A 57,671-nucleotide genomic window follows, 5' to 3' on the forward strand; every position below is an offset into this window, starting at 1 on the left:
GTTTAAATCTGGAATTTACGTAGAAAAGGAAAAGGCAATGCCGCTTGTGTTTGAAGAAGTAAAATTAGATTGCGGTTATAGAATTGACTTATTAGTTGAGAACAAAGTGGTTGTTGAAACAAAATGTGTAGAAACAATTAATGATGTACACCTGGCTCAAACCTTAACATATATGAAACTTGGTAATTACAAATTGGGATTGTTAATAAATTTCAATGTTGTAAAACTAAAAGACGGCATAAAACGGGTAATTAACGGCTCTTTGTGAGCAATAAACAAAAGCTCATTTACTAATTGCCAGGTCTCTGTGAACTCTGTGAAAAAACTTTGTGACCTCTGTGGTTAAAATAAACTTTTAGTATCTATGCATAATGGATTCTTCAATTATAATTAAAAAGGCCTGGGAAGAATATGATGCCTCAAAAATCATAAAGAATATTGAGGATATCAGCGCGATGGTTTCAACTAACCACGTGTATCGCATCACTTTTGATGACGAGGATATCATCATCGCTAAACTCTCCTTCTTTGGTAAATTCGAGCATTTTAAAGAAGATCACCGCATTATACATTCTCTGTCAAACAACCTTTTGTACCCATTTGAGAACCTGCTGGCTAAATCTTTATTAAAAAACAACAGGGTATATGTATATCGATACAAGCAGGGCAAAACCGATGCATGGGTAGTGTTTTATAACCCTACCCGTATATTGGACAGGCTGCCCCGCCGGTTGGATGATGAGATGATAAAAAAACTGGGCAATCAACTGGGTAAATTCCATAAAGCCTGCTCCAGGGTAAAGAATGTACTGCCCAAATCATCTAAAACCCTACGTACAGATATTTACGACCTGCAAAGGCAACTGGAAAAGAATGAACGTAAGTTTGGTACGGCCATGCAGGTTGATTTTCTGAAATATCATTGCGAGCAGTTTTTAAAGAACAGGTCTAAATATAACATGAGCTCGTTTGAGATCATTCCCGTGTTTATTGACTGGAACATCGGCAATTTCTCGGTAACGCCAGATCTGGAACTTTATTCCCGTTGGGATTATGACTGGTTTAGGATGAGCTATCGTTTGCTCGACTTTTATTTTTTTAGCCGCGTGGTATCTGATGCCGGCGACCGCACGGTGTTCAGTTATGTGATTGGGCCTATGATGGAAGACAGGTTTATCACCTTCCTGAAAGAGTATCATAAAGTTAACCCTGTAACCGCCGATGAAATAAGGTTCCTGAAAGATGCCTACCGGTTTTTTATATTGAATTATGTAATAAAAGACGGTACGTATTTTTTTAATGAGCAATACGCCAAAAAGCTGCAGGCCGAAGCATTTGAGATCTACCTGCCATCGGTAGACAGGGATTTTGATGCCGATAAAATAATTAAAGCACTGGGGTTAAGTTAGAGAGGTTTTAATGGTTATAAAAGTTTAAGTTGTTAATAAACATTACTATTTTAAACCTATTAAATGATGCCGGTAATTTTTAACCTTTACAACTCTTACAACCTCTACAACCAAAATAAATGAAACGCATTGAAGACTTTAAATCTATAATTGACCGTTACGAAATTATTTTTTTTGATGCGTTTGGCGTTCTAAAAACCCATTCAGGGCTGCTGCCGGGTATTGAAAGAACCTTTGCTTATCTGGAAGAGCAAAAGAAAGAGTACTATATTGTAACCAATGATGCTTCCCGTAGTCCGGCACAACTGGCCGAATCTTATCATAAATCGGGCTTGTACGCGGTTGCTGCCGATAGGATCATATCATCGGGAATGCTTACCAAAGAATACCTCGACCTTAAAGTTAATGATGGGATAGTGGCCTATCTGGGTACGGCAGATTCGGCACATTACCTGGAAAGCGCCGGTTTGCATACCCTGCCGGTAAAGGATATTGACAGTAGCAATATTGATAAAGTGAACGTATTGGTATTTATGGATGATGAAGGCTTTGACTGGTGCGACGACCTGAATAAAACGGTTAACCTATTAAGAAAGCGAACAATACCGGCTATTGTTGCTAATACAGATTATGCCTACCCGGTATCGCTAACAGACGTGGGTGTCGCCATTGGTGGCTTGGCCGGGATGATAGAAGCCATTGTAGGTAAGCAGTTTATTCGCTTTGGTAAACCCGATTCGCAAATGTTTATGTTTGCTTATGATATGATACGTAATTATCGTAATATTAGTAAAAAGGAAATAGTGATGGTAGGGGATACCCTGCAAACAGATATTATTGGCGGCAATAAATTTGGGTTAGATACCGTGCTGGTATTATCAGGCAATACCCGCCCGGCAGATGCCGAAAACAGGATAACCGCTACCGGGATAGTGCCCACCTACATATGTGATAGCGCGGTAATAGGCCCCGATGCTTTTGAATTTTAAATATTTGACTGATGAAAAGGTTAATTTTCAGTATACTTTTTGTAATTGCGATAGTACATGTATCGCCTGCACAAAACCCGGATAAAAAAACTTTTACCAACCCTTTACTGCCATCAGGTGCCGACCCATGGGTGATCTATCAGGATGGTTATTATTATTACACCAATTCTTCGCAGAATAGCCTGGTGATCCGAAAGACAAAGAGCCTGGCAGACTTGAGATCGGCAGAAAAGAAAACTGTGTGGACGCCGCCGCCAAACACAAATTATTCAAAAGAACTTTGGGCGCCCGAACTGCATTACATTAATCATAAATGGTATATGTATTTTGCTGCCGATGACGGTAATAACAATAATCACCGCTTATATGTGCTGGAAAATGCATCGCCGGATCCGCTAAAAGGTGATTGGGTTTTTAAAGGTAAAATATCTGACGATACAGATAAATGGGCTATAGACGGTTCGGTATTTAGTCATAAAGGCCAGTTATACTTAATATGGGCCGGATGGGAAGGCGACGAAAATGGCCAGCAGGATATTTACATTGCAAAAATGAAAAATCCATGGACGATTGAAGGGAAGCGTTCAAAAATATCAAGTCCGCTTTATGACTGGGAAAAATACGGCGACTTGCATGATGCCGGCAATCCGCCGCATGTAAACGTAAACGAAGGCCCGGAGATATTAAAGCATAAGGATAAACTTTTCCTCATCTATTCGGCCAGTGGCTGCTGGACAGACTTTTATGCACTGGGGATGCTAACCGCATCAGAAAACAGCGACCTGCTTGATCCCCGTTCATGGAAAAAATCGCCAGAGCCGGTATTCAAAAAATCAGAAGAGAATGGAGTATACGCGCCCGGCCACAACTCATTTTTTAAATCGCCTGATGGTAAGGAAGATTGGATAATTTACCACGCCAATTCAAAACCCGGGCAGGGCTGCGGAGGGTTCCGTTCACCAAGAATGCAAAAATTTACATGGAATAAAAACGGTACGCCAAATTTTGGGTTACCTGTTAAAGAGAATACGCCATTAACTATACCATCACAAACCAATTAACAAAACTTTAAAAATATTATGCAAAGCTCCTTTAAAAAACCATCTTTGGCTGTTGCTATTGCTTGCAGCATATTGTTTGCTGCCTGTAATCAATCAACTAAAACCACCACTACCATGACTGACAGCACAACTACCACTGCCACAACACCAAAATTACCGCCTGCATCGGCATTTGAAAAAACTATTGATGGCAAACAAACGCATTTATATATCTTAAAAAATAAGCATGGTATGGAAGCTGCCATAACCAATTATGGCGGCCGTGTTGTGAGCTTATTAGTGCCCGATAAAACCGGCAAGCTAACAGATGTAGTTTTAGGTTTTGAAAGTGTTGAAGGTTTTGAAAATTCAAAAGAACCCTATTATGGCGCAACCATAGGCAGGTTTGGTAACCGTATTGCAAAAGGTAAATTCAAATTAGGAGGTAAGGAATATACATTGGTTACAAACAATGGCCCTAATACCCTGCACGGTGGCAAGCCGGGTTTCCAGGCGGTAGTTTGGGATGCTAAAATGATTGATAGCGCAACTTTAGAGCTGAGCTATTTAGCTAAAGATATGGAAGGCGGTTTCCCGGGGAATTTAAAAGTAAAGGTAACCTATACCATTACTGATGATAACGCTATGAAGGTAAGCTACGAAGCAACAACTGATAAAACAACCGTTGTTAACCTAACCAACCATGCATTTTTTAACCTGAATGGCGAAAGCAGCGGTACCATATTGGATCATTTGGTGCAGATACATGCCGACAATTATACTCCTGTTGACAGTACCCTGATCCCAACCGGAAAAGTAGAGCCAGTGGCAGGTACGCCTTTTGATTTTACTAAGGCAACAACCATTGGAGCGAGAATAAATACCTCAAATCAACAGCTAAAAAATGGTAATGGTTACGACCATAATTTTGTACTGAACCAACACGATATTAACACCGTAATAGCCACTGTTATTGGTGATAAAAGCGGTATAAAAATGGAGATTTATACAGAAGAACCGGCAATGCAGTTTTACAGCGGTAATTTTATGCAGGGAAAAAACGAAATGAAGGGCGGCAAGAAGGATGAGTTCCGTACTTCATTTGCAATGGAAACACAGCACTATCCTGATTCACCAAACCAAATGTCGTTCCCAACTACCGTTTTAAATCCGGGGCAAACTTACCGTACCCAATCTATTTATAAGTTTTCGGTAGTAAAGTAAAATTAAGTTTAATTCTCTATCATGCTATTTGGCATGATAGAGAATTTTTTGGAAAAACCATTTTACCCCGCCTATTGTTATGCTATTAATCATTATAAATTATGCTAAATAACAATGTGAAGTATTTTCAGGTGGCGCAGGGCGTTTGGGGCATGCGGCAGCTATTTGTAAATGTATACATGATAGCTAACCGCCGTAACGCGGGCAAAGGCTGGGTTTTAGTTGATACCGGGCTCATAGGCTCGGCCAAAAAGATCATCGCTATGGCCGAAACTTTGTTTGGCCTAGGTACAAGGCCGTCGGCAATTGTGCTTACCCATGGGCATGCAGACCATGCAGGTTCATTAAAACAACTTTTAAAATATTGGAATGTGCCGGTTTATGCACACCCGCTTGAGCTGCCATATTTAACAGGTAAATCAGACTATCCGCCTACTGACCCAAATGCAGGCGGCGGTTTTATGAGCTTTATCTCCTCTGCCTTCCCAACAAAGGCAATTGATGTAAGTAAGAATATTCGTGAAATAGACCCGTACGATGGGATCCCCGAACTGCCGGAATGGAAGGTGATACACACACCCGGACACACACCCGGTCATATATCGTTATTTTTTCCGTTGAATGCTACGTTAATAGCGGGTGATGCCTTTACGACCACACAGCCGGAATCGGCTTTTTATTTGCTTACCTACGCGAAGAAGTTATCCGGCCCGCCCAGGTATTTTACTACAGACTGGATAGCCGCAGGCAAATCAGTCAGAAAATTAGCGGCATTACATCCCCGTATAGCGGCAACAGGCCACGGGCCCGTAATGCGTGGTAATGAGCTGCAAACAGAATTAAGCTTTTTGGCTAACAGGTTTGAAAGTATTGCCGTGCCGGAAAAAGGCCGGTATGTGGGCCATGCTGCCGTATCTGATGAGAGAGGGGTGCGTTATATTCCACCATACCAGATCACCATCAATTTAAAAGCGGCGCTGGCAGTTACCGCTGCTATCGCGAGTTTTTTAATTGTGAGAAAAGTTAGTAAAAGCTGGGCATAGCCATATTTGTTTTACATTTACACAGTGGAAAATGTAAATGCCGACCCAACCGTATTAATTGACGTTGTTAATACCCGCATGCCCTTTGGTAAATATAAAGGCACTTTAATTTGCGATATGCCGGTAAGCTACCTGGAGTGGATGCAGAAGAAAGGTTTCCCGCCGGGCAAGCTGGGTATGTTGCTTTCAAGTGCCTACGAAATTAAGATAAACGGATTGGATAAGCTTTTATTCATGATCAAACAAAAACACGGCAGGTAAGCTCTCCTCTGAGAGAGGTGAGGCTTAAATAAATTTTGAAGTCCTCTCCTTTGGAGAGGATTTAGGTGAGGCCGATCCGCTGTGTTGTTTACCTTAGGATGACGTTCACCAACAACCGCCCGGCGAAACTTTGCGTAAATTGTATAAAACAGATTTAACAAAAAGTCATGAAACGATTAGGATTATATTTTGCATCAGTAATATTATTTTTAGGGTGCGCTAACGGTCAGTCAAGCACCGGCAGAAACAGTATTGCACCCATACCAAAACCCGCAGCAGGGGAACAGATTGCCACTTTTGGCGGCGGCTGTTTCTGGAGCATGAGCGAGGCCATGTCTGAATTAAAGGGCGTTAACAAGGTTGTTTCCGGCTATGCAGGCGGCAATACTAAAAACCCAACCTACGAGGAAGTAAGCACCCGTACAACCGGCCATGCCGAGGTTTCGCAGATCTATTACAACCCCAAGGTGATAAGCTATGCTACATTAGCAGAAGCTTTCTTTTTTGCCCATGACCCAACCACGCTTAACCGTCAGGGGCCAGATGAGGGTACAGATTACCGTTCAATTGCCTTCTATCGTAATGATGATGAGAAGAATACCTTGTTGGGAATTATTAAAAAGGTGAATGCCACAAAGCATTATCCAAATCCTATAGTTACACAAGTAGTGCCATTTAAGGCCTTTTACGCCGCCGAGAACTATCATCAGGGCTATTACCGTACCAATGGCGATAATCCTTACATCAGCAGTGTATCAATACCCAAGGTGATGAAGTTTCGTAAAGCGATGAAAGCTGAATTAAAGCCGGAATTTCAGAAATAATTTCCAGCTCGTAATTAATAGCACTCAGCTATTATTATATAAAGAAAGGTTGATCGGGCTCGCCCCGATCAACCTTTTTCAATTTAGGTTAACTATTAACTTTTTACTATTAACTTTTACTTTTTTAGTTTCTTGGTGTAAATGAATATTACACCATTTTTGGCTTTATCGCCATACTGTTTAATTACATCAGTATCCTTGCTTACATTTATCCGGTCTATATCAAAGGCTGATAATTTTTTCATTGCTTTTTCAGATGCTTCCTTACCATCAATAATATATAACTTGTTTGACATCGCTACCGGCGTTACTACAGCACCTGTTTCACGGTCAATGGTTTCAACAGAAACACCTGTACCGTTAATACTTCCTGCTGATTCTCGCAGATAAACTCTGTCTCCGCCGCTTGGATAGTCCCTTATAACAACCGTTTTAGCAGGCCTGCCTGAAAGTTTTAGTCTGTTAGTTGTTGCTAATTTTCCGGAGGCATAACCGGTAACTGTTACATCGCTATCTGTAGTGTAAAGTTTATTGCCATGTACAGTAACCTCATTTAAATCAGGTTTACTTTGGTAACCTCTTACAACCACCTCATTTAAATCAGGCCTGCTTTGGTAGCCTCTTACAACCACTTCCTTTAAAGATTTGTTACCCTTTACACTTCTTACTGCTGCAAGTTGTTGCCCGTTAATTGCTCCTGTTAAGCCAGATAAGGAAGATGCAATGGCAAAGTCAGCATCAGTAACAGTTCCTTCCGGCCTGTTTACTCCGTTTATCCTGATGCCGGTTATCTGGCGGCGCTTGCCTAATCTTTCCATTAGTTTTTTACCAGCTTCAGAATCGCTTGTAGTGATAAAAAGTACATTGCGGTTGTTATCAAAATTTAAATCATTATCAGGGCCAATAAGACCATCAATGGCATCCTGTGATACAATATTTACAGCAGATATTTTATTAGGGTCAATATTTTTAAATTCGGCACTGCTTATTTTTTTACCGTTCAGCACAAAGTTCATTGAATCTACACCGTTCTTACCGTCAGTGGTTCTTAAAAAGAGAGTCATTTTTTTACCGGTATCAGGTTTGTTGTAGGCAAATGCAAGAAACACGCTATCTGCTTTCAATTTAACACCAGCAGGTTTTTCATTGATTATAGAGGCAAAGGAAAAAGTGCTCTTTAAAACGGTATCTCTTTTGGCGGCGTTAATGGCGGCTTTAGTTTCCTTTATAGCAGTTTTTGTATTAGTAATTGCAGTAGTAGCCGCCTCCTTAAGTGCGATGGTTACCGGTTTAATAGCGTTTGATATTTTGATGCTTATAGGTTTGGTAACTTCGGCTTTTGACAGCGTGAATACCAATAATAAAGCCACTACGGCAGGTACTACAAATGCGTACCGGGTGAGGTTAAACCTCGAAGATCTTTTAGCGTTCATCATAATTATACGTTTTTTTATGGTTGATATATTAAAATGGTTTACAATGCCCGGTGTTGTGTTGTTAAAGCTCACATTAACCAGGCTATATTGGTAGGTTTTACTGTCAAAGCCCTTGTTCAGTATCTTACGGTCGGTAATAAACTCAATGTTTTCGCGCACAGCCTTCTTCATGAGCCATATACCGGGATTAAACCAATAGAAAATGCTGCTTAGTTCGGCCAGGAGTATATCAATAGTGTGCCAGCCGTTAACGTGTACCTGCTCATGTAACAGAATTGCTTCCAGATCGGCAGGGGTGTGGTTAGCCGGGTTAACATAAATGCTTTGCCAAAAAGAGAACGGCGCGGCATCGCCATTCATCAACCTAACATCATGGTTGTGAATATGGGCCGGTTTAGAGCTTCGGTATAGTTTTAATAAGGAGAATAACTGTACAGCTAACCTTATGGCCAATAAAGCGGCGCCTGCCCAAAAAACATATTCGGCCCATTGCCAGTAGTCGGGGTGGGTGGCCAGTTTCTGAGCCGGGGCCTGCCAAACCAGGGCCACATTTTGAACCGGGCGTGTAAGCGCTTCGTGTTTTTGCGCAAAACCAGTAAGATCAATTTTAGGGTATAGCGTTGCAAAAATAATTGCTGTAACCAGGTAAACCCGGTTAAGCGAATAAAAGGTAAGATGCCTGAGCACCAGGTAATAACCGGCACAAAAAAGCAGCAGAGCAATATTTACTTTAAACAAAAAAACAAACAACGTTGGCATAGTTTTAAGAATTAAGGTTTTTCTATCAGTTTAATAATCTCTTTTAACTCAACTGCACTTATCTTTTTCTCGTTGGCAAAAAATGTTACCAGGTCCTTGTAGGAATTTTTAAAATAGTCGCTTACAAAGCCGCTCATAAATCGTTTTTTATATTCCTCTTCATTAATAGCAGGGGTATAACGGTATGAGTTGCCCAGTTTTTCGCTTGTTACAAAACCTTTGTTCTCTAAGTTTTTTATGGTTGATGCAAGGGTAGTATAAGGCGGCTTAGGATCATTGATCCGCACCAAAAAATCTTTTATAAAACCCGTGCCTGCCTGCCACACGGCCTGCATTGCTTCTTCTTCTTGTTGTGATAATTTCTCCATATTCTACGATTGTTTCGTAAACATACGACTATTTCGTAACAATCCAAATTATTTAACATTTTTTAAGACTTTTTAACATTTATATACAAAGGCATGCAATTGCGCCTCTACCTATCTCTTTATATGATAAGGGGCTTTGAACCTTATGCTTAAAAACCTTAGTTTTGAATACAGTTATATTTAGCAACAATCCAATCATGCCTTTCACAACTACAGTTATTACCGGTGCAACATCTGGCATAGGTAAAGAAACCGCGCTTGCACTTGCCAAAAAAGACCATGCTGTTTATATGCTGGTGCGTGATATGGTTAAAGGCGAAAGTGTGAAAAATGAGCTGATAGAGCTTAGCCGAAACAAAAACATTTACGTGATTTACTGTGACCTTGCCGATTTACGAACCGTACGTGATGCAGCACTGGTATTAAAAAGTAGTTTAATGTCTGTAAATGTTCTTATTAATAATGCCGGTGGTATTTTTAGCGATTATGAAAAAAGCCAGCAGGGTTACGAAAAAACCTTCGCCGTAAACCACCTCGGGCATTTTTTACTGGTACAGCATCTGCTGCCATTGTTAGAGAGGGGGCAGGCCCGGATTATAAACGTTAGCTCTGAAGCTCACCGGATGGGTAAGCCAAGGCTTAAAGATCTGGAATGGAAAAACAGCACCTACTCTGCATACGCGGCTTATGCAGCAGCAAAGCTTTACAATATTTTTTTTACCAGGTCGCTGGCGGTTAAGTACGGGCCTAAAGGAATTACTGCCTTTGCTTTGCACCCCGGTTTGGTAAGTACCAATTTCGGCGAGGGTCTTACAGGTGCCAATAAAACAATTATGTGGCTTATGAGACCGTTTATGACAACACCAGAGGAAGGCGCGCAAACCACTATTTACCTGGCCACTGCTCCAAGGATCGATGCCAAGAGCGGCAAGTATTTTAAAAATATGAAGGTTAGCAACACATCTTCAAAAGCTACAGATGACGCCGCTCGTAACACGCTATGGGATATTAGTATTGAAATGGCGGAGCTATACCTCTAAACTTAACAACAGCATGATAGTGTTGTAACATTTTTATTGCAGAGTGTATAGTGTTGTAACGTTTCTATTGCAGAGCGTATAATGTTGTAATGTTTCTATTGCAGATTGTAATTTTCAGTAAAATAAATTAGTTTTATTGTACTTATTAAAGCCCCTATTTTTATATGATCAACAAAAAATTACTTGCAACATTTGGCTTGCTTTCGATAGTAGTATTTATGGCAATGTCGCCTGCAAAACAGGAGGAAAAACCAAAGTTTACAAACCTGAAAGTTTTACCTAAAAATATTACCGACAAACAACTGCATGTCGTGATGGAAGAATGGGAGCATGCTTTAGGCGCACGCTGCAGTTTTTGCCACGTACGTAACGAAGAAACCAAAAAAATGGACTTTGCAAGTGATGCCAAACCCGAAAAAGAAATGGCCCGCCATATGTTTAAGATGACTGTTATGCTTAACAAAAAATATTTTGAAGCTAAAAAAGACAGCACAGGTATGGTAATGGAAACAGGCGTTAATTGTAACACCTGCCATAAAGGAGTATCACATCCGGAGATAGTTAGGGCATCAGAACAGCCTCGTAAGCCACGGCCGGGTCCCGCACAGGGTGGCCCGCCTCCTGCAGGGCAAGCAGCTCCTGTTGCTACGCCTCCAGCCGGAACCCCGCCGCCAAACGGTAAATAATATTTTCAAAATACACATATTTGCAGAGCATCGATATTATTATATATATTGATGCTCTGCTTGCTTAAGGACATACTTCTAAATTATTTGATATGATAAACAGGAGAAAATTCATTGTTAACACAACCAAATCTGCCGGGGGCATGGCCTTATTAAGTTTGGTGCCATCATTTGTAAAAGCAGGCAACTGGGATGCCAATAAGCAGTACACCGTACAGGAGGTAATAGATATTATATTAAAAGAGGGCAATCTTACACCCATAAACAACACGGTTGATACCTTAAAAAGCGGCAGCGCTGATATGGTTGTTACCGGTATTGTTACCACCATGTTTGCTACCATTACGGTGATTGAACAAGCCGTAAAGCTGAATGCCAACTTTATTATAGCCCACGAGCCAACGTTTTACAACCATACCGATAACCCGGATTGGGTAAAGGATAACAGCATTGTAAAACAGAAACAGGCATTGCTGGCAAAGCATAAAATTACCGTTTGGCGTTTTCATGATTATATTCACAGCTTAAAGCCCGATGCGGTTGCTTATGGCACGGCTAAAAAACTTGGCTGGTTGCCGTATTTTAAAACCGGCAAGTATGATGTTACTATTCCGCCAATGAGTTTGCAACAGTTGGTTAAGCACCTTAAAACATCATTAGGAATTGCGCATGTGCGTGTAATTGGCGACCTGAACCGGCAGTGTTCTCACATTGGTATGTTACCCGGCGCGCCGGGTGGACAAAGGCAGGTTGCCTTTGCTGAAAAAGAAAAGCCCGATGTGCTGGTTGTAGGCGAACTATCTGAATGGGAAACTGCCGAATACATGCGCGATCAGCGGTTATTGGGTGGTAAAATGGCATTGGTAATACTTGGCCACCAGTTTAGCGAAGACCCCGGTATGGAGTATTTGGTAGAATGGCTGCAGCCTAAACTACCGGGCGTTAAAATAACGCATGCAGTCCCGGTTGATCCGTTTATGTGGATGTAAGTTGATGAGTAGTTTGTCTTACCACAAAGCCCACAAAGAATTTATTTACTGTTAAGCACAAAGGTCACAGAGATTTTTACTTTGTGACCTTTGTGCTTTTTCTTAGTGTTCTTTGTGGTTATCATCAATACGCCTACAAATTCTGCGCTATTACAAAGCCACTGGCCCAGGCCCATTGAAAGTTATAGCCGCCCAGCCAGCCGGTAACATCAACACATTCGCCACCAAAAAACATGCCCGGTACTTTTTTAGCTTCGAGGGTTTTTGATGACAGCTCATCGGTATCAATACCGCCTGTCATTACTTCGGCTTTATCATAGCCCTTGGTTCCGGCAGGTTTCACTTTAAACTCATGCATCAGTATGCTAATGTCTTCCAATTCGGTTTTGGTTAACGATGCAAGGTTTTTATCCGCAGGGATATAATCAACCAATGCCTCTGCAAATTTACGGGTAAACAAACCCGACAGATAGGCCAGCAGCATTTTTTTGCCATTTTGCTCGCGTTCCTGCAATATCAGTTCAATAATATCCTTTCCGGGCAGCAGGTCAATAAAAATGTTTTCGCCGGGTTTCCAGTAAGACGAGATCTGGAGAATAGCCGGTCCGCTTAATCCCCAGTGGGTGAAAAGAATATTCTCCTCAAAACTTGCCCTGTCGTTCCAAACCCTGCAAAAAATGCTGTTACCTGATAGCTGCTCGTACCAGGGCAAATCTTTACCGGTAATGGTTAAGGGCACCAGGGCAGGAGAGGTTTCGGTAACCTTCATGTCAAACTTACGTGCTGTACGCAGGCCGAAATCTGTGGCACCCATTTTCTGAATGGGCAATCCGCCGCTGGCAACAACAACTTTTGGTGCGAAGACGGTTTGTTGCTTGCCGTTTCTTTCTATCCTGATATTAAAACCGGCATCCGTTTGTTCAATCCCGGTAACCTCACTATCGCACCATATCTCCTGGTCCAGATCATTACACAGGTCGGTGAAAACGTTCACAATATCTTTAGCCTTATCACTTACCGGGAACAATTGCCCCAGCGTTTTCTCCTTACCTTCAATGCCATAGGTTTCAAAAAAGTTCACGGTGTCATCTACCGTAAACTGAGCCAGAGCAGATCGGGAGAAGTGTTCGTTTTGCGATATGAACTGTTTATGTGTAGTATACAGGTTGGTATAATTGCACCTGCCGCCGCCGCTGATTAGTATTTTGGCGCCAACACGGTCGTTCTTTTCCAGTACTAAAGTACGCTTGCCTAAAAAGCCGGCTTGTACAGCGCACATGAGTCCGCATGCGCCGCCGCCAATTATTATAGCATCAAATTGTGATTGTTTTGTTAAATTTGCTGTCATGGATGATGTTTCGCAAATATCAGAATTTGGAAAGATACTTATCTTTTTAATTACAGGTATCATACTGGTGGGCTTACTATTTGTAACCAACCGGTTTTTGGCACCTAATAATCCAAATTATGAAAAGCAAACCAGCTATGAGTGCGGCGAAGAACCCACCGGCAGCGCATGGTTACCATTCAACTCGCGCTTTTACGTAATAGCACTTGTTTTTTTACTGTTTGATGTAGAGATGGTGTTCGTATTCCCTTGGGCTACTGTTTTTGGCAACCGCGAAATTATACAGCTTGATGAACGGTGGGGATGGGTATCGCTTATAGAGATGTTTGTTTTTTTAGGTATACTGATATTAGGCCTTGCCTATGTTTGGCGCAAAGGCGACCTCGACTGGATAAAACCAACCGTAGTTTTACCCCGAACTGATGCCCTTGTACCGCAATCATTATATGAAAAACTAAACCTGGAGCAAAGCAGTTTTAAGGTGAAGGAGTTTAGTATGGAGGCAACTATTGCAATCAAAGAACCGGCACCCGTAAGTTCTTCTGAAGCCACCGCCATAAAGAAACCAATGTTTAAACCAACATTTAAAAAGCCAGCTAATGACGCCTGATTTAACCAATGAAAGTGGTGGCATAGTGGTCACCAAAGTGAACGACCTGATGAACTGGGCTCGTTTATCATCACTATGGCCTTTAAGTTTTGGTATAGCCTGCTGCGCTATAGAAATGATGGGATCAATGGCAGCAACTTACGACCTTGACCGTTTCGGTGTTTTCCCAAGGCCATCTGCCCGCCAGGCCGATGTAATTATAATAGCAGGTACCGTTACCTTTAAAATGGCCGAGCGTATAAAAAGGCTGTACGAGCAAATGCCCGAGCCTAAATATGTAATATCAATGGGCTCATGCTCTAACTGCGGAGGCCCTTACTGGCAGCATGGTTACCATGTGGTAAAAGGTGTTGACAGGGTAATACCTGTTGATGTTTACGTACAAGGCTGCCCGCCCCGCCCCGAAGCCCTTATCGGCGCTATATTGGAACTGCAAAAGAAAATTGAGCAGGAACACTTAATAGCAGGTTAGTTATGGGTATAGATAATTTTGTAACGTTTGCACTCGCAGCTTTCCTTTTTATAATGACGCCGGGGCTGGATACCATATTTGTGATAAATAAAGCCATAGGGCAGGGTAAAAGAGCAGGCATATATTCGGCATTGGGTGTTAATGCAGGGGTTTTATTCCATACGATATTGGCCGCGCTTGGCTTATCACTTATTGTGGCAGAATCGGCAATGGCTTTTGCTATTGTTAAATATCTTGGCGCCGCTTACCTCATTTATCTTGGTATCAATAAGCTCATTTCAAAAAATAACGGCATCGTGTTAACCGCTGTAGATAAAGATGATAAAAGCAACCTGCAGAATTTTCTATCGGGTGTGGTAACTAACGTACTTAATCCAAAGGTTGCATTATTTTTCCTTGCTTTTTTTCCGCAGTTTATAAAAAAAGAGGCTTTAAGTCAATCGTTACCATTTATCATACTTGGTCTTACTTATGTTTTTTTAGGTTTGATCTGGTATTTAATGCTTAGCCTGTTTGTATCTTTCTTTTCCGCAAAATTTATTGGCAATCCCAAAGCCGGCAACTGGCTCAATAAGTTTTCCGGTGTTGCTTTTGTGCTTATGGGTATAAAAGTTGCATTCTCCAAAAAGTAACATTTTAACCTTACCGCAGATTAATTCCGCCCTTGTCGGTGTTGTCCACCACACGTGTTCGGAAGACGAAAAAGCGGTGAATATGTGCGATTCCCTCCCAACGAGAGGGTGCAGGGAGGGGTTTATGCGATAGGCATTGGCGTAAATAACCCCTACCCGCCACTTCACAGGCAGCCGCGCCCTTCCCCAAGGAAGGAGTTTTGGCATAAATGCAAATCTTCAGAACACTTGTTGGTGTTGTCACCAACAAGCCGCCATGCTTGGCCGCCATATATTGTTTGCTACCTGCCTCAAGGTTGTTACGCCCTTGTTGGTGTTGCATAACAACAAGCCGCCATGCTTAGCCGCCATATATTGTTTGCTACCTGCCTCAGGGTTGTTACGCCCTTGTTGGTGTCCTCACCAACAAGCCGCCATGCTTAGCCGCCATATATTGTTTGCTGCCTGCCTCAAGGTTGTTATGCAACACCAACAACGGCAACAAGTACTTTAAATTATAAATGAAAAATGTGGTGGCGCTATTTTGTCAGTCGCCGTATTTTTAAGTCACTGATTATTACCGAATTGTTGTTGTTCACGATTGTTCACGCCTGTGAACATGAACACTTTTGCTGTTGCTGCGCTTCCTTTGAAATGACATTTCTTTTTTACACTTATTCCATTACATTTGTTACCTATGCAAAAAATTCTGGTAGCTAACAGGGGCGAGATAGCTTTACGTGTAATGCGGTCTGCCCGTGAAATGGGTATAAAAACAGTAGCGGTTTATTCTGCCGCAGATCGCGAAGCACTACACGTACGTTATGCTGATGAAGCTATCTTCATCGGCGAAGCACCATCTAATCAATCATACCTTGTTGGCGATAAAATAATAGCCGCCTGTAAGGAAACAGGTGCTGAAGGAATCCATCCCGGTTACGGCTTTTTAAGTGAAAATGCGGCATTTGCCCGCCAGGTTCGCGAAGCAGGACTGATCCTGATTGGCCCCTCACCGGAAGCTATGGAGATAATGGGTAACAAGTTATCTGCCAAAGCCGCTGCATTAAAGTACAATATCCCTATGGTGCCCGGCACCGAAGAAGCGATAACCGATATCAAGGAAGCCAAACTGCGTGCCGTTGAAGTAGGTTTTCCTATCCTGATAAAGGCTGCCGCGGGCGGTGGCGGTAAAGGTATGCGCATTGTAGATACCCCTGCAGATTTTGAAGAACAAATGAACCTTGCCGTATCCGAAGCTACTTCGGCTTTTGGCGATGGTTCCGTATTTATAGAACGGTATGTTTCATCACCACGGCATATCGAGATACAGGTTTTGGGTGATACACATGGCAATATCGTTCACCTTTTTGAGCGGGATTGTTCCGTACAACGCCGCCACCAAAAGGTGATAGAAGAAGCCCCATCATTTATATTAACGCCAGAGATACGTGAGCAGATGGGCAAAAGCGCGGTAGATGTGGCACGTTCCGTAAACTATACAGGCGCAGGTACCGTGGAGTTTATAATGGATGAGCAGCTAAACTTCTACTTCCTGGAGATGAATACCCGCCTGCAGGTGGAGCACCCGGTAACGGAATTGATAACCGGCATTGATCTGGTAAAAGAACAGATCCGTATAGCGCGTGGCGAGGCCATCAGCTTTAAACAAGGGGACTTAAAGATTCAAGGGCATGCCCTTGAACTGCGTGTTTACGCCGAAGATCCGGATAATAATTTCCTGCCGGATATCGGCACTCTGCAAACCTACGTTACGCCCAAAGGCCCCGGAGTTAGGGTTGATGATGGTTTTGAGCAGGGCATGGAGATCCCTATTTATTATGACCCCATGATAGCCAAGCTGATCACCCACGGTAAAGACCGCATGGAAGCTATTGAACGGATGATCCGCGCTATTGATGAGTATACTATCACCGGGATCACTACTACCCTTGGTTTTGGCAAATTCGTAATGCAGCATGAGGCGTTTACCTCGGGTAATTTTGATACACACTTTGTTAAAAAGCATTTCAACCCCGAATCCCTGCAAACCGGCAGCGAAGACGGGGCGCTTATAGCGGCCTTAATTATGGAAAAGCTGTTGGCAGTCAAAAAAGTAGCGGTTGCCGAAACGGTTAATTGTGAAGACAGCAATTGGGTTAGAAACAGGAGATGATTTTTGGAGCAAAGAGAAAAGAATCAAGAACCAGGAAAAAAAGCTGGGATTATTCAATATCAAATTAGATATTCAAAAGACACTCCATCCATCAAAACTAAGTACATTTGCGGTTTGTAATACATTACTATGGCTAAAGTTTCAATCAACCTGGCAACAGGTTCGATACAAAAAGAAGATATAATTGTAGGCATTGATTTGGGCACTACCAATTCACTGGTGGCTTTCATAGACCCTGATAAAAATCCTAAAGTTATTAATGATACCGGCAAAGGCGTTTTAGTGCCTTCTGTGGTGCATTTTGGCCCAGCCGGCGATATCAAAGTTGGTAACGAAGCAAAGGAATTTTTGGTAACCGATCCGCAGAATACCGTGTTTTCGGTGAAGCGTTTATTGGGCCGCTCTTATGCCGATGTAAAAAACTACCAGAATTTTTTCTCGTACAAAATTATTGATGACGATAGCGAAAGCCTGGTAAAAATTAAGGTAGGCGATAAGTTTTATACGCCAATTGAACTATCTGGATTAATACTGAAAGAACTTAAAGAGCGTGCCGAGCATGCTTTAAAAACCCCGGTTAACCGTGCGGTGATAACTGTACCTGCCTATTTTAACGATTCGCAGCGCCAGGCAACCCGTGATGCAGGTAAACTGGCCGGACTGGACGTTTTGCGTATTGTGAACGAACCTACAGCAGCAAGTCTGGCTTATGGCATCGGCTTAAACCCCGAAGAAACTAAAACTATAGCGGTATATGATTTGGGTGGCGGTACATTTGATGTATCCATATTGCAGATCCAGAACGGTATTTTTGAGGTATTATCTACCAATGGCGATACCTTTTTAGGAGGCGATGATTTTGACCGCGCCATTGCCGATTACTGGATTGAAAAAAACAACATAGATAAAACCGAACTGGCTAACAACCGTGAGCTTATCCAGGAGCTTCGCCTTAAAGCCGAAGAAGCCAAGAAAGCATTTGCCCATCAGAGTCTTTTTAATGAAAAGATTGGAGATATATGGTGCACAATAGATCGTAATACTTTTGAAGAGTTGATATTGCCTAAAGTGCAGCAAACTATTACCAGCTGCCAAAATGCCTTGAGAGATGCTAAACTAACTATCAACGATATTGATGAAGTAGTGATGGTAGGCGGATCAACCCGTACGGCTTTGGTAAAAAAAATGGTGTCGGAGTTTTTTGGCCGCCCGGTGCATGATGATCTGAATCCTGATGAAGTAGTTGCCCTTGGCGCTGCTATACAGGCCGATGTTTTGGCCGGTAACCGCTCAGACATTTTACTGCTTGATGTTACCCCGCTTTCTTTAGGTATTGAAACAATGGGTGGTTTAATGGATACCATTATTCCCCGTAACTCCAAAATTCCTACCAAGGCAGGCCGCCAATACACTACCTCAAAGGACGGACAGGTAAATATGAAGATAGCTGTTTATCAGGGCGAACGTGACCTGATCAGCGAGAACCGTAAACTGGCCGAGTTTGAACTGAAGGGCATCCCGGCGATGCCTGCAGGCTTCCCCAAGGTGGATATAAACTTTATATTGAATGCCGACGGGATCTTAAAGATCCAGGCTATTGAGCTGCGCTCGGGTGTTAAACAGGAAGTGGAAGTAAAACCAGCCTACGGAATTAGCGATGACCTGGTGGAGCAAATGCTGATGGATAGTATTACCCATGCCAAAGACGATGTAAGCGCCCGTATGTTGATTGAGGCTAAAACCGAGGCCGATCAAATGGTTTATACTGTTGAGCGTTTCCTTGAAAAGAACGGAAGTTTGCTGAATGGTGAGGAAATAAGCAATACAAATATCCACTTAGAAGCCCTTAAAGCGGCTTTGGCCACCGGCGATAAAGACCTTATCCACGCTAAAATTGACGACCTGAACAATTTTACCCGCCCATTTGCCGAACGCGTAATGGACGTAGCTATCAGTACAGCTATGAAGGGTAAGAGTATAGAATAGTATAACATAGAATGTCATTGCGAGGAGTGAAACGACATGGCAAACTCGTAGCCAGTGCTAAACGCTTTGCTTTCGACGAGATTGCCGCGCTACGCTCGTAATGACATATAATAAGATTTGTTAAATTATAAACCACATCATTTTGAGAAACATCTTCCATATACTTTTACTGTTAATCTTTTCGGTATCAATTGGCTGTGCATCGGTAAGGACCCTGAGACGGGATACCAGTACTACTACTGCTAAAGCTACTCTAGATACGGCACGGTACGATTCTTTAATGGCCCGCCTGGCTAATGGCGATAAAACCGGTAAATGGCCGGTGAAAAAATCACCATACCCATTGCCGGGAGCAATTTTACCGTTTAATAGGGTGGTAGCTTACTATGGCAATATGTATTCTAAAAATATGGGTATACTAGGCCAGTACGAGCCTAAAGTAATGCTGGAGAAATTAAAAGCTGAAGTAAAGAACTGGGAGGATGCAGATCCTGAAACACCTGTGAAACCTGCCTTGCATTATATTTGTGTAACTGCCCAGGCAGATGCCGGTCGGAATGGCCTGCACAATCTGCGGATGCCTTTTAGCCAGATTGATAAGGCGATTGAAATGGCTAAACCTATTGATGCTTTAGTATTTTTAGATATCCAGGTGGGTTTTAGTACGGTAGAAGAGGAATTGCCGCGTTTAGAAAAATACTTAAAAATGCCCAACGTTCATTTTGGTATCGACCCGGAGTTTTCCATGAAAGAGGGCAGCGTACCCGGCAAGCGCATTGGTACATTTGATGCTAAAGACATTAACTTTGTGAGCAATTATTTAAATAATCTTTGCAAAAAGTATAACCTGCCTCCAAAAATATTTGTGGTGCACCGTTTTACGCGGTTAATGGTAACTAATTACAAGGATATTAAACTGAATAGCAATGTTCAGTTTGTAATGGATATGGATGGCTGGGGTGGCCCCGAGCTGAAAAAAGGCACCTATAAATATTTTGTAGCAGGCGAGCCGGTGCAGTTTACGGGGTTTAAGTTATTCTACAAAAATGATGTGAAGAAAGTGCCTAACCGTATGATGACGCCTAAAGAAGTGCTGAGCCTAAAACCGGCCCCTATTTACATTCAATACCAGTAAAGCTATGTATACACTGCTCAAGCAATTCCTTATAAACAACATGAAGGTTGATGAGGGAGAACTTGATGTTTTTTGCAAAAGGTTCAGGCATAAAACCACCAAACGGAATGAGATTTTGTTGCAGATTGGCGATGTATGCCCGTATATTTATTTTGTAAACTCGGGTTGCCTGCGTATTTATATGCTTGATGTAAATGGCAAAGAGTCAACCCGTTTTTTGGTGACTGAGGGCAGGTTTGGTACATCTTTCCCCAGCTTTACCTTGCAGGAACCATCCCTGGCATATATCCAAAGTATTGAACCGTCTGACGTGCTTTATATCAGCCATTATGATTTTAACAAATTGTTTGATGATTTCCCGGGGTGGGAGCATAGCTACCGCATCGGCCTGCAGATGGATTATATAGCTTCTATTAAACGGATAGAAAGTTTAATTACTATGGATGCTAAACAGCGTTATCAATCGCTCATGGAAACCAATCCAGCCCTTATACAAAGGTTACCCTCAAAAATTATTGCCGACTACCTGGGCATATCGCAGGAAACATTGAGCCGTCTCAAATCAAAAAAGTAAATTATTGACATTTGTCAATAACAGGTACGCATTTTATATATTGCTTTGCATATCAATTTAATAATCATGCAATTCAAGTACATTTTAAGCTTAATATTGCTGCTGCCGTTTGCAGCAATTGGGCAGGCACAGCAAACATTTATAGGCGAGCAAAACTTACGTTTTAAAGATACCGCCCGTAACCGCCCGCTGGTAACCGAAGTATGGTACCCCACAACTGATAAGAGCAGGCAGCCATCCCTAAAAAAGGATTATCCATTTATTACCGAGCCAACCATCTGGAGCGCGCAATTGCCTGCTGAAAAACATCCGCTAATTATGATATCGCATGGTACAGGTGGCGGCAGAATGACCCTGGAATGGCTGGCCGACGCACTGGTAAAACAAGGCTTTATAGTAGCAGCGGTAGACCATTGGGGAAATACTTATGATAATAAAATTGCTATGAACTTTGTTACCCCATGGCACAGGGCACAAGATATTAGCTACGTGCTTACCCAATTATTAAATCATCCCGAATTTGGCAAAGTGATTGACAAGGAACATATCGGCGCGGCAGGGTTTTCAATTGGCGGCTATACGGTTATTGCTTTGGCCGGCGGTAAACTTGATATAGATGCCCTTGCTGATTTCTCAAAAACGCCGCAGGGTATAAAAGAAACCACCGTTCCCGAATTTCCTAATTTAATGGCTTCGGTAAAAATAGAAGATATAAAGGCGTCATTTGCGAAAAGTCCGTCGTTAAAAGATGACCGTATCAAAGCATTTTTTGCGATATGCCCGGGAATAGGGCAGGGATTTACGAAGGCAAGTCAGTTAAAGGATGTTAAAAGGCCCATATATATTGTAGGTACCGAAGGCGATGTTATGACCCCCGCGAAAACTAACGCGACGCATTACCATAACCTGATGCCTAAGTCGCAATATTATTTAGTAAAGGGAAAGGCGGGGCATTATGTGTTCTTAAACGAAGCTATACCTATAGTTAAGCAATCAGATGCTCTGCTTTTTAATGATGCCCCGGGAGTTGACAGGCATGCCGTGCATGAATTAGTAGGTGGTATGGCAGCGGCCTTTTTTAAAAGTAACCTCAAATAAGCCGAAACAAAAAAGCCCCATTTTGGGGCTTCTTTGTTTGTAATCAGGAATAGAATAGAGCAATTATAATTTGCTGATCTCTTCTTGTTCTTTTAAAGCAGAAATATTGTTTTTGCTGCTGTATTCATCGGTTTGGGTTGCAAAATCGGCCAGGATGCTTACAATAGTGTCAAGGTTGTCGGTTACGCGCTGGTGCATATCAGGCAGGTCTTTTTCTAACCTTTTATTTCCCAGGTCAATATTATCTACTTCTATCTTAGCTAATTTTTGAATTATAGCTTGCTGACTATTCTTTAAATCTTCTAATTCATGGACAATCTTTTCCATCAATTCAAACTTTCTTATCTTATCCATAGTATCTTATAATTTGTATTATTCTATAACGCCATCCGCAATAAATTGTTTAAAATTTGGAAATATCATTTATAACTAATAATTTAGTTATGTGAAATCCATCGGTTATCTTTTAGTTTTTTCGCTTTTGCCTATGGTGCTTTTGGCGCAGCAAGCCAATAAACCAGACGATGCCTTACTGCTTGATTATTACCAGAACCAGCGCTTTAAAGAAGCGTCAGATTATTTGAAAACCATTTACACCGAGCCTGTCGCTGGTACAAAAGCGCTGGCGCAACTGGCCTACACGGCAAACATGGCCGGGCGCTTAGCCGAGGCCGAAGGTTATTACCAGCGCATTTATAATGCCGACTCTACCAATACTTCGGTATTATATAGTTTAGGCAGCCTTAACCTGCGCAGGGGGAATGCATTAAAAGCCGAGAGCTTTTATAAAAGGATCATCGCCCGCGATACTACTAACTTTTTGGTGTATAAGCAGCTGGCCGGAATAAGCAGTGATAAAAATGATATTGCTTCTGTTGTGGTTTACCTGCAAAAGGCCAATAAATTGAACCCTGCCGAACCGGATGTAGCCTCAGACCTGAGCGATCTATATGTAAGTATGAAGTTTAATAGCCAGGCCGAGAAGGTATTAAATGCAGCTATACTTGCCGACCCTGAAAATATTGTTCTGCTGAACAGCTTGCTTAAATTGGTATACGCAGAAAAGAAATGGCCGGAAGCCGTTGAGGCCGGCCTTAAGTTAGTAAAGAACGGAAATAATTCGGGGCAGGTGCTAACCAAGCTTGGAGCCGCATATTATAATTTAAAGAATTACGAATGCAGCATAGCCGCGTTTGCCGATATAGCAGACATGGCACAAAACGAAACCAGCTATTATTATGCAGCGCTTGCTTATAAGGCGCTAAAAGATAACCGTATGGCTATTGAAAAAATGTACAAAGCTATTGCAGAAGGTGTATCGCCAAATGTTGCCTCTTATTATGGTGAGATTGCAGATAGTAATGAAAAGCTGTCGAAGTTTAAAAGAGCCGCTTTAGCTTATCAAAAAAGCCTACAGTTTGATGATCAAAACCCAATGATCTATTACTCCATGGCCAGCTTATATGATACCGAACTAAAGGATAAGAGAAGCGCGGTTAAGTATTATAAAAAGTATTTGTCGCTAAAGCCTTCGGTTGAAAAGCAGAAAAGCTTTATTGATTACTCCAAAAGCCGTATAGTCATGCTGAGCCGTTAACGTTGCATTAAACGGGCCACGTATTTACCTATAATATCAAACTCCAGGTTCACTTGTGTGCCTACGCGCACGTTGTGCAGGTTAGTATGTTCATACGTGTAAGGAATAATGGCTACCGAGAAATAATGGGGGCCGGAGTTAACCACGGTTAAGCTGATGCCATTAACGCAAATGGAGCCTTTCTCTACAGTTACATTACCTACGGCTGCATCATATTCAAAAGTGTATTCCCAACTGCCATCCAGCTCGGTGAAATTGGTACAGGTGGCGGTTTGGTCAACATGGCCCTGTACAATGTGGCCATCTAAACGGGCGTTCATTTGCATGCAGCGTTCCAGGTTAACGGGTTCGCCAACTTTTAGGTCGCCTATACTGGTTTTATTCAGCGTTTCCTCAATGGCGGTAACGGTATGTGTGCCATCGGCCAGTGCAATCACTGTTAAACAAACACCGTTATGCGCCACCGATTGATCAATCTTTAGCTCTTGTGCTATTGATGATGCTACGGTAATATGCAGGTTGCCCTGTTCGTGACGCAGGTTGGTCACTTTTCCTAAAGTTTCAATTATTCCTGTAAACATGCCTGATTTGATGAACAGCGCAAAATTAAGATTTTTTGCGGGTACATTTTATTGCTGATAAATAAGAGGAGATTAGTATGAGATTTGATGTAGGAGGCAATTTCACTCACCCAACATTTGCTGTATTTGTCAATCCTTTACTTAAAACAACTCTTCATTTCAACTCTCTTATTGCGCAGATCCTTACCGCCTTCCATAACAGATTTTAGGTTGGTCAGGTAAAACGTCCAGCCTATTTGGCATTGTACTAACAAGTTCTTTTCAGGGTCGCCTTCCCAGGGGATATCCTCCTGCACCAGATCAATAATGGTTAAGCCATTGCGCGTACTAAACGAAACGCTTACAACGCTGTTATTGGTAAAGGTAAACTTCAGAAAGTCTTGGCCATTAGCCTCCAATACGCTGCCATTTTGCTGTACAGAATTGTCATAACCATGCCAGTACCAGGTATAGGTGTCCTCTTTTAAAATTTGCTCATCAAATGCCCGTAAACGCATAGGTACGCTATAAAAATTGGCTTTGCGTAAAAACCACTTCTCCAGTCCGCCAGGGGTAGCCCAGGCGAGGTAAAGAGTTCGTAAGTCAACATTGTAGTCGCCACAAATCGTAAATTTGTTCCACCGGGTATCTTCCATGGCAATAAGGTATATATTGGTTATACATTAGTAAAACTAACCATTATAGTTTGTGTTTTGCTAATTTGCCATTAAATCATTTTTTATGCCAAAACAAAGCGCAGGAATACTTTTATACCGGATGACAGATAACCAGCCGCAGGTTTTCCTTGTTCATCCCGGCGGGCCGTTTTTCCGCAATAAGGATGAAGGGGCATGGTCTATTCCCAAAGGTGAATACGTTGATGGCGAAGAAGCACTCGCTGCCGCCCTACGTGAATTTGAGGAAGAAACGGGCCAGGCCATCAGCGGTAAATTTATTGAGCTGCAGCCCATTAAACAAAAAAGCGGTAAGGTAGTGCAAGCCTGGGCGGTTGAAGGTGATATAGATCATGATACCATCAAAAGCAATCTTTTTGAGATAGAATGGCCCCCTAGATCAGGCAAAAAGGTGAGCTTTCCGGAAATTGACAGGGCGAGTTGGTTTACAATAGATATCGCGAAGCAAAAGATAATACCCGCGCAGGCAGGGTTAATACAAGAATTGGAAGGGTTGATTTCTTAGAATTTTTGGAATACTACAACGGAAATAATCACTACATTTTGTAACGCTAATCTTTTCGGCATCGTTGTATAAATAATAATTTGTAATTACTTTCATAGCCTGATGAATAAACACCCCTTATTATCTCTGCTGCTGCCTTTACTGTTAGTTACAACTATTTCTGAGGCCCAGCAATTTGGGGGGAATCCACCCTCTATAAAGTGGAAACAGATAAATACCAAAGCAGCTAAGGTTATCTATTCCCAGGGATTGGATTCGTCTGCCATGCGCATCGCTGATATTATCCAGCAGATGGATCCGGCCATTAAGCCAACCATCGGCTTTAAGCAAAAGCAAGTAAGTATAGTGTTGCAAAATCAAACCACTATATCAAATGGTTATGTAGGTTTGGCCCCTTTCCGCAGTGAATTTTATTTAACACCAGAGCAAAATAGTTTGGAGCTTGGCAGCTTGCCATGGCCGGTACAATTGGCTATCCACGAGTTTAGGCATGTGCAGCAATACAATAACTTTAATGTGGGCTTGTCGCATACCCTAAAAGTAGTATTTGGCGAAGGCGGACAAGCATTGGGCAACGACCTGAGCATCCCCAATTGGTTTTTTGAGGGTGATGCCGTTTATAACGAAACCCATGTAAGCGAACAGGGCAGGGGGCGATTGCCGTTTTTTTATAATGGATACCGCGCCTTATGGTCTGTAGGGCGCAATTATAGCTGGATGAAGCTGCGTAACGGATCATACCGCGATTATATCCCAGATCATTACCCTATGGGTTATATGCTGGTTGCCTATGGCCGCGAAAAATATGGCAACACTTTCTGGAAGAACGTTACGCATGATGCCGCATCATATAAGGGCCTGTTTTATCCGTTCCAAAAAGCGGTAAAAAAGTATTCGGGTAAAAGCTATACCCAATTCAGGGGCGATGCTTTTGATCATTTTAAGCAGGAGTTTAAAAACGACAAGCCCGATAACAGGTTTAAGAAAAACCAGCACTTTATAGCCGACCGTCAATATCCGGCGTATGTGAATGACAGTACGCTCATTTATTTAAAAACCACTTATAGCCATATCCCGCAGTTTGTAATTAAAACAGGCAACAGGGAAAGGGCCATTAGCGTACAGGATATTACTACTGATAATTACTTTACTTACCACAATGGTAAAATAGTATACGCCGCTTACCGGCCTGACGTACGCTGGGGTTACCGTAATTATAACGAACTGGTTGTGCTTGATGTTAACACAGGTAAAGAGCGCCGTATCACCCGGAAAACCAAATATTTCTCACCATCGTTTAGTCCGGATGATAAAAGGATAGTGGCTGTACAGGTTGATCCGTCGGGTAAAAGCGAACTGCATTTGCTGGATGCCGAAAGCGGTAAGCTGATGTCTGTTATCCCGAATAGTAGTAAGTTGTTTTATACCCATCCTAAATTTTATGGGGCTGATCAGCTTGTATCGGCAGTGCGGAACCCGGCCGGGGAAATGTCACTGGCATTAATTGATATTAAAGCAGGTACTACAAAATACCTTTTGCCCTTTAGTCACCAGCCAATTGCTTACCCGACGGTACAGGGAGATGTTGTTTATTTTACCAAAACCAGTGGTGCTGATGATCGCCTATATGCATTAGCGATTAAAAATAAGAAGCTATCCGTGGTGTCAGGACTGCCACAAAAAGGATCAGTTGGGGCTTACCAGCCTGCTGTTACGCCGGGTAAACTGGCTTGGGTAGGCTTCAGCGCGTTTGGATATACGTTAAATGAGGTAGATAGTAAGGACTTGCAATTATCACCTGTAAATACTGATAAATCGCTCACACTATCAGAATTAGGCATTAGCAAATTAGATCAGGATTCATCTGCAAATCTTCTGGCATCGGTTACACCAACACCGCTTACTGTTACCAACTATAACAAGGCACATGGTTTTTTTAATTTCCATAGTCTTATCCCAAACCTTAATGACCCCAACTATTCTGTGGCATTGGTAGGAGAGAACGTTATCAATACTTTTCAATCACGGCTTTCCTTTAATTATAATCGGGATGAGGGCTATAAACGAGTGGGTTATGATGCCATATTCGGCGGACTGTTCCCGTATATCTCCGCAGGTGGTGGTTATACTTTTGACAGGCGCGGATTTTACCAGGGGAACAACATTTACTATAACGAGACGGACTTGCACGCCGGTTTACAGCTGCCCTTAAACTTAACGGAGGGTAAACATTCTACATCCTTATCAGCAGGAAGCGATATTTATTACAGCCGCAACACATTCCAACAGCCATATAGGGCCATGTTTGCCGACAGGCAATATACTTATCTGAATAATTACATTCGTTTTAGTACTCAAATACAACAGGCTAAACAAAACATCAATCCGCGCTTTGCCCAAAGCATTAGCCTTAATTATAAAACCGCTATATCAAGTATCAGTGCCAGTCAGTTTTTAGCCGCGGGTTCCTTTTATTTTCCAGGTTTATCAATAAACCATAGTTTGGTTATCAGCGGGGCGCACCAGCAAAAAGGACAAAAAAATGCGGTCAGCTTTTCCAACGATTTTCCATTTTCAAAAGGTTACGGCGCCGAGAACCTGGATAATATGAACAAGGTGGGGGTAAGTTATCATTTCCCTATTGTTTATCCTGATGCAGGTGTTGCCAATCTTGCATATCTACTGCGCTTACGCGGATACCTGTTCTATGACCATACCCATGCTACAAGCTCACAGTTTACACTTAATGGCAGTCCGTTTAAAGCGAACTTCCGGTCGGCAGGGGCAGCGGTATTTTTTGATACCAAGCTGTTTAACCAGGGCTCGGTATCCTTTGGTGTGCGTTACAGCTACCTGTTAGATCCTGATTATTTTGGTGGTAATGGAAAAAATAGGTTTGAGTTGATATTGCCTGTGAGCTTGTTTTAATTAGTGATTTAGTGAATTATCGAGTTGATGAATTAATGAGTTAGTGATTTAGTGAATAATTAACTCGAAGTATTATCCTCAATCGCTAACTCGCTAATTCAATAAATCACCTATTATCCTCAATCACTAATTCACTAAATCATTAACTCACTAATTATTTGGAGTTCGCTGCCTTCAATATAGCTCTTACCCTGTCGGCGCTTGTAACATCAAGGTTGTACTCATCGTCAATGCCGGTACTCATCAGGATATGGTCGTTTTTGTACTGCATCTGGCTTGGAATATTGATCCGGGCAGATGAATGTACCTCGGTTACCCCGGTGAAATGTACCAGGTCGGCAACGTTGTTTTCTGTGACACCACTACCCGCCATTATGGATATTCTGCCGGCGGCCTTTTCAACAAGGTGGGCCAGAACGGTTGCGCCTTCCATAGCGGTGCTTTTACCACCCGAGGTAAGTATCCGGTCGCAACCCATCTCTATAATGTCTTCAAGGGCCTGGAATTGGTCTGTACACATATCAAACGCACGGTGAAAGGTTACGCCCAATCCCCATTGCTTGGCCATGCGCACCAACTCGGTACAACGCGGTTTATCAATAGTACCATCTGCATTAAGTATCCCTATAACTATACCATCGCAACCGGCTTCAATACAGTTTCTTATATCAGCCTGTATTATTTCATATTCAAGGCTGGTATACAGGAAATCGCCACGGCGCGGCCTTATTAGTACAAAAAGTTTAATGTGTAAATGTTTGCGTGCCAGTATCAGCTGGCCATATGAAGGTGTAGTTCCCCCTTCAGCTAAATTTTCGCAAAGTTCAACCCGTGATGCACCACCATCCTGCGCAGCTATAGCAGATGTTACTGAATTAGCACAAACTTCCAGCCGGACTGTAGTTGAGAGTTCATTATTCATGTTTAGGTTGCATTAAAAAACGTGGCGTACAATGTATATAACTTGTGCAGGCTATTTTAGCCCCAAATTTAAGAATTGCTATTTATATACTACTTACTTTCTTTATAAAAGCTTTTTCCCGGAATCAGCAGGTCCTGTTTTTTAGAATCGCATACCGCAAAACTGAAACCCTCCTGTATGGCATAAGCGCCGTATTCGCCTTTTTTGTTAATGGCTAAAAAGCCCACTTGTATCTCTTTAGCAGTAGCAGGTTTCTTTTTAATAATGCGGCTAACAGCTTCCTTACAAGCATCTTCAGGCGAGTATCCCTGGCGCATAAGCTCTACCACTAAAAAGCTGCCTACGTTGCGTATCACTTCTTCGCCCACACCGGTTGATGTAGCACCGCCCACTTCATTATCTACATATAAGCCTGCTCCAATTATTGGGCTATCACCTACACGGCCATGCAGTTTAAATGCCATGCCGCTGGTTGTACAGGCACCGCTAATGTTGCCTTTCGCGTCAATTGCAAGCATGCCAATAGTATCATGATTGTATTTACTGCCCGGGCGGCGCTGCTCATTCTCTATATTTATTTTAGGAGAATATTCAGCTTTTACCAGCCATTTCTTCCAGGCCTTTTCAGATTCAGGCGTTAATAGTTTTTCTTTTTTAATACCCTGCTCAACGGCAAATTGTGTAGCACCATCGCCAACCAGCATTACGTGCGGGGTTTTTTCCATTACCAGGCGGGCCACGGTAATAGGGTGGGCAATGTTTTCCATAGCGGCAACAGAGCCGCAATTACCAAACTCATCCATAATACAGGCATCAAGGGTAACACGGCCATCGCGATCCGGATAACCGGCACGGCCAACCGTATGGTTCTTCATATCTGCTTCAGGAATTTTAACGCCTGCTTCAACCGCATCTAAGGCACGTCCACCTTTTTCGAGGGTTTTCCATGCTTCTTTATTGGCCGCTATGCCAAAATCCCAGGTAGATATAACAATGGGCAGGTTGCCGGGGGCAATTAAATCTGCAGCTTTTACACTGCTGTATTTAGACAATGCTGTAAGAGATGCACTTACGGCTGATATTTTAAGGAATTTACGGCGGTTAAACATGTAGCTAATATAATGTCAGGTTATATATAAGTTTAATTGTATCAGTTTTGATACATTGGTACTGGCCTCACCTAAATCCTCTCCAAAGGAGAGGACTTTAAGACCCAAGTTTTAATTTTCTACACCCTCTCCTTTGGAGAGGGCCGGGGTGAGGCTTTACTCCTTTGGAGAGGGCTGGGGTGAGGCCTATTCAAAATCTTTCCCGCAGTTAAAGCAATGCCAGGCTTTATTGGCATAAAACGGAAAAATAGCCAGGAACATTGATAATACAGCGGCCACCCAACTGATCTTTTTCTCGGTTGCAGTGCCGTAACGTACATCTGTAGACCCGCAATAAGGGCAAATAATAGCGTCGCTGCTTAAGTCCTCGGCGTTGCTTTGTTCTATCAGTGCGTCATCTTCTGCCAGAATTTCTTTGCACCTTTCCAGGTCGCGTTCAAATATTTTTAGTTTTATACCCCCCGCGGCCTGGTTGTATATCGGGTTAGCGGTTAAAAAGTTTTCGTCGGCGACAAAGCAGGGGATATCGTTATCCTCCAGTTTACTGCGGATAAGGTGCGCCAGCATAGGGTCATAATAGCTTGCGTAGGTTATTATCTTATCTCCGGGTTCTGTTGCCATGGTTATATTCAAAATATATGCGAAGGTAAATTGTTTTTTGTTTAATTTGAGGAATGAACCGCATTGATCGTATATCTGCCATTTTAATACAGCTGCAATCGCGCCGGATAGTAAAGGCCTGCGATATTGCCGATAGGTTCAGCATTAGCCTGCGTACTGTTTACCGGGATGTAAAAACACTTGAAGAAGCAGGGATCCCCATAATAGGAGAGGCCGGGGTAGGTTATTCCATTATGGATGGATACAGGCTGCCGCCCATTATGTTTACCCGTGAAGAAGCCATCGCTTTTTTAACTGCCGAAAAGTTCATGGAGAAGATGACGGATGAATCTACCACGGCGCAGCATAAATCGGCCATGTATAAAATAAGGGCCATCCTTAAAACAGCCGAGAAGGATATGCTGGAGAATATGGATAGCAGTATAGAGGTATTAAAGAGCCGGGCACAACACCGCGTAAATAATAACGACCATATTCAAACTATACTAAATGCCATTGCCCATAAAAAGGTGCTTTATATGGATTACAAAGCAGGCTACACCCAGGAACAAACCAAAAGGCATGTTGAGCCGGTAGGTATTTTCTATCTGGATAGTTACTGGCACCTGATAGCCTATTGCCGTATGCGAAGCGATTACCGTGATTTTAGGTGCGACCGCATGGTTTCACTTACAGAAACCGATCAAACTTTTTCTGGCAAGCACCCAACTTTAAAAGCTTACATAGCCCAAACTGCCGAAGAAAAGAAATTGGAAACCATCGTAATTAAAGTGGAAACCAGCATGGCCCGCTACATTAACGAGCAAAAATATTACCACGGTTTTGTATCTGAAAGGGAACTAAAAGACAATACCGAAATGACCTTTCTGACCATGTATGTTGAGGGTTTTGCCCGCTGGTTTATGATGTTTGGCGATAGGGCAGAGATCATAAATCCGCAGCACTTAAAGGATAAAGTAGGGGAGTTGGCCGACAGGATCGCGCAAAGAAACCTAGCCATATAAATCGATCGATCCGGGCTTATCTTTTAAACGATTGATTAGTTTATAATTGATCCGGTAAGCCTGTTATTACCAATTTAATTTCAAGAACATCTTTAAGTAGCAACCAATATTGCCCGAGCGATGTGAAATTTTTTTCATATGATGTTATTATTTAGTTAATATTTATATCTTAATGATTAAAAATTAGTTATGTATCAATATAACTTTTAGTGATGACGCTTTTTTGGCCTGTTTTAGCCGTTTTTTGCAATAATTATTTATCCCTGCTGACATACTGTTGTCAATTTATCTGCTTGTTTTGTGGCTAAGTTTTTGTATTCGATAAATAAGCGACAATAAAAAAATGCCAACAAAATATTGGATAGTAGTTGTATCAAAAGATCATTTAGCACGCGGCGTTGAGGGCGGTTTCATGCAAGCCAATCACGGTAAAGAAGGTCCGCTGAAAAAGTTAACTGCGGGCGACTGGGTGATCTTTTATTCGCCTAAGCAAACTTATGGTGGGCATGAACCGTTGCAATCATTTACAGCTATTGGGCAGGTGAGCGATGATAAGATCTATCAGCATAAAATGGCCAATGACTTTATCCCTTACCGGCGCAATGTTGAATTTTATAAATGTGAAGAAACCCCCATTAAACCATTAATTACCGACCTGGCATTTATAGAAAATAAAAAGGCATGGGGCTATAAATTCAGGTTTGGATTTTTTGAGATAACGGGGCATGACTTTAAACTGATCAGGTCGGCAATGATAAAAGGAGAACCAATACACACTAAACATATCTAAATAAAAACCATTATGAGCAAGCAAGCATTAACAACCAAAATAGACTTTAACGCCCCCGCGGCTAAAGTATGGAAAGGGGTAACCGACCCTGAACTGGTTAAGCAATATTTTTTTGGTACAAACTTAAAATCCGACTGGAAAGTAGGCAGCCCTATCACCTTTAGCGGCGAATGGGATGGCAAATCATATGAAGACAAAGGAACCATACTGGAGATAACACCCGGTGAGTATGTAAAGTACAGCTACTGGAGCAGCATGGGCGGTACCGAAGACAAGCCCGAAAACTACGCGAACATAAGCTATAGGGTAACTGAAAAGGATGGCAAAACTACTTTAGAAATTACCCAGGATGGTATTAAGGATGAGGCCACAAAAGAACACTCCGAGCAAAACTGGCAAATGGTATTTGGCGGATTAAAGAAGATATTGGAAGAGAAGTAAATATATCCTGTATATTCACCATCGCGTCATTGCGCGAGTACGAAGCAGGGTCACTACGAGAAACCAACCCAGCGCGTCATTGCGAGGTACGAAGCAATCCCCGATAGAAAGGTAGGCGACATGCATGTTAGGGATTGCTTCGTACCTCGCAATGACGCGTTTATCTAAACTTAAAAATATGAATCACGAAACCGAAAGCCTGCCTATGTTTTTTATTGCCGGCATATCCGTACGGACTATTAATAAAGACGGACAGGCAAATAATGATATAGGCGGATTATGGCAAACCTTTACTCAAGGTAATATGGCTGATAAGCTTGAAGACAAAGAAGGTAACGAAATTTATTGTGTTTACACCGATTATGAATCTGACCATAACGACTACTACACCGCCATATTGGGTTGCAAAGTAAGCTCAATAGAATACCTGCCCGAAGGCTTTACGGGTAAGGCTGTACCGGCAGGTAAATACGCGGTATTTACTCCACAAGGTAAGTTCCCTGCAAGCATTGCTGCAACCTGGCAATACATTTGGCAGGCAGATATTAACAGAACATACACTGCAGATTTTGATGTGTATGACACAGCCGGTAAAAACTTTGAAGATATTGAATCAAAAGTTTACGTAGCGATAGACTAAATGCTTAGCGGACGAAGGTCATTCTTTGTCCGCTTTTTTCACTGGCAAAGGCGCCATTCTCATAAGCCAGGTTGCCGGATACAATGGTGCTCACCACCTGTGATTTAAAGGTTGACCCTTCAAACGGCGACCAGCCGCATTTGTACAATATGTTGCTTTTGTTTACATGCCAGGGGTTGTTTAAATTAACCAGTACAAGGTCGGCATGGTAACCCTCGCGGATAAAGCCTCGTTTTTCTATCTGAAATATGGTGGCAACGTTATGCGCCATTTTTTCGGCTATCTGTTCCAGCGTTATTTTACCGTGATGATAAAGCTCCAGCATGGCAGTAAGCGCATGCTGTACTAATGGCCCGCCGCTTGGTGCCTGCAGGTAAGGCAGTGCTTTTTCTTCAATAGTATGCGGGGCGTGGTCGGTAGCAATAACATCAATATGGCCATCAAGCACAGCCTTTAAAATGCCATCGCGGTCGGCCTCTGTTTTTACAGCGGGGTTCCATTTTATCAGGTTACCCTTTTCCTCATAATCTGCATTGGTAAACCATAAATGATGAATACAGGCTTCGGCGGTTATCCGTTTGTTGGCCAGCGGGATATCACTTTTAAATAAATGCGTTTCACGTTCTGTTGATATATGCAGTATGTGCAGCCGGGTATTATGCTTTTTAGCCAGCTCTACCGCCATTGATGACGATAGGTAACAAGCCTCTGCACTCCTTATCTTAGGGTGCATCCGTGCCGGGATGTTCTCACCAAGCAATTGTTTATAATGGTTCAGGTTGCTTTGTATGGTCGCCTCGTCTTCGCAATGGGTGGCTATCAGCATGGGCGAATGGGCAAACAGGTTTTCTAATGTAGCCGGGTTATCCACCAACATATTTCCGGTTGATGAGCCCATGAAAACCTTTATGCCGCAAACATTTTTAACATCGGTACGCATCACCTCATCAAGGTTATCATTTGATGCGCCCATGAAAAATGAATAGTTAGCCAGTGAGTTATGTGCTGCTATTTCATATTTATCTTTAAGTAATTGTTGGGTAAGGGCGTTAGGTACAGTATTAGGCATCTCCATAAAAGAGGTAATACCACCGGCAACAGCAGCGCGCGATTCTGAGTGGATATTGCCCTTATGTGTTAACCCCGGTTCACGAAAATGCACCTGGTCGTCAATACAACCGGGGAAAAGGTACAGGCCTTCGGCGTTGATCTCTTTATCAGCCGGGGTGTTTATATGGCTTTCAATCCGGTCAATTAAACCATCCTTAACCAATACGTCGGCTACCTGCTGACGGCCTTCATTAACAATTGTTGCTTTTTTTATGATGATAGACGACATAAAGCAAATATAAGCTTTAGTGAGGAAATAAGGCGTAAAGACAAAGTACAAAGGGCAGGTATTTAGCACGCTTATGCTTCATCTTTGAGTCCTTCATCCTTTGTCCTCAACAAAAACCCTATCTTTGCGGCTATGGCTGTAACTTTTGAAGATTTTAATTTTAACCGGCAGATCCTGAACGCCATTGCTGACGCCGGTTACACCGAAGCTACGCCGATACAGCAAAAAGCTATCCCGCCAATAATGAACGGGCAGGATGTAATGGGTATAGCGCAAACGGGTACGGGTAAAACCGCGGCCTATGTATTGCCCATTTTAATGAAGCTGAAATATGCGCAGGGCGATAATCCACGGGCATTGATCATTTCGCCAACGCGCGAACTGGCCATGCAGATTGAGGAGAACATAAAAGCCTTTGCCATAAATACCGACTTAAGGGTAGTAGTGTTATTTGGCGGCCTTGGCCCCAAAACACAAATAGAAAATATTAACAAAGGTGTTGATATAATTGTGGCCACCCCCGGTCGCTTTTTAGATATTTACATAGCCGGGCATATTGTTACCAAAACCATTACCACACTGGTATTGGACGAGGCCGATAAGATGATGGATATGGGCTTTATGCCGCAGATAAACCGGATCTTAGAGGTTGTGCCTGTAAAGCGCCAGAACCTGCTGTTCTCGGCTACCATGTCTGATAAGATCCAGGAGCTTTCGCATAACTTCCTGGAGTTCCCTACGGTGATAGAAGTAACCCCGCAGGCTACCACTGCCGAAACGGTAACCCAGCAACTGTACCATGTTCCCAACGTTAAAACCAAGATCAACCTGCTAAAAACCCTTTTAGATAAAGAGGGCGATATTAAAAAGTTGATGATCTTTTGCAAAACACGCGTTGCTGCAGAGGATGTATATAAATTTTTGCTCCGCAAGTTTGGTGATAAAGAAGTAAAGGTTTTGCATGCCAACAAAGGGCAAAACACCCGTATCAACTCCATCAACTCGTTTAAAAACGATGAGGTGAAAATATTGGTGGCAACAGATGTAGCATCGCGCGGTATTGATGTAAGCGATGTAAGCCACGTTATAAATTTTGATGTACCTGTGGTGATTGAAGATTATGTGCACAGGATAGGGCGTACCGGCCGGGCATATAACTCGGGCGTAGCCATGACGTTCTGTACACCATCTGAAGAGTATTACATTAACAAAATACAAAAGCTGATCAGGCAAACTATCCCGGTTTATGCCATGCCCGATGCTGTTTTTGTTGAGGAAACCCCTTACGAGGAGCGGCAGGATCAGGCTAAAGAGATAGACATGCAAAAGCGCAAGGAAGACCCGGACTTTAAAGGGGCTTTCCATGAAAAGAAATCGCTTGCGCAGATCAAAAAATTTGAAGCCGAAAAAGCTAAAAAACAACCTAATAATCCAAAGAACAAGAAACCTGTTAAACATGGCGGACAAAAACGATCTGGCAGAAAGCGTTGATCAACCCAGAAAATTCAGAATTAGCCCGTTAAACTTTGCCAGCGCGGCCCTGTTTATCCTTGCCGGGTACATTTTTTTGAACGGCGCCAAAATTACCGGCAGCCCTTATGAGCATTGGAGCGGTACCATCAGCCTTATTTTTGTGCTGTTTGGGGTAGTTGTGTCATTGCTGGATATAATTTTCCGTAATTTCTTTGCTCAAACCAAAAAACTATGGATTGTAGAGCTAAGCTTTATAACTTTGGTGGTAATTATATTTTTAATTGTTAAATAAAAAGAATGAAGACTGCTGAAATAAAGCTGACGATACAACTTGACGATAATAACGTACCCGAGAACATTTTATGGGAATCAACCGATTCGCAGAATAAAGAAGCCCTGCCGGTAAAATCAATTATGCTGGCCCTGTGGGATCAAAGCTATAAGAACACACTGAGGATTGATCTTTGGACAAAAGATATGCCTGTTGATGAGATGAAACGCTTTTTCTATGAAACCCTGCAAACCATGGGCGATAGCTTTTTACGTGCTACCGGAGAAACCAATATTGTAGAAGACCTGCGCGATTATTGCGCCCACTTTGCCGATAAAATGGAGATCAAAAAATAAAAATGCGCCCTTCATCACTCATAGCATTATTGGGCTTTATTTTACTTATTGCAGCAACTTATTGCCCAATGCTGCGTGTGTTCCATGTTGCCAACTGGAACGTTTATAAACTTAACCAGCCTTACGGCATTGTTATAATGCTAACAGGTGTTATTGGTATTTTATGTACAGCGCTTAATCAGCTAAAAGTAACCCGTATTGCAGCCTGGACTTCGCTGGTGTTGGTAGTGCTGCTGTACATAGCCGCGGTGCTGAAAGTTAAAACCACTTTCAGCTTTGTGCCTTTTAAAGGATTAAACGGCTTTTTAACCAGGCAAATCACATTTAAATGGGGCTGGTTTGTATTATTTGCGGGGGCAATAATATCTGTGCTGGGTGCTGTATTTGCGCCAAAACCAACCTATATCCGTCCGGAGTAATTCCTTACCACCTGTATGTTTATTAAGTAATTGTATATTAGGTTACGAATAAGTTTTTTTAAACATATTTGTAATATATATTAAACCGTATAACTATCCATGATCAATTTTTCTTTTCGTAACCAGGTATTAGCAGGTTTTGTAGTCTCCATAGTACTTGTTTTGCTGGTTGGTATATTGTCTTATAAAAGTATCAATCAGTTAGAAGATGATACCGTTTGGGTGAATCATACCCAAAAAGTAATTAAAACCTCCAACAATTTATTACAGCTGCTTATTGATGGCGAAACCGGCATGCGCGGGTATGGTGCAACCGCAAACAAGGCATTTCTTGATCCTTACAACTTTGCGGTTCCCCGGATCAATGAAAGTTTAATGCAGTTAAGCCAGCTTACAGAGGATAATCCTACGCAGGTAAAGCGAATTGATACTATTAAACTTCTTGTAGCCAGGCAAATGGCCGTTTTAAAATTGAATATTGAAACACGCGAGAGCAAAGGACTTGATTACATGCTTGCCAACCGGATGTTTTTGAACGGTAAGGGTAATATGGATAGCATCCGTGATATCAATGGAAGAGTTATAGAAACGGAGAATAGCTTACTTGCCCAGCGAAAAGCAGCTTCAGAAAAAGCTTCCCAGGATGCTATTTTAGTTATAGTTATAGGCTCGGCGATATTCCTGTTGATAATTATAATCATGTTCTTTTATATCCAGGCAACGTTTGCCCGTCAGAAAAAGATAGAAGAAGAAGTAAGGGTTGCCAACCTTGAACTGGAGAAAGTACTGGTTGAAAACAAATCAAAAAACTGGCTGCTTACCGGATCGGGGTTATTAAATGAAAAAATGCAGGGCCAGCAAAATGAAAGGGAACTGGCACAAAACATACTTACAGAAGTAAGCAGGTATGCCAATGCCATTACAGGTACCTTTTATTTATATGACGAGGCAGAAGAACGCCTTGATCTGTGCGCGTCTTATGCCTTTAACAACCCGGGGGCTTTAAAGCAACACATCCGTATATCTGAGGGCTGGATAGGCCAGGCTGCAAAAGACGAAAGGGCCGCCCTGGTTAAAGGTAAACTGAATGATAAGCTGGAGTTGGGTACATCGTTATTACAGGATGAGCTGATAGAAACCTTTATTGTTCCTTTCTTTTTTGATAAAAAGCTTAAAGGAGTTATAGAAGTTGGTTTCCGTGATGAAGTAAAGGAAGAGGTAAAGGAATATATATTGCTAATTGCCAATGATATTGGTATAGCGGTGAACACTGCACAGGCACGTTCCATAATGCATGACCTGTTCGAGGAAACGCAGCAACAGGCAGAAGAGCTGGAAGCACAGCAGGAAGAAATGCGTGTAACCAACGAGGAACTGATGAACAAAACAGAAATGTTGCAGGCATCAGAAGAAGAGTTGCGCGTACAGCAGGAAGAGCTGCGCACCATTAATGCCGAATTGGAAGAAAAAGCCAGTTTGCTTGAAGAAAAGAACCAGGCTATTGAAGAGGCCCGCCAATCCATCAGCATAAAAGCTGATGAATTGGAAACAACCGGTAAATATAAATCGGAGTTTTTGGCCAATATGAGCCATGAGCTGCGTACCCCGTTAAATAGTATTTTGGTATTGGCCCGTATACTTAGGGATAACAAACCGGCTAACCTTTCAGAAGACCAGGTGAAATATGCCAGCGTAATTTTCAATGCCGGTAATGATCTGCTAACACTTATTAATGATATTCTCGACCTGTCGAAAATTGAGTCGGGTAAGCTGGAAATGCATAACGAGAAGATAAAGGTATCTGAGATATTGGCAGATATGCAATCCCTGTTTGCGGAGTTTGCCATCAACAAAAAAATACATTATAAAACCAGCGCCATTGATGTGCCGGCAACCATTTTTACCGATAAGGTAAGAGTTGAGCAGGTGATCAAGAACCTGTTATCAAACGCGTTTAAATTTACACCGGAAAACGGCTCTATAAGTATCACTGCTGCACCCGGCCTGCGCGAAAAAACAGTAAGTTTCACCATAAAAGATACCGGTATTGGTATAGTCGAAGAAAAACAAAAGATCATTTTTGATGCGTTCCAGCAGGCAGATGGTTCAACCAGCCGTAAATATGGCGGTACAGGCCTGGGCCTCTCTATCAGTAGGGAACTGGCTTCGTTACTGAGTGGTAATATTACCCTTAAAAGCGAGCCGGGAGTGGGGAGTGAGTTTATACTAACACTGCCATTTGAGGCTAAAGCTGTACCTGTAGAAGATGTGGTGCAAACTGTTGATAGCTTTACGCCATCGCCCGGTTTTTTAAGTAAGGCTGTTAAAGAAACCGATGGCTCAAATAGGGAGCCATTAGTGGTGATTGTTGAAGACGATAAGAATTTTGCCAGCATATTAGAGGATTACGCCCGTGATCATGGATATAAATCTGTAATGGTAAATGAGGGCACCAACGCTGTAGAGATCATAAAAGAACAGCAGCCCGATGCTGTAATACTTGATATTATGCTGCCGGGTAAAGATGGCTGGCAAATATTGAAGGAATTGAAGGCGGATGAGGCTACGCTGCACATTCCGGTACATCTCATGTCGGCAGGTGAAGCCGCGGCTAACCGGGTACGCAAAGAGGGTGCTATCAGCTTCCTTAAAAAGCCGGTAAATACCGAAACTTTAGATAAGTTATTTGGCGATATTATGGCCAACAGCGGAACCCGGTTTACCCAGATATTACTGGTTGAAGACCATAAAACGCAAAGCCAGGCATTAAAAGATCTGATGCAGAGCCAGGGTATTACCGTTGACCAGGCATTTGATGGCGAATCTGCCTTCAGGATGCTGCATGAAAACGAATACCAGTGCGTGATACTTGATCTTAACCTGCCTGATATATCAGGGCTTGACCTGTTAGATAAAATTAAAGAGGTTGACCGTTTCGCGTCTCTTCCGGTTGTTATTAATACCGCTATGGAGCTTGATAAAACATCAGTAAACAGGCTGATGCAGTATGCCAATGCCATGGTAGTAAAAACCAGTAAATCATCAGACAGGCTGATAGACGAGGTAAACCTGTTCCTTAACAAAATAAGTGAAACAGGTATACACACTACCGGGGTAAATAATACAGGCAAAACCAAAATAATTACCAAAGGTAAAGATGCTATAAAAGGTAAAAAGGTGCTTATTGTTGATGACGATATGCGTAATATATTTGCCTTAAGCAGCGCCTTAGAGAGTTATGAGCTTAACGTGGTTATAGCCAATGATGGAGAAGAAGCCATTGCCAAACTGGAAGAGATAACCGATATTGATATTGTGCTGATGGATATTATGATGCCTAAAATGGATGGTTACGAAGCAACAAGGCATATTCGTAAGCAAAACAAATGGGCAAAACTTCCTGTTATTGCATTAACTGCAAAAGCAATGAAAGACGACCGTGAAAAATGTATAGCAGCCGGTGCCAATGATTATATTACCAAGCCGGTTGATATGGATAGGCTGATTGCATTGATGCAGTTGTGGCTGGATAACTAATATGAATGCTGCAACAAGTAAGGATACATTAACAGCGCCGCAAATAATTGAGCTGATTGATCTTGTTAAAAAGATACATGGGTTTGATTTTAGCGATTATACCAAGGCTTCTTTAAAAAGAAGGATTGACCGTATAATGATGCTTAAAAAATTAAGCTTTTATGATATGAAGCATGTGCTGGTTAATGATTCGGGCTTTTTCCAGAATTTTTTGGAAGAAATTACAGTTAATGTTACCGAAATGTTTCGCGATCCGGTATTCTATAAAGCGCTTAACAACCAGGTATTGCCCTACTTGTCCACCTATCAGCATATAAAAATTTGGTGCGCGGGTTGCTCATCGGGCGAGGAGGTTTATTCGCTGGCTATTTTGCTGAATGAGGAAAAACTGAACAAAAAATCATTCATCTATGGTACCGATATTAATACCGAGGTGTTGAAAGAAGCGCGCAAAGGTATTTACAGCCTGCGTAAAATTAAAAGCTACGCCGAAAACTATTTATTTACTGGTTTGCCGGGGTCAATAACAGATCATTTTACAATTATGTATGATGCAGCGGCCATACATAACGAATTGAAGGATAATACGTTGTTTTCTGTTCATAACTTAATATCTGATACCGTTTTTAATGAGTTTCAGATGATAACCTGCCGGAATGTTTTTATTTACTTTGAAACAGAATTGCAGGAACGCATCCTTGATCTGTTTTATAAAAGCCTTTGTCCCCTGGGTTATTTATGTCTTGGGAATAAGGAAACTATCAGGTCGGATTTTTTTCGAAAGAAGTTTAAAGTGATCAATCAGAAAGAAAATATATACCAAAAAATTGGCTCTTAACAGCGATATCATAAAGCATTGGCAAAACTCAAAAGTATTGCTTATTGGTGGTTCGGCAGGGTCATTTAAATTGATATTTAAACTGGTAAAATCTTTTCCGCATGATCTTAACAAAACAGTTATTATTGTTATTCATCGTAAAAGGAATTTTTTTAGCGAGATAGAAAAACTGTTTGCAGAGAACAGCAATATGTTATTGCGTGAAATTAGCGATAAGGAAAAAATAGAAAGTAACGCCATCTATATTGCCCCGGCTAATTATCATACACTAATTGAAAGCGACGGTTATTTTGGCCTTGACGTTTCTGATGCGGTATGGTACTCAAAACCATCAATAGATGTAACCTTTGAGAGTGCTGCCGACGTATATAAGAAAAACTGCACTGCTATATTGCTTTCCGGCGCCAACCAGGATGGGGCAGAAGGGCTACTGAAATTACGGGAAAACGGCGCTTTAACAATAGCGCAACATCCTGAAGATGCTGAAATGGCTGATATGCCGCAGGCCGCTATCAACATTAAAGCTGCTGAATATATATTACGTACAACTGAAATTTTTGAGCTACTACAAGATACTTGACCCCTACATGAAACCCCATGACCCCAATAAATATCCTTATTGTTGATGACAGAGAGGAAAATATAATTGCCCTCGAAGCACTTCTGAAACGTAATGATATACGTTTGTTTACCACTACCTCGCCTAATGACGCGCTAAAAATAGCGTGGGAGAATAATATATCCATAGCTCTTGTTGATGTTCAGATGCCTGAAATGGATGGCTTTGAACTGGTTGAGATGCTAAAATCAAACCCGCGCACCAGAGATATCATGGTGATATTTGTTACCGCTATATCTAAAGAAAGCAAATATGCAGTTAAGGGTTTCGGCGCCGGTGCTGTTGATTATTTGTATAAACCGCTTGATCCGTACATAACATCGGCTAAGGTTGATGCCTTTATACAGCTTGCCCGCCACCAGGCCGAAATTTTAGAAAAGAACGAAGAACTGCAAGCTTATGCCATTGTAGTTAAAAACAGTGCCGATATTATCTGTTCTGTTGATGCGGGTACTTTGCGGATAAGCACCATAAACCCTGCTGTTGAACAAATTTTAGGCTACAAGCAATCGGAGATGCTGGGCAAAAACATTGTTGATATGGCAATTGATTCTGAACAGGGCGCCATGCGTAAAAAGCTGGGCGGTATTATAAAGGATAACCTCAGCTTTGCAACCTTTGAATCTCAGTTTATCACTTTTGATAAACGCGTTATATGGACAGAGTGCCGGGCATCATACCGTAACAAGGTGATATTTTTGAATATCAGCGATAGCTCACCGCAAAAGAGCTACCAGCAGCAGCTTATCAAATCAAAAGAAGCGGCCGAGTATGGTAAAAAAGTAAAGGAGACATTTTTAGCTAATATGAGCCATGAACTGCGTACACCGGTTAATGGAATTATTGGCTTAACCAATATGCTCCGTAAATCCGGCGTTAACGAGCAACAGGCTAGTTTACTGGAAATGATGGAAACATCGTCGCGCTCATTATTGGGTGTGATAAATGATGTACTGGATATTTCAAAAATAGAAGCCGGTAAATTTAATATTGTACGTACGCCAGGCAACCTGCGCGAAATTATAAGTATGGTTTATGGCCTGTTGAAATTTAATGCTGATGAAAAAGATATTGAATTTATACTGCAGATAGATGAGGATGTGCCCGAAGGGTTAATGATTGATTCGTTAAGGCTTAACCAGATCCTGATGAACCTTTTAAGTAATTCCATTAAGTTTACATCACACGGTTATGTTAAGTTGAAAATATCGGTACAGCAAAAAACAGATGAGAGAGTTAAGCTGGAATTTACTGTTGGAGATACCGGGATAGGCATCCCGGCAAACAGGCTATCAAAAATATTTGAATCATTTGAACAGGCCGAAGAAGATACTGCCAGTAAATATGGTGGTACAGGTTTAGGCCTGGCTATTGTTAAAAAGCTTGTTGAACTAAAGGGTGGTGAGCTATCAGTGATGAGCGAAGCGGGTAAAGGCAGTGAATTTAGTTTTACAAACTGGTTTAACATAACTGCTAACCCTCAAGTTAAAGCCCCTGCGAAAGCCGGAAAATTACTTGCCCAGTTTATAAACGTAAGGGTTTTAGTTGCCGAGGATAATGTGATAAACCAGTTTATGCTTTCAAAAATGCTGAAGGACTGGAATATAACATTTGATGTTGTTGATAATGGTGCCGATGTAATTGAATGGTTGAAGAAAAACGATTATGACCTGGTATTAATGGACACCCATATGCCCGGCCTTAACGGTTACCAGGCAGCAAGAAGCATCCGCATGGATTTTGAAGAGCCCAAAAGGAGTGTGCCTATCATATCGCTATCGGCTGCAGCTTATGAGCACGAGCATCAGGAAGCTATTGCAGCAGGAATGAATGATGTTTTGCCCAAACCATTTGAGCCCCATCAGCTGCATGAAAAAATATTGAAACTGTTAAACGGTAATAATAGCTCTAAAAAGGTAGTTTAGTTTGCCCGGTACCCATAACACGGGCTTCGTGCTCTAACAACCATTGCTTGCGCCATAGGCCGCCGGCATAGCCGGTAAGGCTGCCATTGCTGCCAATTACACGGTGGCAGGGCACTACAATCCATAAATTATTTTTTCCGTTAGCTGCCGCGATAGCGCGGATAGCCAGCGGGTTTTTCATTAGCTGTGATTGTTGCAGGTAGGTAATGGTTGAACCATATTTTATTTGCAGCAACTGCTGCCAAACTTCCTGCTGAAAACTTGAACCGGGTTGTTTTATGGGCAGGTCAAAATCTTTGCGCTCGCCCTCAAAGTATTCACGCAGTTGTTTAATCGCCTCTAAAAGGATAGGGGAGTCGGTTGTTGTTTCTTCCAGTTCCTCATCCCTGATAGATACTTTTGTAATGTAACCATCCTCGGCCACAATAAGGGCAATGCCAACAGGCGTGCGGTAATATACTTCCTGCATTTTGTTATTCAGTTTCGGCCTTTACCAGCGATTTTAAGTATACTTTACTCATACGGCCGGTAATGAATTTTTTTGGTAAAAAGTTCATCATTACGTTGCCAACGCGGTTTAACCAACCGGGTACATAGTTGTATTTACGGGTAATAAAGGCGTGCAGCCCTTCTTTAGCCGCCTGGCTCACGGGCATTAACCAGCCTTTAAGATCATTAAATTTGGTATTATCCGTCATCTCGGTAGCAATGCCGCCGGGCGCGAAAACAGTTATAGAAAAATCAGGGTTCTTTAATTCATAATGCAGTGCGCCGCCAAAAGCTGTAATAAACGCCTTGGTTGCCGAGTAAGCTGCCTGGTATGGCACCGGGAAGTAACCGGCCATACTTGATATCAGCATAACGCCGCCTTCGGTACCGGGTTGGTCAAAGTAGTTCACAAGGCTATTGGTCATGCGTACCACACTTATCACGTTGGTTTTTAAAATGCTTTCAAAGTCGGCCCAGGGTAAATCGGTATGCCGGCCAAAGTAAGTTACCCCCGCATTTAAAATAGCACCATAAAGGTTATTACCGGCAATACTTTCGGTAATAACACGGTCGGCTTCTTCAGGTATCGAGAGATCCGCTACAATAATCTTAACCTGTATGCCAGCAGATTTTTCCAGTTCGGCTTTTAGCTGCTCCAGTTTATCGGCACGACGGGCAGCTATAATAAGGTTGGCCTTAAAGTTATGCGCCAGCTGCCGGGCCATTTCCTGCCCAAGGCCAGATGATGCCCCTGTAACCAATACCCACTTATTTTTTAACTGCAAATTTTTCATTAGCTCTAATTTCAAAGGCAATAATAGATAATGTATTTTAATTCAATAGCATTTAACTTTCCACTTTTCATCTTCAACTTTTTACTTTACACTTTCAACTTTTCACTTTATAATAAAACTATATTTGCGCTATGAAACTCATGGGGCAAACCTTTGAACTGTTAAAGAAAGAGATAATACTGGAATGGCGCTCAAAATACGCCTTTAATGGCATTTTACTTTATATAGTTTCTACCGTATTTGTTTGTTATATCTCCTTTAACCTTAATCCCGGTTTTAAGGGCAGCCAGGGGTATCCCATAGTATGGAACATTTTGTTCTGGATAATTATGCTGTTTGCCTCTGTTAACGCCATTGCCAAAAGTTTTTTGCAGGAAAGTAAAAGCCGGTTGCTTTATTATTACTGCATAGCGCATCCGCAGGCAATTATTTTATCAAAAACCATTTATAACGCCCTGCTAATGGGGTTGTTAAGCATACTGGCATTCATTGTATATTCAGTGTTTTTCACTAATACAGTTAACGACCTGTTCTTTTACTTTGTAATAGTGCTGCTGGGCAGCACCAGTTTTTCAACGGTGTTCACCATGATATCGGCCATTGCATCAAAAGCAGGTAATAATGGTACGCTTATGGCCATATTAAGTTTCCCGGTAATTATCCCGGTTATATTGCTGCTGATAAAAGTGAGCAAGGCCGCAATGGACGGTATTGACAGGAGCCTGAGTTTAGGGAGCATAGGTGTGTTATTAGCTATTAATGTTATTGTTATCGCATCTTCATTAATACTTTTCCCTTATTTGTGGAGAGATTAGGAGCCTCGCCCCGCCCTCTCCAAAGGAGTAAAGCCTCACCCCGCCCTCTCCAAAGGAGAGGGAGTAAAATAAACATTGGTCTTAAAGTCCTCTCCTTTGGAGAGGATTTAGGTGAGGCATTGTATCATTTTAATTGTAAAAGGATTTTTCATCTGCACTTCATATTTTTTTACTTTATTAGCACCCTTAAAACCCTTATTAGATAATGCGCCGCTGGTGGTTTATAGTAGTTTGTATATTGTTGCCATTTAGCGCTTTGGCACAAAGCGGAGTTATTACGGGCAAAATTGTCAATGCCTCCTCAAAAAGCCCCGTGCAAAGGGCAAGTGTGTTTTTAAGTAATGCCACTTTTGGTACAGCCACAGCAGATGATGGTACTTTTAGTTTGCGTGGCGTTAAGCCCGGTCAGTATGACCTGGTAGTAACCACGCTGGGTTATGAAGAGTATTCCCAGAAAATATTGGTAGGCTCGCAGCCAATTAGTCTGAATATTGAATTGACCCCAAAGGTAATGATGATGAAAAGCGTCACCATTATCAGCAATGCCGATTGGAAAAAGAACTACGAGCAGTTTAAAAAAGATTTTATCGGGACGAATGATAATGCCAAGCACTGCAAAGTTTTAAATCCGCGTGTGCTTGATCTGATCTATTACCGCAAAAAGCAAGTGTTAGAGGCATCTGCAGATGAGTTTTTAATAGTGGAGAATGATGCGCTGGGTTATCGTACCAAATTTTTACTAAGCAGTTTTAACAGCAACAATATAACGCATACGGTGGAATACTCCGGCAAGGTGCTTTTTGAGAACCTGCCCGGCAGCGATGCGCAAAAGAAAAAGTGGAAACAAAAGCGCGAGGACACTTATTACGGGTCGGCACAGCATTTTTACAGATCGCTATATAAGAACAAACTTGCCGATGAAGGCTTTGTGATATATAATTTTAACCGCGTACTTAACCCGCAGCGCCAGCAGGAAGAACTGATACAGCGTAAGCAAAAGCAATTTAGGGAAACTAACCGCGATTCGGCCATTTATTGGAACAACCAGGCCGATATACCTAAATGGGCGCAGGAAAACCTGATGAAACCACCCTTAACAGCTTTAGAGGTTTTACGTAAAACCGCGCAGGAAGGGGTGTTTGTTATCACTTTCCCGCATTTGTTATATGTAACCTACACCAAAAAGCGCGAGGAAACCTATTTTAAGGATATTTACCGCCCGCTTGATATGCCGAATTATGAAACCAGCGTAATAACGCTATATCAGCCCTATTCGGTTTTTGATATGAATGGTACGGTAATAGGGAATGCTCCGCTTTACGAAGGCACGTGGTCAAAAGCCAAACTGGCCAATCTGCTGCCGGTTGATTATGAGCCGGGGGACTGATGGTTGCTCATTGGTCATTAAGTCATTGTGTTTGCCTGCAACGGTCTATTAGGCCATTCCATAATATAGTTTTATAATCTCAAACCCTTATACAGATTAAAGGGCGAACTATGTCATTGCGAGGAGCGAAGCGACGCGGCAATCCCGTAGCCAATGTATGATCGAATTGCATACGACGAGATTGCCACGCTATCGCTCGCAATGACATGGTCGGATACAGGTTAAAGGGCGAAATATGTCCTCACAATTGTAAAGGTTAGATAATTCGGTAATCGAAAAAGACCATGGCCGGTACGCATTTCAATGCATACCGGCCATGGTCTTTTTAGCCCGTGAATTGGGTTGATGCTTTATTTGGCTGGCGTAATAATAATATTCCTGTAGTCTATAGGGCCGTGGTCGCCCTGAATGAGTAGCGGGCCCGGTTCGCCTTCTTTACTATCAATAGCACCTCCCGTAAGTCCCGGAATTTCCTGATTGCAGATAACCATTGTACCGTTTGCAACGATGGTAACCAGCCTGCCTACCAGTGTAATGTCGTATGACTGCCATTCATCCGGGTTTTTCGCCATCATCTTATTTGGAGGAAGAAAACCGTAAACTGAGCTGAACTGGTTGTTAATAGGTTCTGGCTCGCCGCTTTTGGTATCAATTACCTGTACCTCATACCGGCCCCGCAGGTAAATGCCGCTGTTGCTGCCCTGCTTGTAACGGAATTCAATGTGCAGTTTAAAATCGTTGTATGTTTTGTCAGTTATCAAATTAGCACCAGATTTAAGGCTTCTTAAGATGCCGTTTTCAACTGTCCACTGATTTTTGCCATCGGTATGCCAGCCCTTGGTATCTTTTCCGTTGAAAAGTTTTACTGCCTGCCCCCAAACAGGCGCTTTTGTCCGGATGAGTAATGGCGCGCGAACGCCGGTGAAGGGATAGGTTTTACCATCGGTATAGACCATTGTGCCCTTAAGCGTATTGCCGGCCACCTCAAATTCAAAATCCATATTGCGGTTACCCGGTTCCCATTGCGGCGGAATGGAGAAGCTATATTTACCCTGATTTGGCTTCACTTCAGATATAGGCCGCGCGCTGCCAAAAGCATATGTAAAACGACCGATAAGGGTATGTGTCCCGGATTTTTGAACTTCTAACCATGAAGGCAGGCTTTTCCCATCTTTTTCTATTGTAACGTCCCATCTGCCTATAACGGCAGGAACCTCCGCGATAGCCAAACGATTAACCGAGGCATTAACGGTTGAAAAAAAGAACAATGCCAAAATAAGTTGCAGACCTGTAAAACGGGAAATACGTTTACTGTTTAAAACCGATAATTTTTTCATATGCTGTAAAGTGAGTGCTAAATCTACAAACTTAATCAACAATACAAAAAAGAGAATCGTTCTTATTTTGGTAGATGCAGAGCAATTTGGGGATAATTTCTCCCTGGTATTACAGTATAACTCGTAATTATTAAATTTTTTAATTTAACTACACCATGCATTCACGCGATCTATTTTTTACTGTATTCCTTAATTGCTCCCTTTTTCAGTGAACAAGGTAATAGGAAACAAACACTAAATAAAAAAGGTTGGAACTCCCATTCCAACCTTTATAACTCTTATAACCTTTACAACTTAATCACGGCCATATACCAAGGTTTTGGTATGATACCGCTATTTTGTTGATAGCGCCTACCATAGCTGCATTACGCAGGGTTTCTACTTTAGGGGTGTTTTTAAGTATCTCTCTTATTTCATGGTATGACCGGATCATGGTATCCTCTAAACCTGAGTTTACCAGTTCAAGCTCCGATGCACCTTTAATAATGGTTGAACGCTGTAACGGCGTTAAGGCAGTGCCTGTAATACCTTCTACCATGTTCACCAAATTAAGGTTTGAGTTTTCTTCAAACCTGCGGTTGATACGGCCAAATGCTACGTGCGAAAGGTTTTTTAACCACTCAAAGTAAGATACAGTTACACCACCCGCGTTAGCATACATATCCGGGATGATCATTCCACCGTTTTTGTAAAATATCTCTTCGGCCTCCGGCGATGTTGGGCCGTTTGCTCCTTCAGCAATAATTTTTGCTTGAATGCTGCCAATGTTCTGGATAGTTATCTGGTTTTCTAAAGCGGCCGGCACTAATATATCACATGGCTGCTCAAGGCCGTCCATTGTGTTTTTAAATTCTGTTTTAGCGCCTGCGTAACCTAAGATAGAGCCGGTTACTTTGCGGTGTTGAAACACAGCTTCAACATCCAGTCCGTCTTCGTTATAAATAGCACCTTCAAATTCGCAAAGGCCAACAATTAAAGCGCCAAACTCTGATAAGAACTTAGCAGAGTAGTAACCTACATTACCCAACCCCTGTACAATAATTTTTTTGCCCGATAAGCCTGTTGTTAAGCCTATCTTCAGCATATCCTCGCCAATGCTTACACATTCGCGGATAGCGATAGCAACCCCCCTGCCTGTAGCTTCGCGCCTGCCGGCTATACCATGCAGCGCAATAGGCTTGCCTGTAACGGCGCCTAAGGCATCCAGCTGGCCAGGGTTCATGGTAGCATAGGTATCAGCAATCCAGCTCATTTCACGCTCGCCCGATCCATAATCCGGTGCAGGTACGTCAATGCTGGGGCCAATGAAATTTTTCTTTATTAACTCAACAGTATAACGGCGGGTTATATTCTCTAATTCGCCAACAGTGTAATTTTTAGGGTTTATTTTGATACCGCCTTTAGCGCCGCCAAACGGAACGTTTACAATAGCGCATTTATAGGTCATTAAAGCGGCAAGGGCCATTACTTCATCCTCGTTAACCATTTCGCTGTAACGGATACCGCCTTTAGTTGGCGATTGGTGATGCGAGTGTTCTACACGCCATGCATCTATAACTTCAAAGCCATTGCCTTTGCGTATAGGGAAACGGAAACGGTAAACGCTGTTACATGACTTTATCTGGTCTAATAAACCGGCATCATGCTGTGTAAACTGCGCTGCATGATCAAAGTTTTTACATACATCACCAAAAAAGTGTGTATCCTGATCTACAGTTGGATTATTGATATTCATAATTTAAATTGGATAAAAAATTAATCTCTTAAAAAAGTGCACAAATTTGGTATATTTTTTATCAATAATGCAAATTTTTAGAAAACAGTCTTTGTTTAAAATGTAAAGAAATTCAAAATCTGTGTTTAAACAGTTTAAAGGCAATAAAGGTTTATTTTTCTTTCTCGATTTTTCTTAAACGCCTGTCAATTCTGAACAGATAAAAAGCTAAACCCGCAAAAACAATTACTATGGTACCTACAACCACATAAATTTTGCCAGAGCTACGCAAAGCATCAGCCATTTCAACATCCTGACCCGGCTGTGCATGTACCATGAAAAAGCATAGTATCATTGCTGTTAATAAAACAAGTTTCTTCATGTTAATTTATCGCGTTCTTTTTATATTCAATTAAACGTATGCGGTAACGGATGGTGGCTATCCAAACCGCAATTAAGGCCCAGGCAATAAATGCAGGGTATAATACAATCCGCATGCGGTCGTCCATATCCAGTTTACCAAAGGCCGGGTTACCGCCGTTGCCGGGGTGCAATGAATCGGTTAGGCGTGGCAGTACCATAATTAAAACCACCATAATAGGGAAGGCAAAAATATTATATATAGCCGATATCTTAGCCCGCTTCTGCTCTTCATCAATAGAATTGCGCAGTACGCCGTAAGCGCAATACAGTAAAAATGCAATGGCGGCGCTGTTTTGTTTAGGGTCATTACTCCAAAATTCGCCCCAGGCATATTTGGCCCACAACATACCGGTAATTAAACCGATAACAAAAAAGAACATTCCGGTATTAACGCATTCAACGGCAACAAGATCGTGCTCTTCCTTACCCGATTGCAGGTATTTTATGCTGTAAACAACAGATATGGTAAACACCGTAAACATGGCTATCCACATGGGTACATGAAAATAAGTATTCCGGATAGTTTCGTGCAGGATTGGTAAACGTGGTACGCCAAGCAGCATGCCGGCAATCAGTGTGTAAAATATAATTACAACTGCTAATACCTTCCACCAGGTTTGATAAATGAATTTCATATATAAATTATGCGGCAAATGTAATAATTTACTTATTCATAATTGCGATTGTTTAGCAGTACAACCGGCCTTTAAAGCAATCTTTATCAATGTTTCAGTGATGGTAATGTTCCATTATTATTTTGTTTACTAATTTGATGGATGAGTAATAATTTAATGAATAAACCAGCCTTAAAAAAATATTAATGACCGGGAAAAGACAATGGTGCTCCCCTGTGGCAGGCTTTACGCTTAGTATTACGCAGGCATTAGCCACATGTTATTAAGTTAACGTGAGTATTTTATAAATAATATCACCGTTAGGTGTAAAGGTTGGTAGAAACGTAATTAACATTTAGCATGCCATTTGTACGCAACTATATTAGTGTTGTACAGATGGTATGGTTTGCTGATCAAATTATTTTTCTACCTTCCTTTAACCCGTCGGATTCTTAAGTTAAACCTTTATCCATTTGCAATAAAAGGTGCCTGTTTAACATACAAGGCACTATGCAATTGTTTTATCATAAATAAGCCGAGGTTTGTAGCGCTGATATTGTTGCCGGGGCAATCTTCTAAACTTACTATTATCTCGCTAATATCATCCGTTTGGCCTATGAGCGGGAGGCGTACCATTGTCCAGTTGGTGTTGCTGGCTGCTAGTAGTTCGTATTCAACTTGCCGGTCGGTAGTTGTTTCTGGGTAGTTCTCATACATCCATTTTGTACCGAATTGGGTTTGTGCGCTTTTTTTATCAAAGGGTGTATTAACATTTAACCCCGCGGTGGTAATATATCTGCTGATGTTATGCGCGGCCATAGCTTTTAGAATATTCCGCGTGGCATCACTAAATATGGTGCGCTCACCAGCCGGCTGACTTAAGCAGCTCAGCACCGCATCGCAGCCTTCAAGCAGGGTGTGGATAGCATTATAATCGCGTGCATCGCCCTTTACAATTTCGATTAATGGATTGTCGATATGTAAAGTTTCGGGCTTACGGTGAAGCAGTTTAACTGAAAAGTTTTGTAGTAATAATTGTTTAACCAGGTACTTGCCTGATTTTCCTGTGCCGCCTATAATGGCAACTTTTATGATTGGGTTCATTTGAATCTCTTGTTATAAAATATAAAATACTATTTAAGCCTCATGCCATCCGGGGTGGAAGCATAAGTTGTACATCAGCCTGAAACGGGCTTCTGTAGTATTCCTGGGTATTTTATAAAGAGATTTTAATAGGACTAAGGTAAGAGTTAAGAATCAAGAAACAAGACGAAAAAATAATCCCGCCCTTGTTTAGTTGTTACAAATCGGCTCTTTCTTGTTTCTTGACTTGTTTCTCTTCTATACTTATCAATAACAATTCTAAATAGCATATATCCCTTGTAATAAACGTTATTAGCTTAGCGTTTTGTATTTTTGTAACCTGATATTACAGAATTACACCAATTAATGAAAAAAAGTTCAATATTAGGGATCGTCGTTATTGCTATTGCCATAGCGGTTATCATCAGCACATATTCAAACACAAGCACTTACGGTTCTTTTAATGATGCTAAAGAATCTAAAAGTGAACTGCATGTTGTTGGTCATTTAAATAAGCAAAAAGAATTGTTTTATGATGCCACCAAGGATGCCAATTATTTTTCGTTTTACATGAAAGATAATAAGGGCGAGGAATGCAAAGTGATTTTCACCGGTACCAAACCGCAGGACTTTGAGCGTTCAGAACAGATCGTACTAACCGGCCAAATGCAAGGTAAAGAATTTCACGCTTCAAAAATATTAACGAAGTGCCCTTCTAAATATACACAAGATAAGGTGGAGATCACCGAATTTAAGGCTACACAGGCCTCTATTTAATTCAACTTAATGGATACAGATTTTAAAGGCGAGCACCTGTTACCGGGGCATTTAGGCCAGTTTTTCGTTATTCTTTCTTTCGGTGCAGCCTTATTTTCAACCATAAGCTATTATTTTGCTACAACAGATAAGCTGAACCCATCATGGCAGCGTTTGGGCCGTATAGGTTTTTACCTTAACACGGTTTCTGTAGTAGGTATTGGTACCTGCCTGTTCTATATTATTTACAATCATCTTTTTGAATACCATTACGCCTGGGAGCACTCCTCTAAAACGCTGCCGGTTTACTATATTATTTCCAGCTACTGGGAAGGGCAGGAGGGCAGCTTTTGGCTGTGGACTTTCTGGCAGGCCGTTTTAGGTAATGTGCTGATATGGCGTGCAAAATCATGGGAGAACCCGGTACTAACCGTGGTAATGCTTTCGCAAACGCTGCTATCATCAATGCTTATTGGTGTAACCATTTTTGGAGAACGTGTAGGCAGCTCACCATTTATTTTGCTGCGCGATGCACTGGACTTAAAAGGCTCAACCCCGATATTTAACACCCGCCCAGAGCTTTATAAAAACTATTTAACATACATTACCGATGGTAACGGCTTAAACCCGCTGCTGCAGAATTACTGGATGGTGATACACCCGCCAACCCTGTTCCTGGGGTTTGCATCAATGGTGGTACCGTTTGCCTATGCTGTAGCCGGTTTATGGCAGCGCAAGTATAAAGAGTGGATCCAGCCGGCAATATCATATTCCCTTTTTGCTGTAATGATATTGGGTACCGGGGTTATCATGGGGTCGTTCTGGGCATATGAATCTTTAAACTTTGGCGGCTTTTGGGCATGGGACCCGGTGGAGAACGCCTCAATTATTCCGTGGTTAACATTAATAGGCGCGGTACACGTGCTTATCGTTTATAAAAATTCAGGTCACGCTTATTTTACAGCAACGTTTTTGGTGCTTATCAGCTTTGTGCTGGTATTATATGCATCGTTCCTTACCCGTAGTGGTATCCTGGGCGAAACATCTGTACACGCCTTTACGGACCTGGGTATGTTTTGGCACTTAGTGGTTGATGTGGTTATCTTCCTGGGGATAACTATTTATTTACTGGTATCCCGCTGGAAAGAGCTTCCTATCACTAAAAAGGACGAAGAAACCTACTCACGTGAGTTTTGGATGTTTGTTGGCGCTGTGTTCTTAGGCCTTTCCTGCTTCCACCTGGTTATTGTAACCTCAATACCCGTATGGAACGAAATGTTTGGTACTAAACTGGCCCCGCCTGCAGATCCGGTTAAGCATTACAATATTATACAGGCATCGTTCGCGGTGGTGGTTACCCTGCTTACAGGCTTTACCCAATTCTTAAAGTATAAAAAAACGGATGTTACCCGTTTCTTCATTACTACGCTTATTTACCTTGTATTTGCAGCCTTAATAACCGCTTTGGTAGTTTACGTTACCGGCGTTTACCGCCTGCATGTAGTATATATATTAATTATGCTGGGCAGTGTTTACTCTGTACTGGCTAATGCCAAGATCTTATCAGAAGCATTTAAAGGAAAGATAAAACTGGCGGGGTCTGCCGTGGCGCACATTGGTTTTGGTTTGATACTTATAGGCGCTTTAATAGCGGCCGGTACCAGCAAAGTAATATCTGAAAATACCAGTGGTGAGCAGTACAGCGAAGATTTTGTAAAAGCCAAGAACGACCCGCGCGAAAACGTGATGATGTACCGCAACGAGCCTGTTAAAATGGGCAAGTATATTGCTACTTACGTGGGCGATTCATTATCGGCACCAAACCATTACTTTAAGGTAAACTATAAAGTTATTGATGCGGCAGGTAAGGTTACAGAAGACTTTACACTAATGCCGAACGCGCAGGCTAACCGCAAAATGGGGCTGGTTTCATCACCCGATACCAAGCACTACCTGTTCAGTGATATTTATACGCACGTAAACATGAGTAACGCCATTACTTACGAGGAAAGCGAAAAAGGCAAAGCTGATGCGCATGATGAAGCAAGCGACGACAGCAGTTACGATCCGCCGGTTACACATGAGGTTGCCCCGGGTGATACTATTCGTTTCCGCGAGGGGTACATTGTGCTGAAAGGACTTAAAAAAGGGGTAAAAGTGCAGAACATACCGCTTAAAGCCAATGATGTATCTGTAGGTGCCGAACTGGAAATTGTATCGCACGATAAAACTTATACTGCCGAACCGGTTTATATGATAAAAGGGGGCAGTGCCTTTGATTTTGCCCGCAAGGTAGAAGAAGCAGGCCTTAAACTGCGTTTCTCCAAGATCATCCCCGAAAAGAATAAAGTAGAGATAAGCGTATACCAACAACCCGAAAGCAAAAAGAAATATATCGTAATGAGGGCTATCCAGTTCCCATACATTAACTTCTTTTGGGCGGGTACCATTATCATGGTTATTGGCTTCCTGTTGTCTATCTTCAGGAGGAATAAAGAATTGAAGACTGTTTAGGTTTAAATTATCTTCAAATAAAACGGCTGCCTCAAAAAGAGGCAGCCGTTTTATTTTGAAAAGTTTTTTTCACAACCCAATCCCGCATTTCGGTGTCGATTTCGGTGGGGACACCGAAATCTTTAGGCAGGTTCGTGAAATGCAACTGTTTGTGAGGACATAACCAGCGGGGTAGGTTACTAATATCCCATTTCGGTGTCCTCACCGAAATCTTTAGGCAGGCTCGTGAAATGCAACTGTTTGTGAGGACACAAACAGCGGGGTAGGCCGCTTATATCACAGCCCAACTCCGCATTTCGGTATTCCCACCGAAATCTTTAGGCAGGTTCGTTAATGCAACTGTTTGTGAAGACACAAACAGCGGGGTAGGTAGCGATATCACAAAACAAACTCCCATTTCGGTGTCCTCACCGAAATCTTTAGGCAAGTAGTCATGCATCCAAACTTTGCGTGTTCTCCACCGCCCTATGGCTTGTTGGTGACAACACCAACAAGGGCAAATGCAACTGTTTGTGGGGATACAAAACAGGAGGGTAGGTAGCTGATATCCCATTTCGGTGTCCTCACCGAAATCTTTAGGCAGGCTCACCGAAGGCAACTGTTTATGAAATGATCAATTTACTTCAGCAACCAGGTTGTTTACCCACTGGTTGAAGAGCCTGGTTTCCATATCTACCGCTTTTTGGGCGTGTAGCTGCCAGTCTGGAGAGAACTTTTGCAGTTGATTGATCATCTCTTCCAAATGCCCCTCTTCTTCTAAAATAATAGATTTTACATTTACCTTGCTGCCCGCGTTATCTAAAGCGTCCTGATAAATAGGGTATAATTCATCGGCCCTAACTTCTATTGCATAAGTAACCAGCAGGTATGCGGCAAATCTTAACTCCCTGCCTGATAAATGAAGCTCTTTTTTTAAATACCTGCAAACATCAATATCCAGCTGGTTTAAATAATACCTGCTATAAGCCGGGGCAATTAAATATTCGGCCGAATAAGTAGGGCATAGGTTATTGCCTGTTTTCTCTATTTGTTTCTTCAGATAAAAGGCATGGCGATGCTCTTCAGCAGCGTGCTTTAGTAT

At 42.1% G+C, this 57,671-nt stretch carries 56 protein-coding genes (2 of these 56 only partly in view); 38 read left to right on the forward strand and 18 right to left on the reverse strand.

The window, feature by feature from the left end; translation table 11 throughout:
- From WC743_RS01345 to msrA, 8 genes are all read left to right on the forward strand, one after another.
- Positions 1 to 268, forward strand: partial view of a GxxExxY protein gene (locus tag WC743_RS01345; RefSeq protein WP_373009925.1) — the 3' portion only. It extends 113 nt beyond the left edge of the window; the window shows 268 of its 381 coding nt (coding positions 114–381); its start codon lies beyond the left edge, outside the window; it ends in the stop codon at positions 266 to 268.
- Between the two features lie 103 nt (positions 269 to 371).
- On the forward strand, positions 372 to 1,409 hold the full coding sequence (locus WC743_RS01350) for a hypothetical protein (protein WP_373009926.1): 1,038 nt from the start codon (positions 372 to 374) through the stop codon (positions 1,407 to 1,409).
- Between the two features lie 119 nt (positions 1,410 to 1,528).
- Positions 1,529 to 2,398, forward strand: coding sequence for an HAD-IIA family hydrolase (locus tag WC743_RS01355; protein ID WP_373009927.1), 870 nt, complete (start codon positions 1,529 to 1,531; stop codon positions 2,396 to 2,398).
- 11 nt (positions 2,399 to 2,409) lie between these two features.
- Positions 2,410 to 3,459: a family 43 glycosylhydrolase gene (locus WC743_RS01360; RefSeq protein ID WP_373009928.1), complete on the forward strand. Its 1,050-nt coding sequence runs from the start codon at positions 2,410 to 2,412 to the stop codon at positions 3,457 to 3,459.
- Positions 3,460 to 3,477: 18 nt separating this feature from the next.
- Positions 3,478 to 4,662, forward strand: coding sequence for an aldose epimerase family protein (locus WC743_RS01365; protein ID WP_373009929.1), 1,185 nt, complete (start codon positions 3,478 to 3,480; stop codon positions 4,660 to 4,662).
- 101 nt (positions 4,663 to 4,763) lie between these two features.
- A complete protein-coding gene (locus WC743_RS01370) occupies positions 4,764 to 5,705 on the forward strand; it encodes an MBL fold metallo-hydrolase (RefSeq protein WP_373009930.1) in 942 nt (313 codons plus the stop codon).
- Between the two features lie 24 nt (positions 5,706 to 5,729).
- Positions 5,730 to 5,966, forward strand: coding sequence for a DUF3820 family protein (locus WC743_RS01375; RefSeq protein ID WP_373009931.1), 237 nt, complete (start codon positions 5,730 to 5,732; stop codon positions 5,964 to 5,966).
- 167 nt (positions 5,967 to 6,133) lie between these two features.
- On the forward strand, positions 6,134 to 6,790 hold the full coding sequence (msrA, locus tag WC743_RS01380; RefSeq protein ID WP_373009932.1) for a peptide-methionine (S)-S-oxide reductase MsrA: 657 nt from the start codon (positions 6,134 to 6,136) through the stop codon (positions 6,788 to 6,790).
- Positions 6,791 to 6,906: 116 nt separating this feature from the next.
- Here the strand turns inward: msrA and WC743_RS01385 are convergent, their stop codons facing one another.
- Both WC743_RS01385 and WC743_RS01390 read right to left on the reverse strand, forming a co-directional pair.
- Complete coding sequence (locus WC743_RS01385; RefSeq protein WP_373009933.1) at positions 6,907 to 8,985, reverse strand: M56 family metallopeptidase; 2,079 nt, start codon at positions 8,983 to 8,985, stop codon at positions 6,907 to 6,909.
- 11 nt (positions 8,986 to 8,996) lie between these two features.
- Complete coding sequence (locus tag WC743_RS01390) at positions 8,997 to 9,353, reverse strand: BlaI/MecI/CopY family transcriptional regulator (RefSeq protein ID WP_373009934.1); 357 nt, start codon at positions 9,351 to 9,353, stop codon at positions 8,997 to 8,999.
- A gap of 197 nt (positions 9,354 to 9,550) precedes the next feature.
- On the opposite strand from WC743_RS01390, the gene WC743_RS01395 reads away from it, so the two are divergent.
- From WC743_RS01395 to WC743_RS01405, 3 genes are all read left to right on the forward strand, one after another.
- Entirely contained in the window at positions 9,551 to 10,393 is an 843-nt protein-coding gene (locus WC743_RS01395; protein WP_373009935.1) for an SDR family NAD(P)-dependent oxidoreductase, read from the forward strand.
- 164 nt (positions 10,394 to 10,557) lie between these two features.
- Positions 10,558 to 11,079: a c-type cytochrome gene (locus WC743_RS01400; RefSeq protein ID WP_373009936.1), complete on the forward strand. Its 522-nt coding sequence runs from the start codon at positions 10,558 to 10,560 to the stop codon at positions 11,077 to 11,079.
- Positions 11,080 to 11,171: 92 nt separating this feature from the next.
- Complete coding sequence (locus WC743_RS01405; RefSeq protein ID WP_373009937.1) at positions 11,172 to 12,068, forward strand: Nif3-like dinuclear metal center hexameric protein; 897 nt, start codon at positions 11,172 to 11,174, stop codon at positions 12,066 to 12,068.
- Positions 12,069 to 12,201: 133 nt separating this feature from the next.
- Here the strand turns inward: WC743_RS01405 and WC743_RS01410 are convergent, their stop codons facing one another.
- Positions 12,202 to 13,416, reverse strand: a complete 1,215-nt coding sequence (locus tag WC743_RS01410; protein WP_373009938.1) for an NAD(P)/FAD-dependent oxidoreductase — start codon at positions 13,414 to 13,416, stop codon at positions 12,202 to 12,204.
- On the opposite strand from WC743_RS01410, the gene WC743_RS01415 reads away from it, so the two are divergent.
- The 8 genes from WC743_RS01415 to WC743_RS01450 all read left to right on the forward strand — a co-directional run bounded on the left by WC743_RS01415 (position 13,415) and on the right by WC743_RS01450 (position 22,075).
- Entirely contained in the window at positions 13,415 to 14,026 is a 612-nt protein-coding gene (locus WC743_RS01415) for an NADH-quinone oxidoreductase subunit A (RefSeq protein ID WP_373009939.1), read from the forward strand. The two genes, WC743_RS01410 and WC743_RS01415, sit on opposite strands and share 2 nt — an antisense overlap.
- Positions 14,016 to 14,498 carry an NADH-quinone oxidoreductase subunit B gene (locus tag WC743_RS01420; protein WP_373009940.1) on the forward strand — a complete coding sequence of 161 codons (483 nt, stop codon included), beginning with the start codon at positions 14,016 to 14,018 and terminating at the stop codon, positions 14,496 to 14,498. Before WC743_RS01415 ends, WC743_RS01420 begins: the two co-directional genes overlap by 11 nt.
- A gap of 2 nt (positions 14,499 to 14,500) precedes the next feature.
- Positions 14,501 to 15,130 (forward strand): LysE family translocator, encoded by a 630-nt coding sequence (locus WC743_RS01425; RefSeq protein ID WP_373009941.1) that lies wholly within the window; start codon positions 14,501 to 14,503, stop codon positions 15,128 to 15,130.
- Between the two features lie 676 nt (positions 15,131 to 15,806).
- A complete protein-coding gene (accC, locus tag WC743_RS01430) occupies positions 15,807 to 17,282 on the forward strand; it encodes an acetyl-CoA carboxylase biotin carboxylase subunit (RefSeq protein WP_373009942.1) in 1,476 nt (491 codons plus the stop codon).
- A 129-nt stretch (positions 17,283 to 17,411) separates the two neighbouring features.
- Positions 17,412 to 19,268, forward strand: a complete 1,857-nt coding sequence (hscA, locus tag WC743_RS01435; protein ID WP_373009943.1) for a Fe-S protein assembly chaperone HscA — start codon at positions 17,412 to 17,414, stop codon at positions 19,266 to 19,268.
- Between the two features lie 142 nt (positions 19,269 to 19,410).
- A complete protein-coding gene (locus tag WC743_RS01440; protein ID WP_373009944.1) occupies positions 19,411 to 20,403 on the forward strand; it encodes a hypothetical protein in 993 nt (330 codons plus the stop codon).
- Positions 20,404 to 20,407: 4 nt separating this feature from the next.
- Positions 20,408 to 20,977 carry a Crp/Fnr family transcriptional regulator gene (locus WC743_RS01445; protein ID WP_373009945.1) on the forward strand — a complete coding sequence of 190 codons (570 nt, stop codon included), beginning with the start codon at positions 20,408 to 20,410 and terminating at the stop codon, positions 20,975 to 20,977.
- Between the two features lie 66 nt (positions 20,978 to 21,043).
- A complete protein-coding gene (locus WC743_RS01450) occupies positions 21,044 to 22,075 on the forward strand; it encodes an alpha/beta hydrolase family protein (protein ID WP_373009946.1) in 1,032 nt (343 codons plus the stop codon).
- A 63-nt stretch (positions 22,076 to 22,138) separates the two neighbouring features.
- Here WC743_RS01450 and WC743_RS01455 read toward each other — a convergent pair whose 3' ends face one another.
- The gene (locus tag WC743_RS01455; protein WP_373009947.1) at positions 22,139 to 22,429 is read right to left on the reverse strand and encodes a hypothetical protein; all 291 of its coding nucleotides are present in this window, start codon (positions 22,427 to 22,429) and stop codon (positions 22,139 to 22,141) included.
- A gap of 91 nt (positions 22,430 to 22,520) precedes the next feature.
- Here WC743_RS01455 and WC743_RS01460 point away from each other — a divergent pair, with 91 nt between their 5' ends.
- On the forward strand, positions 22,521 to 23,672 hold the full coding sequence (locus WC743_RS01460) for a hypothetical protein (protein ID WP_373009948.1): 1,152 nt from the start codon (positions 22,521 to 22,523) through the stop codon (positions 23,670 to 23,672).
- On the opposite strand, the gene WC743_RS01465 is transcribed toward WC743_RS01460, so the two are convergent.
- Positions 23,669 to 24,253, reverse strand: coding sequence for a riboflavin synthase (locus WC743_RS01465; RefSeq protein WP_373009949.1), 585 nt, complete (start codon positions 24,251 to 24,253; stop codon positions 23,669 to 23,671). The two genes, WC743_RS01460 and WC743_RS01465, sit on opposite strands and share 4 nt — an antisense overlap.
- A gap of 137 nt (positions 24,254 to 24,390) precedes the next feature.
- The gene (locus WC743_RS01470) at positions 24,391 to 24,888 is read right to left on the reverse strand and encodes an SRPBCC domain-containing protein (RefSeq protein ID WP_373009950.1); all 498 of its coding nucleotides are present in this window, start codon (positions 24,886 to 24,888) and stop codon (positions 24,391 to 24,393) included.
- An 85-nt stretch (positions 24,889 to 24,973) separates the two neighbouring features.
- Here WC743_RS01470 and WC743_RS01475 point away from each other — a divergent pair, with 85 nt between their 5' ends.
- A complete protein-coding gene (locus tag WC743_RS01475; RefSeq protein ID WP_373009951.1) occupies positions 24,974 to 25,432 on the forward strand; it encodes an NUDIX domain-containing protein in 459 nt (152 codons plus the stop codon).
- A 102-nt stretch (positions 25,433 to 25,534) separates the two neighbouring features.
- On the forward strand, positions 25,535 to 28,360 hold the full coding sequence (locus WC743_RS01480; protein ID WP_373009952.1) for a TolB family protein: 2,826 nt from the start codon (positions 25,535 to 25,537) through the stop codon (positions 28,358 to 28,360).
- Positions 28,361 to 28,514: 154 nt separating this feature from the next.
- On the opposite strand, the gene WC743_RS01485 is transcribed toward WC743_RS01480, so the two are convergent.
- The 3 genes from WC743_RS01485 to WC743_RS01495 all read right to left on the reverse strand — a co-directional run bounded on the left by WC743_RS01485 (position 28,515) and on the right by WC743_RS01495 (position 31,012).
- A complete protein-coding gene (locus tag WC743_RS01485) occupies positions 28,515 to 29,282 on the reverse strand; it encodes a copper homeostasis protein CutC (protein ID WP_373009953.1) in 768 nt (255 codons plus the stop codon).
- Positions 29,283 to 29,371: 89 nt separating this feature from the next.
- Positions 29,372 to 30,391, reverse strand: a complete 1,020-nt coding sequence (locus tag WC743_RS01490; protein ID WP_373009954.1) for a N(4)-(beta-N-acetylglucosaminyl)-L-asparaginase — start codon at positions 30,389 to 30,391, stop codon at positions 29,372 to 29,374.
- Positions 30,392 to 30,577: 186 nt separating this feature from the next.
- A complete protein-coding gene (locus WC743_RS01495; protein WP_373009955.1) occupies positions 30,578 to 31,012 on the reverse strand; it encodes a DUF2007 domain-containing protein in 435 nt (144 codons plus the stop codon).
- 53 nt (positions 31,013 to 31,065) lie between these two features.
- On the opposite strand from WC743_RS01495, the gene WC743_RS01500 reads away from it, so the two are divergent.
- The 4 genes from WC743_RS01500 (at position 31,066) to WC743_RS01515 (ending at position 33,887) form a co-directional block, all read left to right on the forward strand.
- A complete protein-coding gene (locus WC743_RS01500) occupies positions 31,066 to 32,016 on the forward strand; it encodes a helix-turn-helix transcriptional regulator (protein ID WP_373009956.1) in 951 nt (316 codons plus the stop codon).
- 343 nt (positions 32,017 to 32,359) lie between these two features.
- A complete protein-coding gene (locus tag WC743_RS01505) occupies positions 32,360 to 32,806 on the forward strand; it encodes an EVE domain-containing protein (RefSeq protein WP_373009957.1) in 447 nt (148 codons plus the stop codon).
- Between the two features lie 12 nt (positions 32,807 to 32,818).
- Complete coding sequence (locus WC743_RS01510) at positions 32,819 to 33,247, forward strand: SRPBCC family protein (RefSeq protein ID WP_373009958.1); 429 nt, start codon at positions 32,819 to 32,821, stop codon at positions 33,245 to 33,247.
- A gap of 178 nt (positions 33,248 to 33,425) precedes the next feature.
- Positions 33,426 to 33,887 (forward strand): GyrI-like domain-containing protein, encoded by a 462-nt coding sequence (locus WC743_RS01515; RefSeq protein ID WP_373009959.1) that lies wholly within the window; start codon positions 33,426 to 33,428, stop codon positions 33,885 to 33,887.
- Positions 33,888 to 33,891: 4 nt separating this feature from the next.
- Here WC743_RS01515 and WC743_RS01520 read toward each other — a convergent pair whose 3' ends face one another.
- Positions 33,892 to 35,226, reverse strand: a complete 1,335-nt coding sequence (locus WC743_RS01520; protein ID WP_373009960.1) for a dihydroorotase — start codon at positions 35,224 to 35,226, stop codon at positions 33,892 to 33,894.
- A gap of 132 nt (positions 35,227 to 35,358) precedes the next feature.
- Between WC743_RS01520 and WC743_RS01525 the strand changes: the two genes are divergently transcribed.
- The 8 genes from WC743_RS01525 (at position 35,359) to WC743_RS01560 (ending at position 44,664) form a co-directional block, all read left to right on the forward strand.
- Positions 35,359 to 36,717 (forward strand): DEAD/DEAH box helicase, encoded by a 1,359-nt coding sequence (locus tag WC743_RS01525; RefSeq protein WP_373009961.1) that lies wholly within the window; start codon positions 35,359 to 35,361, stop codon positions 36,715 to 36,717.
- Positions 36,683 to 36,991 carry a hypothetical protein gene (locus WC743_RS01530; RefSeq protein WP_373009962.1) on the forward strand — a complete coding sequence of 103 codons (309 nt, stop codon included), beginning with the start codon at positions 36,683 to 36,685 and terminating at the stop codon, positions 36,989 to 36,991. Before WC743_RS01525 ends, WC743_RS01530 begins: the two co-directional genes overlap by 35 nt.
- Before the next feature lie 5 nt (positions 36,992 to 36,996).
- Positions 36,997 to 37,326: a gliding motility protein GldC gene (gene gldC, locus WC743_RS01535; protein WP_373009963.1), complete on the forward strand. Its 330-nt coding sequence runs from the start codon at positions 36,997 to 36,999 to the stop codon at positions 37,324 to 37,326.
- Positions 37,327 to 37,328: 2 nt separating this feature from the next.
- Complete coding sequence (locus tag WC743_RS01540; RefSeq protein WP_373009964.1) at positions 37,329 to 37,745, forward strand: hypothetical protein; 417 nt, start codon at positions 37,329 to 37,331, stop codon at positions 37,743 to 37,745.
- A gap of 99 nt (positions 37,746 to 37,844) precedes the next feature.
- Complete coding sequence (locus tag WC743_RS01545) at positions 37,845 to 41,282, forward strand: response regulator (protein WP_373009965.1); 3,438 nt, start codon at positions 37,845 to 37,847, stop codon at positions 41,280 to 41,282.
- Position 41,283: 1 nt separating this feature from the next.
- On the forward strand, positions 41,284 to 42,120 hold the full coding sequence (locus WC743_RS01550) for a protein-glutamate O-methyltransferase CheR (protein ID WP_373009966.1): 837 nt from the start codon (positions 41,284 to 41,286) through the stop codon (positions 42,118 to 42,120).
- Positions 42,110 to 42,700, forward strand: coding sequence for a chemotaxis protein CheB (locus tag WC743_RS01555; protein ID WP_373009967.1), 591 nt, complete (start codon positions 42,110 to 42,112; stop codon positions 42,698 to 42,700). The genes WC743_RS01550 and WC743_RS01555 overlap by 11 nt, the downstream gene beginning before the upstream one ends.
- Positions 42,701 to 42,717: 17 nt before the next feature.
- Positions 42,718 to 44,664, forward strand: a complete 1,947-nt coding sequence (locus tag WC743_RS01560; RefSeq protein WP_373009968.1) for a response regulator — start codon at positions 42,718 to 42,720, stop codon at positions 44,662 to 44,664.
- Here the strand turns inward: WC743_RS01560 and WC743_RS01565 are convergent.
- Positions 44,648 to 45,133 carry a methylated-DNA--[protein]-cysteine S-methyltransferase gene (locus WC743_RS01565; RefSeq protein WP_373009969.1) on the reverse strand — a complete coding sequence of 162 codons (486 nt, stop codon included), beginning with the start codon at positions 45,131 to 45,133 and terminating at the stop codon, positions 44,648 to 44,650. The genes WC743_RS01560 and WC743_RS01565 overlap by 17 nt on opposite strands.
- Before the next feature lie 4 nt (positions 45,134 to 45,137).
- Positions 45,138 to 45,947 carry an SDR family NAD(P)-dependent oxidoreductase gene (locus tag WC743_RS01570; RefSeq protein ID WP_373009970.1) on the reverse strand — a complete coding sequence of 270 codons (810 nt, stop codon included), beginning with the start codon at positions 45,945 to 45,947 and terminating at the stop codon, positions 45,138 to 45,140.
- A 131-nt stretch (positions 45,948 to 46,078) separates the two neighbouring features.
- On the opposite strand from WC743_RS01570, the gene WC743_RS01575 reads away from it, so the two are divergent.
- Positions 46,079 to 46,762 carry a heme exporter protein CcmB gene (locus WC743_RS01575; protein WP_373009971.1) on the forward strand — a complete coding sequence of 228 codons (684 nt, stop codon included), beginning with the start codon at positions 46,079 to 46,081 and terminating at the stop codon, positions 46,760 to 46,762.
- A gap of 205 nt (positions 46,763 to 46,967) precedes the next feature.
- The gene (locus WC743_RS01580) at positions 46,968 to 48,149 is read left to right on the forward strand and encodes a carboxypeptidase-like regulatory domain-containing protein (RefSeq protein WP_373009972.1); all 1,182 of its coding nucleotides are present in this window, start codon (positions 46,968 to 46,970) and stop codon (positions 48,147 to 48,149) included.
- Positions 48,150 to 48,499: 350 nt separating this feature from the next.
- Here the strand turns inward: WC743_RS01580 and WC743_RS01585 are convergent, their stop codons facing one another.
- From WC743_RS01585 to WC743_RS01605, 5 genes are all read right to left on the reverse strand, one after another.
- On the reverse strand, positions 48,500 to 49,486 hold the full coding sequence (locus WC743_RS01585) for a DUF1080 domain-containing protein (protein ID WP_373009974.1): 987 nt from the start codon (positions 49,484 to 49,486) through the stop codon (positions 48,500 to 48,502).
- A 298-nt stretch (positions 49,487 to 49,784) separates the two neighbouring features.
- The gene (locus tag WC743_RS01590) at positions 49,785 to 51,221 is read right to left on the reverse strand and encodes a Glu/Leu/Phe/Val dehydrogenase (RefSeq protein ID WP_373009975.1); all 1,437 of its coding nucleotides are present in this window, start codon (positions 51,219 to 51,221) and stop codon (positions 49,785 to 49,787) included.
- Positions 51,222 to 51,372: 151 nt separating this feature from the next.
- On the reverse strand, positions 51,373 to 51,582 hold the full coding sequence (locus WC743_RS01595) for a CcmD family protein (RefSeq protein ID WP_373009976.1): 210 nt from the start codon (positions 51,580 to 51,582) through the stop codon (positions 51,373 to 51,375).
- Between the two features lies 1 nt (position 51,583).
- Entirely contained in the window at positions 51,584 to 52,249 is a 666-nt protein-coding gene (gene ccsA / locus WC743_RS01600; protein ID WP_373010274.1) for a cytochrome c biogenesis protein CcsA, read from the reverse strand.
- A gap of 453 nt (positions 52,250 to 52,702) precedes the next feature.
- A complete protein-coding gene (locus WC743_RS01605) occupies positions 52,703 to 53,341 on the reverse strand; it encodes an NAD(P)-dependent oxidoreductase (protein WP_373009977.1) in 639 nt (212 codons plus the stop codon).
- A 345-nt stretch (positions 53,342 to 53,686) separates the two neighbouring features.
- Between WC743_RS01605 and WC743_RS01610 the strand changes: the two genes are divergently transcribed.
- Positions 53,687 to 54,097 carry a cytochrome c maturation protein CcmE gene (locus tag WC743_RS01610; protein ID WP_373009978.1) on the forward strand — a complete coding sequence of 137 codons (411 nt, stop codon included), beginning with the start codon at positions 53,687 to 53,689 and terminating at the stop codon, positions 54,095 to 54,097.
- A 9-nt stretch (positions 54,098 to 54,106) separates the two neighbouring features.
- A complete protein-coding gene (gene ccsA, locus WC743_RS01615) occupies positions 54,107 to 56,590 on the forward strand; it encodes a cytochrome c biogenesis protein CcsA (RefSeq protein WP_373009979.1) in 2,484 nt (827 codons plus the stop codon).
- A gap of 613 nt (positions 56,591 to 57,203) precedes the next feature.
- On the opposite strand, the gene WC743_RS01620 is transcribed toward ccsA (WC743_RS01615), so the two are convergent.
- On the reverse strand, positions 57,204 to 57,671 hold the 3' portion of the coding sequence (locus tag WC743_RS01620) for a hypothetical protein (RefSeq protein WP_373009981.1). It continues 141 nt past the right edge of the window; the window shows 468 of its 609 coding nt (coding positions 142–609); its start codon lies off the right edge, out of view; the stop codon is at positions 57,204 to 57,206.

The organism is Mucilaginibacter sp., from assembly GCF_041660805.1.
In the GTDB taxonomy this organism is placed as follows: domain Bacteria; phylum Bacteroidota; class Bacteroidia; order Sphingobacteriales; family Sphingobacteriaceae; genus Mucilaginibacter.

What these genes read in the sequence shown, in the direction of transcription:
- WC743_RS01350 (WP_373009926.1), top strand. Translation starts at nt 372, where the DNA reads ATGGATTCTTCAATTATAATTAAAAAGGCCTGGGAAGAATATGATGCC.
- WC743_RS01355 (WP_373009927.1), top strand. Translation starts at nt 1,529, where the DNA reads ATGAAACGCATTGAAGACTTTAAATCTATAATTGACCGTTACGAAATT.
- WC743_RS01360 (WP_373009928.1), top strand. Translation starts at nt 2,410, where the DNA reads ATGAAAAGGTTAATTTTCAGTATACTTTTTGTAATTGCGATAGTACAT.
- WC743_RS01365 (WP_373009929.1), top strand. Translation starts at nt 3,478, where the DNA reads ATGCAAAGCTCCTTTAAAAAACCATCTTTGGCTGTTGCTATTGCTTGC.
- WC743_RS01370 (WP_373009930.1), top strand. Translation starts at nt 4,764, where the DNA reads ATGCTAAATAACAATGTGAAGTATTTTCAGGTGGCGCAGGGCGTTTGG.
- msrA (WP_373009932.1), top strand. Translation starts at nt 6,134, where the DNA reads ATGAAACGATTAGGATTATATTTTGCATCAGTAATATTATTTTTAGGG.
- WC743_RS01385 (WP_373009933.1), bottom strand. Translation starts at nt 8,985, where the DNA reads ATGCCAACGTTGTTTGTTTTTTTGTTTAAAGTAAATATTGCTCTGCTG.
- WC743_RS01390 (WP_373009934.1), bottom strand. Translation starts at nt 9,353, where the DNA reads ATGGAGAAATTATCACAACAAGAAGAAGAAGCAATGCAGGCCGTGTGG.
- WC743_RS01395 (WP_373009935.1), top strand. Translation starts at nt 9,551, where the DNA reads ATGCCTTTCACAACTACAGTTATTACCGGTGCAACATCTGGCATAGGT.
- WC743_RS01400 (WP_373009936.1), top strand. Translation starts at nt 10,558, where the DNA reads ATGATCAACAAAAAATTACTTGCAACATTTGGCTTGCTTTCGATAGTA.
- WC743_RS01405 (WP_373009937.1), top strand. Translation starts at nt 11,172, where the DNA reads ATGATAAACAGGAGAAAATTCATTGTTAACACAACCAAATCTGCCGGG.
- WC743_RS01415 (WP_373009939.1), top strand. Translation starts at nt 13,415, where the DNA reads ATGGATGATGTTTCGCAAATATCAGAATTTGGAAAGATACTTATCTTT.
- WC743_RS01410 (WP_373009938.1), bottom strand. Translation starts at nt 13,416, where the DNA reads ATGACAGCAAATTTAACAAAACAATCACAATTTGATGCTATAATAATT.
- WC743_RS01420 (WP_373009940.1), top strand. Translation starts at nt 14,016, where the DNA reads ATGACGCCTGATTTAACCAATGAAAGTGGTGGCATAGTGGTCACCAAA.
- WC743_RS01425 (WP_373009941.1), top strand. Translation starts at nt 14,501, where the DNA reads ATGGGTATAGATAATTTTGTAACGTTTGCACTCGCAGCTTTCCTTTTT.
- accC (WP_373009942.1), top strand. Translation starts at nt 15,807, where the DNA reads ATGCAAAAAATTCTGGTAGCTAACAGGGGCGAGATAGCTTTACGTGTA.
- hscA (WP_373009943.1), top strand. Translation starts at nt 17,412, where the DNA reads ATGGCTAAAGTTTCAATCAACCTGGCAACAGGTTCGATACAAAAAGAA.
- WC743_RS01445 (WP_373009945.1), top strand. Translation starts at nt 20,408, where the DNA reads ATGTATACACTGCTCAAGCAATTCCTTATAAACAACATGAAGGTTGAT.
- WC743_RS01450 (WP_373009946.1), top strand. Translation starts at nt 21,044, where the DNA reads ATGCAATTCAAGTACATTTTAAGCTTAATATTGCTGCTGCCGTTTGCA.
- WC743_RS01455 (WP_373009947.1), bottom strand. Translation starts at nt 22,429, where the DNA reads ATGGATAAGATAAGAAAGTTTGAATTGATGGAAAAGATTGTCCATGAA.
- WC743_RS01465 (WP_373009949.1), bottom strand. Translation starts at nt 24,253, where the DNA reads ATGTTTACAGGAATAATTGAAACTTTAGGAAAAGTGACCAACCTGCGT.
- WC743_RS01470 (WP_373009950.1), bottom strand. Translation starts at nt 24,888, where the DNA reads ATGGAAGATACCCGGTGGAACAAATTTACGATTTGTGGCGACTACAAT.
- WC743_RS01475 (WP_373009951.1), top strand. Translation starts at nt 24,974, where the DNA reads ATGCCAAAACAAAGCGCAGGAATACTTTTATACCGGATGACAGATAAC.
- WC743_RS01480 (WP_373009952.1), top strand. Translation starts at nt 25,535, where the DNA reads ATGAATAAACACCCCTTATTATCTCTGCTGCTGCCTTTACTGTTAGTT.
- WC743_RS01485 (WP_373009953.1), bottom strand. Translation starts at nt 29,282, where the DNA reads ATGAATAATGAACTCTCAACTACAGTCCGGCTGGAAGTTTGTGCTAAT.
- WC743_RS01490 (WP_373009954.1), bottom strand. Translation starts at nt 30,391, where the DNA reads ATGTTTAACCGCCGTAAATTCCTTAAAATATCAGCCGTAAGTGCATCT.
- WC743_RS01495 (WP_373009955.1), bottom strand. Translation starts at nt 31,012, where the DNA reads ATGGCAACAGAACCCGGAGATAAGATAATAACCTACGCAAGCTATTAT.
- WC743_RS01500 (WP_373009956.1), top strand. Translation starts at nt 31,066, where the DNA reads ATGAACCGCATTGATCGTATATCTGCCATTTTAATACAGCTGCAATCG.
- WC743_RS01505 (WP_373009957.1), top strand. Translation starts at nt 32,360, where the DNA reads ATGCCAACAAAATATTGGATAGTAGTTGTATCAAAAGATCATTTAGCA.
- WC743_RS01510 (WP_373009958.1), top strand. Translation starts at nt 32,819, where the DNA reads ATGAGCAAGCAAGCATTAACAACCAAAATAGACTTTAACGCCCCCGCG.
- WC743_RS01515 (WP_373009959.1), top strand. Translation starts at nt 33,426, where the DNA reads ATGAATCACGAAACCGAAAGCCTGCCTATGTTTTTTATTGCCGGCATA.
- WC743_RS01520 (WP_373009960.1), bottom strand. Translation starts at nt 35,226, where the DNA reads ATGTCGTCTATCATCATAAAAAAAGCAACAATTGTTAATGAAGGCCGT.
- WC743_RS01525 (WP_373009961.1), top strand. Translation starts at nt 35,359, where the DNA reads ATGGCTGTAACTTTTGAAGATTTTAATTTTAACCGGCAGATCCTGAAC.
- WC743_RS01530 (WP_373009962.1), top strand. Translation starts at nt 36,683, where the DNA reads ATGGCGGACAAAAACGATCTGGCAGAAAGCGTTGATCAACCCAGAAAA.
- gldC (WP_373009963.1), top strand. Translation starts at nt 36,997, where the DNA reads ATGAAGACTGCTGAAATAAAGCTGACGATACAACTTGACGATAATAAC.
- WC743_RS01540 (WP_373009964.1), top strand. Translation starts at nt 37,329, where the DNA reads ATGCGCCCTTCATCACTCATAGCATTATTGGGCTTTATTTTACTTATT.
- WC743_RS01545 (WP_373009965.1), top strand. Translation starts at nt 37,845, where the DNA reads ATGATCAATTTTTCTTTTCGTAACCAGGTATTAGCAGGTTTTGTAGTC.
- WC743_RS01550 (WP_373009966.1), top strand. Translation starts at nt 41,284, where the DNA reads ATGAATGCTGCAACAAGTAAGGATACATTAACAGCGCCGCAAATAATT.
- WC743_RS01560 (WP_373009968.1), top strand. Translation starts at nt 42,718, where the DNA reads ATGACCCCAATAAATATCCTTATTGTTGATGACAGAGAGGAAAATATA.
- WC743_RS01565 (WP_373009969.1), bottom strand. Translation starts at nt 45,133, where the DNA reads ATGCAGGAAGTATATTACCGCACGCCTGTTGGCATTGCCCTTATTGTG.
- WC743_RS01570 (WP_373009970.1), bottom strand. Translation starts at nt 45,947, where the DNA reads ATGAAAAATTTGCAGTTAAAAAATAAGTGGGTATTGGTTACAGGGGCA.
- WC743_RS01575 (WP_373009971.1), top strand. Translation starts at nt 46,079, where the DNA reads ATGAAACTCATGGGGCAAACCTTTGAACTGTTAAAGAAAGAGATAATA.
- WC743_RS01580 (WP_373009972.1), top strand. Translation starts at nt 46,968, where the DNA reads ATGCGCCGCTGGTGGTTTATAGTAGTTTGTATATTGTTGCCATTTAGC.
- WC743_RS01585 (WP_373009974.1), bottom strand. Translation starts at nt 49,486, where the DNA reads ATGAAAAAATTATCGGTTTTAAACAGTAAACGTATTTCCCGTTTTACA.
- WC743_RS01590 (WP_373009975.1), bottom strand. Translation starts at nt 51,221, where the DNA reads ATGAATATCAATAATCCAACTGTAGATCAGGATACACACTTTTTTGGT.
- WC743_RS01595 (WP_373009976.1), bottom strand. Translation starts at nt 51,582, where the DNA reads ATGAAGAAACTTGTTTTATTAACAGCAATGATACTATGCTTTTTCATG.
- WC743_RS01605 (WP_373009977.1), bottom strand. Translation starts at nt 53,341, where the DNA reads ATGAACCCAATCATAAAAGTTGCCATTATAGGCGGCACAGGAAAATCA.
- WC743_RS01610 (WP_373009978.1), top strand. Translation starts at nt 53,687, where the DNA reads ATGAAAAAAAGTTCAATATTAGGGATCGTCGTTATTGCTATTGCCATA.
- ccsA (WP_373009979.1), top strand. Translation starts at nt 54,107, where the DNA reads ATGGATACAGATTTTAAAGGCGAGCACCTGTTACCGGGGCATTTAGGC.